The sequence below is a fragment of the Methanobrevibacter olleyae genome, assembly GCF_900114585.1.
Classification (GTDB): Archaea; Methanobacteriota; Methanobacteria; order Methanobacteriales; family Methanobacteriaceae; genus Methanobrevibacter; species Methanobrevibacter olleyae.
In genome coordinates this window covers 1-57,671 of the sequence record NZ_FOTL01000002.1, presented here as the reverse complement: position 1 = coordinate 57,671, position 57,671 = coordinate 1, and the positions used below count along the sequence as shown (strand labels likewise).

General features: G+C 27.7%; 50 protein-coding genes and 2 pseudogenes. 34 read left to right on the top strand and 18 right to left on the bottom strand.

Annotated elements, in window-relative coordinates; translation table 11 throughout:
* Positions 1 to 17: 17 nt before the first annotated feature.
* The 4 genes from BM020_RS00910 to BM020_RS00895 all read right to left on the bottom strand — a co-directional run bounded on the left by BM020_RS00910 (position 18) and on the right by BM020_RS00895 (position 3,178).
* Positions 18 to 962 (bottom strand): hypothetical protein, encoded by a 945-nt coding sequence (locus tag BM020_RS00910; protein ID WP_074797922.1) that lies wholly within the window; start codon positions 960 to 962, stop codon positions 18 to 20.
* Between the two features lie 154 nt (positions 963 to 1,116).
* Positions 1,117 to 2,373 (bottom strand): hypothetical protein, encoded by a 1,257-nt coding sequence (locus BM020_RS00905; protein WP_067147378.1) that lies wholly within the window; start codon positions 2,371 to 2,373, stop codon positions 1,117 to 1,119.
* A 207-nt stretch (positions 2,374 to 2,580) separates the two neighbouring features.
* Positions 2,581 to 2,928 carry a hypothetical protein gene (locus BM020_RS00900; RefSeq protein ID WP_067147375.1) on the bottom strand — a complete coding sequence of 116 codons (348 nt, stop codon included), beginning with the start codon at positions 2,926 to 2,928 and terminating at the stop codon, positions 2,581 to 2,583.
* Positions 2,929 to 2,947: 19 nt separating this feature from the next.
* Positions 2,948 to 3,178: a zinc ribbon domain-containing protein gene (locus BM020_RS00895; protein ID WP_067147372.1), complete on the bottom strand. Its 231-nt coding sequence runs from the start codon at positions 3,176 to 3,178 to the stop codon at positions 2,948 to 2,950.
* 387 nt (positions 3,179 to 3,565) lie between these two features.
* On the opposite strand from BM020_RS00895, the gene BM020_RS00890 reads away from it, so the two are divergent.
* The 3 genes from BM020_RS00890 to BM020_RS00880 are packed head-to-tail and all read left to right on the top strand — an operon-like array spanning position 3,566 to position 4,960.
* Positions 3,566 to 3,772: a hypothetical protein gene (locus BM020_RS00890; protein WP_067147369.1), complete on the top strand. Its 207-nt coding sequence runs from the start codon at positions 3,566 to 3,568 to the stop codon at positions 3,770 to 3,772.
* Positions 3,773 to 3,804: 32 nt separating this feature from the next.
* Complete coding sequence (locus tag BM020_RS00885) at positions 3,805 to 4,212, top strand: hypothetical protein (protein WP_067147368.1); 408 nt, start codon at positions 3,805 to 3,807, stop codon at positions 4,210 to 4,212.
* Between the two features lie 28 nt (positions 4,213 to 4,240).
* Positions 4,241 to 4,960, top strand: a complete 720-nt coding sequence (locus BM020_RS00880; protein ID WP_067147367.1) for a hypothetical protein — start codon at positions 4,241 to 4,243, stop codon at positions 4,958 to 4,960.
* 67 nt (positions 4,961 to 5,027) lie between these two features.
* Here the strand turns inward: BM020_RS00880 and BM020_RS00875 are convergent, their stop codons facing one another.
* Positions 5,028 to 7,142 (bottom strand): hypothetical protein, encoded by a 2,115-nt coding sequence (locus tag BM020_RS00875; protein ID WP_074797917.1) that lies wholly within the window; start codon positions 7,140 to 7,142, stop codon positions 5,028 to 5,030.
* 745 nt (positions 7,143 to 7,887) lie between these two features.
* On the opposite strand from BM020_RS00875, the gene carA reads away from it, so the two are divergent.
* The 3 genes from carA to BM020_RS00860 all read left to right on the top strand — a co-directional run bounded on the left by carA (position 7,888) and on the right by BM020_RS00860 (position 12,810).
* Entirely contained in the window at positions 7,888 to 8,967 is a 1,080-nt protein-coding gene (gene carA, locus BM020_RS00870; RefSeq protein WP_067147363.1) for a glutamine-hydrolyzing carbamoyl-phosphate synthase small subunit, read from the top strand.
* 171 nt (positions 8,968 to 9,138) lie between these two features.
* The gene (gene carB, locus BM020_RS00865) at positions 9,139 to 12,318 is read left to right on the top strand and encodes a carbamoyl-phosphate synthase large subunit (protein ID WP_074797912.1); all 3,180 of its coding nucleotides are present in this window, start codon (positions 9,139 to 9,141) and stop codon (positions 12,316 to 12,318) included.
* Positions 12,319 to 12,531: 213 nt separating this feature from the next.
* On the top strand, positions 12,532 to 12,810 hold the full coding sequence (locus BM020_RS00860; RefSeq protein WP_067147357.1) for a hypothetical protein: 279 nt from the start codon (positions 12,532 to 12,534) through the stop codon (positions 12,808 to 12,810).
* Between the two features lie 216 nt (positions 12,811 to 13,026).
* Here the strand turns inward: BM020_RS00860 and BM020_RS00855 are convergent, their stop codons facing one another.
* The 3 genes from BM020_RS00855 to BM020_RS00845 all read right to left on the bottom strand — a co-directional run bounded on the left by BM020_RS00855 (position 13,027) and on the right by BM020_RS00845 (position 16,508).
* Positions 13,027 to 14,319 (bottom strand): ATP-binding protein, encoded by a 1,293-nt coding sequence (locus BM020_RS00855; RefSeq protein ID WP_067147355.1) that lies wholly within the window; start codon positions 14,317 to 14,319, stop codon positions 13,027 to 13,029.
* 411 nt (positions 14,320 to 14,730) lie between these two features.
* Entirely contained in the window at positions 14,731 to 15,162 is a 432-nt protein-coding gene (locus BM020_RS00850; RefSeq protein WP_067147353.1) for an acetolactate synthase, read from the bottom strand.
* A 44-nt stretch (positions 15,163 to 15,206) separates the two neighbouring features.
* Complete coding sequence (locus BM020_RS00845; RefSeq protein ID WP_067147351.1) at positions 15,207 to 16,508, bottom strand: phenylacetate--CoA ligase family protein; 1,302 nt, start codon at positions 16,506 to 16,508, stop codon at positions 15,207 to 15,209.
* Positions 16,509 to 17,179: 671 nt separating this feature from the next.
* Here BM020_RS00845 and BM020_RS00840 point away from each other — a divergent pair.
* From BM020_RS00840 to pyrE, 4 genes are all read left to right on the top strand, one after another.
* Positions 17,180 to 18,838 (top strand): sodium:solute symporter family protein, encoded by a 1,659-nt coding sequence (locus BM020_RS00840; protein WP_067147349.1) that lies wholly within the window; start codon positions 17,180 to 17,182, stop codon positions 18,836 to 18,838.
* 8 nt (positions 18,839 to 18,846) lie between these two features.
* Entirely contained in the window at positions 18,847 to 18,960 is a 114-nt protein-coding gene (locus BM020_RS09940; protein ID WP_327037136.1) for a symporter small accessory protein, read from the top strand.
* Positions 18,961 to 19,427: 467 nt separating this feature from the next.
* Positions 19,428 to 19,712 carry a PRC-barrel domain-containing protein gene (locus tag BM020_RS00835; RefSeq protein WP_067147347.1) on the top strand — a complete coding sequence of 95 codons (285 nt, stop codon included), beginning with the start codon at positions 19,428 to 19,430 and terminating at the stop codon, positions 19,710 to 19,712.
* A gap of 148 nt (positions 19,713 to 19,860) precedes the next feature.
* The gene (gene pyrE, locus BM020_RS00830; protein ID WP_082762150.1) at positions 19,861 to 20,385 is read left to right on the top strand and encodes an orotate phosphoribosyltransferase; all 525 of its coding nucleotides are present in this window, start codon (positions 19,861 to 19,863) and stop codon (positions 20,383 to 20,385) included.
* Between the two features lie 124 nt (positions 20,386 to 20,509).
* On the opposite strand, the gene BM020_RS00825 is transcribed toward pyrE, so the two are convergent.
* Positions 20,510 to 21,028 (bottom strand): MogA/MoaB family molybdenum cofactor biosynthesis protein, encoded by a 519-nt coding sequence (locus tag BM020_RS00825; RefSeq protein ID WP_067147343.1) that lies wholly within the window; start codon positions 21,026 to 21,028, stop codon positions 20,510 to 20,512.
* A 248-nt stretch (positions 21,029 to 21,276) separates the two neighbouring features.
* On the opposite strand from BM020_RS00825, the gene BM020_RS00820 reads away from it, so the two are divergent.
* From BM020_RS00820 to mtnA, 14 genes and pseudogenes are all read left to right on the top strand, one after another.
* On the top strand, positions 21,277 to 21,786 hold the full coding sequence (locus BM020_RS00820; protein ID WP_067149092.1) for a PIN domain-containing protein: 510 nt from the start codon (positions 21,277 to 21,279) through the stop codon (positions 21,784 to 21,786).
* A 100-nt stretch (positions 21,787 to 21,886) separates the two neighbouring features.
* Positions 21,887 to 23,161, top strand: a pseudogene (locus BM020_RS00815) (DUF2117 domain-containing protein); the annotation flags it as partial.
* A 584-nt stretch (positions 23,162 to 23,745) separates the two neighbouring features.
* A complete protein-coding gene (locus BM020_RS00810; RefSeq protein WP_067147341.1) occupies positions 23,746 to 24,723 on the top strand; it encodes a methanogenesis marker 2 protein in 978 nt (325 codons plus the stop codon).
* A gap of 511 nt (positions 24,724 to 25,234) precedes the next feature.
* A complete protein-coding gene (locus BM020_RS00805; protein ID WP_074797909.1) occupies positions 25,235 to 26,059 on the top strand; it encodes an amino acid ABC transporter substrate-binding protein in 825 nt (274 codons plus the stop codon).
* Between the two features lie 253 nt (positions 26,060 to 26,312).
* Complete coding sequence (locus tag BM020_RS00800) at positions 26,313 to 26,966, top strand: amino acid ABC transporter permease (RefSeq protein ID WP_074797906.1); 654 nt, start codon at positions 26,313 to 26,315, stop codon at positions 26,964 to 26,966.
* Positions 26,967 to 26,976: 10 nt separating this feature from the next.
* Complete coding sequence (locus tag BM020_RS00795) at positions 26,977 to 27,660, top strand: amino acid ABC transporter ATP-binding protein (RefSeq protein WP_067147335.1); 684 nt, start codon at positions 26,977 to 26,979, stop codon at positions 27,658 to 27,660.
* 524 nt (positions 27,661 to 28,184) lie between these two features.
* On the top strand, positions 28,185 to 29,735 hold the full coding sequence (gene mmp3 / locus BM020_RS00790; RefSeq protein WP_074797904.1) for a methyl-coenzyme M reductase-associated protein Mmp3: 1,551 nt from the start codon (positions 28,185 to 28,187) through the stop codon (positions 29,733 to 29,735).
* Positions 29,736 to 29,771: 36 nt separating this feature from the next.
* Positions 29,772 to 30,260 carry a methanogenesis marker 6 protein gene (locus BM020_RS00785; RefSeq protein WP_074797902.1) on the top strand — a complete coding sequence of 163 codons (489 nt, stop codon included), beginning with the start codon at positions 29,772 to 29,774 and terminating at the stop codon, positions 30,258 to 30,260.
* An 85-nt stretch (positions 30,261 to 30,345) separates the two neighbouring features.
* Positions 30,346 to 30,858 carry a methanogenesis marker 5 protein gene (locus BM020_RS00780; RefSeq protein ID WP_067147329.1) on the top strand — a complete coding sequence of 171 codons (513 nt, stop codon included), beginning with the start codon at positions 30,346 to 30,348 and terminating at the stop codon, positions 30,856 to 30,858.
* A 1-nt stretch (position 30,859) separates the two neighbouring features.
* On the top strand, positions 30,860 to 32,095 hold the full coding sequence (locus BM020_RS00775) for a methanogenesis marker 15 protein (RefSeq protein WP_067147327.1): 1,236 nt from the start codon (positions 30,860 to 30,862) through the stop codon (positions 32,093 to 32,095).
* A 54-nt stretch (positions 32,096 to 32,149) separates the two neighbouring features.
* The gene (locus BM020_RS00770; protein WP_067147325.1) at positions 32,150 to 32,716 is read left to right on the top strand and encodes a methanogenesis marker 17 protein; all 567 of its coding nucleotides are present in this window, start codon (positions 32,150 to 32,152) and stop codon (positions 32,714 to 32,716) included.
* Between the two features lie 523 nt (positions 32,717 to 33,239).
* Positions 33,240 to 34,130, top strand: coding sequence for a radical SAM protein (locus tag BM020_RS00765; RefSeq protein WP_074797899.1), 891 nt, complete (start codon positions 33,240 to 33,242; stop codon positions 34,128 to 34,130).
* Between the two features lie 444 nt (positions 34,131 to 34,574).
* Positions 34,575 to 35,618, top strand: a complete 1,044-nt coding sequence (locus tag BM020_RS00760) for an NAD(P)-dependent alcohol dehydrogenase (RefSeq protein WP_082762146.1) — start codon at positions 34,575 to 34,577, stop codon at positions 35,616 to 35,618.
* Positions 35,619 to 35,848: 230 nt separating this feature from the next.
* Positions 35,849 to 36,808 carry an S-methyl-5-thioribose-1-phosphate isomerase gene (gene mtnA, locus BM020_RS00755; RefSeq protein ID WP_074797897.1) on the top strand — a complete coding sequence of 320 codons (960 nt, stop codon included), beginning with the start codon at positions 35,849 to 35,851 and terminating at the stop codon, positions 36,806 to 36,808.
* 172 nt (positions 36,809 to 36,980) lie between these two features.
* Here the strand turns inward: mtnA and BM020_RS00750 are convergent, their stop codons facing one another.
* Positions 36,981 to 38,078 carry a class I SAM-dependent methyltransferase gene (locus tag BM020_RS00750; RefSeq protein ID WP_074797893.1) on the bottom strand — a complete coding sequence of 366 codons (1,098 nt, stop codon included), beginning with the start codon at positions 38,076 to 38,078 and terminating at the stop codon, positions 36,981 to 36,983.
* 417 nt (positions 38,079 to 38,495) lie between these two features.
* Between BM020_RS00750 and BM020_RS00745 the strand changes: the two genes are divergently transcribed.
* Entirely contained in the window at positions 38,496 to 38,843 is a 348-nt protein-coding gene (locus BM020_RS00745; RefSeq protein ID WP_067147317.1) for a hypothetical protein, read from the top strand.
* A gap of 189 nt (positions 38,844 to 39,032) precedes the next feature.
* On the opposite strand, the gene BM020_RS00740 is transcribed toward BM020_RS00745, so the two are convergent.
* The 3 genes and pseudogenes from BM020_RS00740 to BM020_RS09960 form a co-directional block, all read right to left on the bottom strand.
* On the bottom strand, positions 39,033 to 39,425 hold the full coding sequence (locus tag BM020_RS00740; RefSeq protein WP_067147311.1) for a C-GCAxxG-C-C family protein: 393 nt from the start codon (positions 39,423 to 39,425) through the stop codon (positions 39,033 to 39,035).
* 187 nt (positions 39,426 to 39,612) lie between these two features.
* On the bottom strand, positions 39,613 to 40,434 hold the full coding sequence (locus BM020_RS00735; RefSeq protein WP_067147309.1) for a nicotianamine synthase family protein: 822 nt from the start codon (positions 40,432 to 40,434) through the stop codon (positions 39,613 to 39,615).
* A 567-nt stretch (positions 40,435 to 41,001) separates the two neighbouring features.
* Positions 41,002 to 41,210: pseudogene (locus BM020_RS09960) on the bottom strand (IS5/IS1182 family transposase); the annotation flags it as partial.
* 277 nt (positions 41,211 to 41,487) lie between these two features.
* Between BM020_RS09960 and BM020_RS00730 the strand changes: the two are divergent.
* From BM020_RS00730 to dph5, 4 genes are all read left to right on the top strand, one after another.
* Entirely contained in the window at positions 41,488 to 42,636 is a 1,149-nt protein-coding gene (locus tag BM020_RS00730) for an aldo/keto reductase (protein ID WP_067147307.1), read from the top strand.
* Between the two features lie 23 nt (positions 42,637 to 42,659).
* A complete protein-coding gene (locus tag BM020_RS00725) occupies positions 42,660 to 44,060 on the top strand; it encodes an MATE family efflux transporter (protein ID WP_067147305.1) in 1,401 nt (466 codons plus the stop codon).
* A gap of 194 nt (positions 44,061 to 44,254) precedes the next feature.
* Entirely contained in the window at positions 44,255 to 44,791 is a 537-nt protein-coding gene (locus BM020_RS00720; RefSeq protein ID WP_074797890.1) for a flavodoxin family protein, read from the top strand.
* 338 nt (positions 44,792 to 45,129) lie between these two features.
* The gene (gene dph5 / locus BM020_RS00715; protein WP_067147301.1) at positions 45,130 to 45,927 is read left to right on the top strand and encodes a diphthine synthase; all 798 of its coding nucleotides are present in this window, start codon (positions 45,130 to 45,132) and stop codon (positions 45,925 to 45,927) included.
* Positions 45,928 to 46,869: 942 nt separating this feature from the next.
* On the opposite strand, the gene BM020_RS00710 is transcribed toward dph5, so the two are convergent.
* Positions 46,870 to 47,103: a hypothetical protein gene (locus tag BM020_RS00710; RefSeq protein ID WP_067147299.1), complete on the bottom strand. Its 234-nt coding sequence runs from the start codon at positions 47,101 to 47,103 to the stop codon at positions 46,870 to 46,872.
* 415 nt (positions 47,104 to 47,518) lie between these two features.
* Between BM020_RS00710 and BM020_RS00705 the strand changes: the two genes are divergently transcribed.
* Positions 47,519 to 47,935: a hypothetical protein gene (locus BM020_RS00705; RefSeq protein ID WP_074797887.1), complete on the top strand. Its 417-nt coding sequence runs from the start codon at positions 47,519 to 47,521 to the stop codon at positions 47,933 to 47,935.
* Between the two features lie 37 nt (positions 47,936 to 47,972).
* Here the strand turns inward: BM020_RS00705 and BM020_RS00700 are convergent, their stop codons facing one another.
* Positions 47,973 to 48,521: a winged helix-turn-helix domain-containing protein gene (locus tag BM020_RS00700; RefSeq protein WP_067147296.1), complete on the bottom strand. Its 549-nt coding sequence runs from the start codon at positions 48,519 to 48,521 to the stop codon at positions 47,973 to 47,975.
* A gap of 1,216 nt (positions 48,522 to 49,737) precedes the next feature.
* Between BM020_RS00700 and gdhA the strand changes: the two genes are divergently transcribed.
* The 3 genes from gdhA to BM020_RS00685 all read left to right on the top strand — a co-directional run bounded on the left by gdhA (position 49,738) and on the right by BM020_RS00685 (position 52,234).
* Positions 49,738 to 51,072 carry an NADP-specific glutamate dehydrogenase gene (gene gdhA, locus BM020_RS00695; protein WP_074797885.1) on the top strand — a complete coding sequence of 445 codons (1,335 nt, stop codon included), beginning with the start codon at positions 49,738 to 49,740 and terminating at the stop codon, positions 51,070 to 51,072.
* 166 nt (positions 51,073 to 51,238) lie between these two features.
* Complete coding sequence (locus BM020_RS00690) at positions 51,239 to 51,817, top strand: sugar O-acetyltransferase (RefSeq protein ID WP_067147293.1); 579 nt, start codon at positions 51,239 to 51,241, stop codon at positions 51,815 to 51,817.
* Between the two features lie 18 nt (positions 51,818 to 51,835).
* Positions 51,836 to 52,234: a PaaI family thioesterase gene (locus tag BM020_RS00685; RefSeq protein WP_067147292.1), complete on the top strand. Its 399-nt coding sequence runs from the start codon at positions 51,836 to 51,838 to the stop codon at positions 52,232 to 52,234.
* 252 nt (positions 52,235 to 52,486) lie between these two features.
* Here BM020_RS00685 and BM020_RS00680 read toward each other — a convergent pair whose 3' ends face one another.
* From BM020_RS00680 to BM020_RS00670, 3 genes are all read right to left on the bottom strand, one after another.
* Positions 52,487 to 53,440, bottom strand: coding sequence for a hypothetical protein (locus BM020_RS00680; protein ID WP_074797881.1), 954 nt, complete (start codon positions 53,438 to 53,440; stop codon positions 52,487 to 52,489).
* Between the two features lie 109 nt (positions 53,441 to 53,549).
* Positions 53,550 to 54,395 (bottom strand): hypothetical protein, encoded by an 846-nt coding sequence (locus BM020_RS00675; protein WP_074797878.1) that lies wholly within the window; start codon positions 54,393 to 54,395, stop codon positions 53,550 to 53,552.
* Positions 54,396 to 55,092: 697 nt separating this feature from the next.
* Positions 55,093 to 55,506 carry an HAD family hydrolase gene (locus BM020_RS00670; protein WP_074797875.1) on the bottom strand — a complete coding sequence of 138 codons (414 nt, stop codon included), beginning with the start codon at positions 55,504 to 55,506 and terminating at the stop codon, positions 55,093 to 55,095.
* 360 nt (positions 55,507 to 55,866) lie between these two features.
* Between BM020_RS00670 and BM020_RS00665 the strand changes: the two genes are divergently transcribed.
* The gene (locus BM020_RS00665) at positions 55,867 to 57,264 is read left to right on the top strand and encodes an MATE family efflux transporter (RefSeq protein ID WP_067147285.1); all 1,398 of its coding nucleotides are present in this window, start codon (positions 55,867 to 55,869) and stop codon (positions 57,262 to 57,264) included.
* Positions 57,265 to 57,671 lie beyond the last annotated feature (407 nt).

Sequence of the window (57,671 nt, the reverse complement as noted above, 5' to 3'; positions counted from 1 at the left end):
TAGCAATAATTCCATATTCAACCATTCTCTTTAGTTAAATCCAATTTATATGTGATGTTGTTTTCTTTTTTTAATTCAATTAACTTCTTATTAACTTTAATAAACTCTTTTTCAACTTCTAATAAAGAAGTGACCAATCCTTCTTTATAATCATTAACTTTTTTAGTATCTAATAAGAACTTTAGCTGAGTGTGGGGTTTAGAGTTGATTATTTTAGAGATTTCTTTTTCTTCTAATTCAATGTTGATTTCTATCTTATCTCTCAATTCTTCAAACTCTTCTAAGGTTTTTGGAATTTTATCAATTTTATGCATGTTTATTAAATTTCGTGTAGATTCTAACTCTACTAAATCTCTATCTTCATAGGCCTCTTTAGAATTATAAAATAAGTTTTCTTCAAAGCTTGTTGGCTTAAGTAATAAATCAGGATGTATTTTTCTTATACAATCTTTATAACAGGTATTTAATTCTTTAAAATCCTGGTTTTTGTTTAGGCTATTTTTATGTTTTTCAATAAGTATATTTACTTTTGCAGTTTCAGTTTCTAATTCTAAATCTTCCTCTTTAAACTCATTTGCAATATGGTTTTCAATTTCAACCATATTAATTTTTGGCCTGTTGATTTTAGTTTTATTTATTTTAATCTGATTTTCTTCCAAATCACCAATGTCTTTATTAAACTGATTGGTTGATTGTTTATTAATCATTTTTTTAATTAATTCAATTGTTCTTTTTGTTTTTTTAATTTTAATTTTATAATCTTTTATTTTATATTTATAAACTCCAAATTTTAGAGAATAATCTGTTTCGATTTCTTTACAAGTAAAATTAATTAAATGGTCTTCTTCAAAGATTTTACTAACTAAAATCTCTTTTAAATAACTTATCTCTTCTTTTAAGCTATTTATCTCTTCTTGATTCTTATCCGTATCTTTCTCATTGATATTTTGAGTTTCTGTCATTTTTAAACTCCCAATTATTAATCTAGAGTATTTTAAAAGATATCTATTTTTAGTTTTTATTTTTCCTTTTATTTCTCTTAATATTTCTTTCTGATTATGATTTATCTGTGTTCTCTTGTTTATTTGATATTATTGGCTTTTTAGATGAATGATTCTAGTCTGAATAATATTTTGAATCTAAATTCTTATGAAATCTTCTTGAACTTCTATTTTGCACAGCAGTTTCTCTAGCTCTTTCTAGGTTTCTTCTAGGCTTGTATCTTCTATTTTTTCTCCTTTTTCTTCTTTTTAATCTAGCTCTAATAATTAGTGCTATTGCAATAATTACAATGAATATTATTACGATAGGCAATATTTCAAATAAGAAATTGCTGTAATATTTATGGAATTCAAATTTTGATGGGAAATCCATGTTACTTGCACTTGTGTGGTTTTCACTAAGCAAGGCAAAATTATAGACTAAATCATAGTATCCTATAGTTGCACCTTCGTAATTAATGGAATCCGGTGCCTTGCCATTTTTATTCATATAGTCTACTACTTCATCTGCCATATTAGAATAATCGTTAAAGGAATATTCTCCCTTTGTAAATCTGGAATATTTTTCAGGGTTATCTGGAGCTTCAAATGATTGTGGAACTTCTAAGCTGTAACCTACTAAATATGATGAACTCATGTATAATAACTGTTGGGTTGTATAAGAGCCATATGATTCTTTCATGTCTTTTCCATATTCATCAACTATCTTTTTAGAATCTTCAGCTAAATACTTTGGATTTAATTGATGATAAACTATTAAGCCACTATCCAATTGTTTGTTTTCATTAGTTTTTGTGTAGATTTGCTTTATGATTTCATCTGCAATATATTCATTCACATTATCGCTATCGTAAGCTAGCCTTCCGTTATACAAGTCATTTGGATATTTTTCCCTTGGCTGAACTAGAGTTATTCCAGCATCACTTAGGAACTTTCCAGGACTTTTTACAGATGCAAATCTATAGTCTGACCAGTCATCATCGTAAGACCTTCTTAAAAAGTTCAAGCTATTTAAATCAAGAGAACCTGCATTTACATAAATGATTTTCTTAGTAACCTTTGTGGAATAACCTGCAAGATCAACTAGATTTCCTGCACAGGCAGATGCAATTGTCACTGCCACATCACAGTCTGCTCTCATTACTCGTGTCCCTTCTCCAGGATTAGAAGCAGAATCATCAACTATTACAGAGACATCTCCGTTTGTTTTTGATTCTATCTTATCTTTGATGGCATCTAATCTGGCAAAATCAGTATCATGTCCTGTAAGATGGTCTGATGTTAAGAATACAGTAGTTGCATCCACACTTTCAGCAAATATTGGACATAATATGATTAATGACAAAAGCAATATTGAAATAATCTTTTTCATACTTTAATCTCTTATTGGAAATTTTAAAAAATTACTAAGGTCTTTTTATTTTTAAATCATTAGGTTTCTTTAATGGATTTAATGAATATTCAGATTTCTTTATAGAACCTTATAAAATGTTTTAATGTATTCAGATTTCTTTTATAGAATCTTTAATGTTTTAATGTATTTAGATTTCTTTTATAGGGTATTTTAAATGTTTTGGTATTAGATTTCTTCATCTTCTTTATCAAGAACCCATTTAATGGTATCTAAACGAATGTCATTTGTCCAAATCATAGCATGGATTTGGTTTTTTAATTCATCATTAGCCTTTGCAGATGCCTCTTCATATTTTTCAGTTAATTCTTCTGCTCTTTGCTCAAACTTTTCAAGTAAGTCCTCCACCTGTTTTTCAGAGCTAACTAAAGTGCTTGTTAACATAATTGATTGTAGTTCAGAACCTGCAAGAATTACTTTAAGTTCATTACTAAGGCTTTCTTCTTCAGCTTTTAATCCTGCAATTTTATCATTTAATGATTCAATTTTTTCTCCAATTTCCTCTTTTGTTTTCATTTTATAATCTCCAAACTAGTTATTTTTCCATGTCCCAGTTTATTGGCTTTTTCTTTCGTCTTCCCCATTTAGTGAACTTATACATTCCAGTATTTCTTTTAGTCATGCCCTCTCTTAAATCAATTCTTTCATCAGGTAAGTCTTTAGGGTCAATTTCCTTTTTTTCAGTTAAGTTAGCACCACATTGACTACAAAACTTAGCATTGATATCTAATAGTTTTGCCCCACATTTTGGACAAAATTGGTTCATAATTTCACCTTCAATTTATTGTTTTTTTAATTTAATCAAATCTATAATCAGCTTAAATTAGCTTTAAGATTAATAATTAATTATACATATTTAAATTATATTTTAATTATTTTTATAGCTATCTATATTTGATTAGTTTAAGTTCATTAGTTATTATTTTTATAGCTATCTATATTTGATTAGTTTAAGTTCATTAGTTATTATTTTTTATAGCTATCTATATTTGATTAGTTTAAGTTCATTAGTTATTATTTTTATAGGTATCTGTACTTGATTAGTTTAAGGTAATGTTTTAATATTTTTTTATAAGAACAATTATTTATAAAAAGATTTATAAATTTTTAATTGATAATAAGATATAATTATTTTCAAACTAAGGGTGATAAAATGGATGATGAGATTATTGATGTTGAGGACTATGAAGTAAAAGATAAACAGATTGTAAAAGATTCTAATGAAGAGACCTATCAAAGAGAAGATTATCAAAATGAGCCTAGATTTTATAAATCCTTTGCATTGGATAATACTGCTTTATTGATTATCATGATGGTTATTGTTTTATTGATAGCTATTTTTATAATGACTTTTGACTAATTTAATAATTGCTAAAATTCTTATTGATTAGAATGTTTAATTTACCTAATTTGATTCTTGAAAGATTTTCATTTGAAAGAAGTAATGAAAATTTCAGAGTGAAGAATTTAATAATTTTAATTATAGCATTGTTGCTTTACTTATTGAATAATAATTTATTACATTCTCTTAATTGGTTTTTTACATTTTACTTTAATGATCTTTTAGCTATCATTGTATTGTTAAGCTTTCTAAATGTTGTTTATCCCTTTAAATTAACAAATCTTTGGATTATAATTATTGTTACAATCTTAGCATCATTTGTATGGGAGTATGTGGCATTATTTATTAAATCAGGATCTATCTTTGATTATATGGATATTATTAGCTATTTCGCATCTATGGCTATTTACCTTGCTTTATTATATTTCATTGAAGGAAAGATTAACACTTCATTCTGATTTTCTATCTAATTTAGTATGTGATATTATGGATAAAACTAATTCAAATTACTCATCTGAATACCTTCTTAATTTTTCTTTTTCAAAAAAGAGATTAAGTTCAAAAGTGGATGCTAAAATATTAACTAATTCCTATGATTCTAAGAATATTAATTCTTCTGATTCTAGAAGTATTGGTTTCTCTGATTCTAAGAATATTAATTCTTCTGATTCTAGAAGTATTGGTTCCTCTGATTCTAAAAATTCTATGAGTTCTAATGTGATATCTGAGACATCCTTAGAAGAGGATTGTATTTTACTAAAAAAGAAATCTTTACTTAAACGTAAATCTATGGGTTCTTTGAAGATATTTTATTCTGAAATAATTGATTTAAAACTTAAAAAGTCTGATTTATCCACTTTGTATTCATCAATTGAAATTATTTTTTCTAAAAATGGATATTCTAAACATTTAATTTCTTTAACTAGCTCTGATAGCTTTGCAGTAAGATGGTTTTATGATGGTTTAGTTCTTAAGCACTCTCTTTCAAAATCAAATTCAAATCTTAAAACTTTCAAATCTAATGAACAAGATTATATTAAAGAAAATAAAGAAGCTGGTGAAGATAAAAAGAATTCAAATAGATTATCTAAAGATAGCATCTTAGATGACTTTATGAATCAAATGAATACTAAAGTTTCACAAAAGAGAGAGAAAGAGATTTCTAAACAAATGAAATTTGATAGATGTTCTAGTGGAGAATATTAATTTATAAAAATAGGATTAATTTTAAAAAATAAGGAAAAAAGATAAGGGTTTGTATCTTATCTTTTTTTTATTTAATTTTTATTGTGTTTTTTATTTTTGCTTTACCGTATTGTGTGTAAATCCTGTGTTTGCCTTTTCTTAGGTATTTGATTTTTAGTGTTGCAATTCCGTTTTTATTGGTTTTGATTTTATATTTTTTTCCATCAAATCTAAATATTATTCTCTTTTTAGCTCGTGGTTCTCCTTTAGTGTTTATCAGCTTAACATAGAATTTGATTCTCTTTCCTTTTTTCATTACAATAGTTTTAACAGTTAAAACAGGTTTAACAGTGATTTTATTCTTTTTGATAAATTTACCGTATTTTGTTGTTATTGTATACTTTTTGGCTCTTGGCTTTAGTCTTATTTTTAAGCTTGCATAACCATTCTTGTCTGTTTTTATGTTGTATGTTTTTCCAGCTATTGTGAATTTAACTGTTTTTCCAGCACCAACATGCTTACCATATACATTTATTATTTGCACTTTAAATCTTCCACCAAAATAGATCTTACGGTTTTTATTCTTTGTTATAGGTGAATCTAAAATTCTTAAAGTACTTACAATATTATCTGGACCATACTCACTATTACCATTAAAACTAGCAACAATATTGTATTTTCCAGCTTTCTGTTTAATGGTTAGTGTTGCATATCCTCTTATATCTGTTTTTATAGTGTATTTTGCACTTCCAATAATTATTTGGACATTTTGATTTATTAAAGGGTTTCCTTTATAATCTGTTAGCTTTAAAGTGTATTTAGTACCATCATTATAAAACATAGAAACATTACCAGCACTTAAGTAAGAATCACCAGTTATAATTATATAATTAGTAAACTTGCTACCATCTTTATCCAATCTCATTTCAATATTGTGTTTTTCGTTGTCTAAATCATAAAAAGTAACATAACCATCATTTATAAAACCATAATGACTTGGCTTACCCTTTTCCTGATATTCAACCCCATAAGTACTATTATTGTAGTAGATTAGATTATTAACTTTGACCACTGCTGTATTTTTAGGGCGATAAATGCTAAAAGAAGAATAATATACATTAGTAGTATTTGTATTCAAATAAATAGCATTACCATACTGATTAACAGTGTTATTAACAAAAGAACAATCACTTAAAACACCATAATCACCCCACCAATCAACAGCACCACCATAATTGTTAGCATGGTTATTAACAAAAGAACAATCACTTAAAACACCATTATCACCACTCCAATCAACAGCACCACCATCATTGTTAGCATGGTTATTAACAAAAGAACAAGCACTTAAAACACCATTAACACCACTCCAATAAACAGCACCACCATAATAATCATTAGCATGGTTATTAACAAAAGAACAAGCACTTAACTTACCATTAGCACCATACCAATAAACAGCACCACCATCATACTTTGCATGGTTATTGGCAAAAGAACAAGCACTTAAATTACCATTATCACCATACCAATAAACAGCACCACCATAATAATCATTAGCATGGTTATTAACAAAAGAACAATCCTTTAAATTACCATTAGCACCATACCAATAAACAGCACCACCATCATACTTTGCATGGTTATTGACAAAAGAACAGTTGATTATATTACCATTAGTTCCTTTCCAATAGATAGCACCACCATAATCATCATGAGTGTTATTGGCGTTTATGAATTTTATATTTTTTAATGTGACATAATTGCCAGTTATATTGAGTATTCTTGTTGATAATTTTCCATCAATAACATGGTTTTTACCATCAATAGTTATGGGTTTAGTAATAACTATCTCTGAATCACCAGCAGAATAAACATAATCTTTATCTAGAGTTAATATGTTATTCACACCTGTATTGTCGATTAATTCTTGTAAATCTTTGAATGATGATCCTGTACCTTTTAAGTTATCCTCATTCATTATAAGATTGACTTCATCTTCTTTACCAGACTCTGAAGCTACTGCACTATCATCACCGGTTCCAAGATTGATCTTTTCCTCTGCTGTTTCTGCATCTATGGTTTCTATGTTTTCATTTAAACCTATTTCAGGGCTTGTATTCTCTTGTGCTGAGACAGCCGAAATAGATAAAAAAATTAAAAATAAAAACACTATAACAATTTTATTCAAATCATTAATCATTTTTATTTACCTCCAATTATTTTTTATTATTTTATTTAAATAAATGAAATTAAAAAGATAAATATGTACAAGTAATTAATAATAATTCTATACATCCATCTATAAATAATTAACGACACCGAATATAAAAAAATTTATATGACTAAAATTAAACTAATATCTATATAATGCTATTATTATAGCTGGATTGATGTTACAATTATTATTTTATCAAAAACTTTTTTTATCTTAATCCCTTTTATTTAGGATATTTGCTAAAAATGCAATATCTTTTCTTTTTATGAAAAACTTTTTTTCTAACCCTAGTTTAAGTCTTTGAAATATCCATATGGGATTTTGTTGGAAATCCCTATTTTTCTATTGTTATATTAATAATCTAATATCATAATTTATATTATATTGTCAAATCCACTTTCTATTTTTATTAAATCATTCCACTATTGCCAAATTATGCTTTAATAAATTATCATCTTAATAGATAACTTAAAATATTTTGTTTAATAGATATCATATCATAATGTACTATTTATATTGATGTTTTATAAATTTTGGATTGATTTTGTTATGTGATGATGGTTTATTTAGTTAAGGTTTGATTTTAAATATTCTTAATTAAAAGCTGATTTATAGAATAATTTAAATTAAATAAATTACATAAATAATTAAGGTAAATTAATTTATCATTTGTATATTGATCTGTTATTATTTTGATATTAAATACAATGAATTATATTTGGGTGAAAATATGGGAAATGAAGCAAAATTAGCTTTAGAAGATGGAACTATTTTAAAAGGTGAAGCCTTTGGTTATGAAACTGTAACTGTAGGTGAACTTGCTTTTTCAACTGGTATGTCTGGCTATACCGAGGCACTAACTGACCCTTCTTTTAAAGGACAAATATTGATGTCCACTTATCCTTTAGAAGGCAACTATGGTGTTAGTGAAGATTGGTATCAATCTGATAAAGTGCAAGTTGAAGGTTTTGTAGTAAGGGAAGCTTGTAAAAAATTATCTAACTTCGGTGCTAAAAAGACTTTGGATGAGTTTTTAAGAGAATTTAAAGTGCCTGGAATTGAAGATATTGATACAAGGGATTTAACCTTAAAGATTCGTGAAAAAGGCTCTTTAAAAGCAGCATTAGCTACTGAAGAAATAGATGATGATGAACTTGTAGCTCGTGCTCGCCAGCATAAAAGTATCGTTGATCTGGATCTAGTTCCTTTAGTATCTACTTCTGAAATTAAAACTTATGGGGATTTTGATAAAACAGTAGCTATTATTGATTGTGGTGTTAAAAGGAATATCATTAATTGTTTCTTAGAAAATGGTGTTGGTGTTGCTTTATTCCCTTATGATGCTGATTATAAGACTATTTTGGATTATGGTGTAAATGGTCTCATGGTATCTAGTGGCCCTGGAAACCCTGAAAGGCTTACAAGCACAATCGGTAATGTGGAAAAATTGATCAATAAGTTCCCTGTATTCGGTATTTGCATGGGCCAACATCTAATTGCAAAAACATTTGGAGCAAGCACTTATAAAATGAAATTTGGTCACAGAGGAGCAAATCAACCAGTAAAAGATTTACAATCTGGAAAAGTGTTTATTACTTCACAAAATCATGGATTCTGTATTGATCCTGATTCTTTAAAAGGCAGTGACTTAGAATTAACTCAAATCAACTTAAATGATGGTACTCCAGAAGGATTTTCACATAAAGAATTGCCATTAAGAACTATTCAATACCATCCAGAATCTGGTCCTGGCCCAAATGATACAAAGGTATTATTTGAAGACTTTAGCAAAATGATTAAGGAGTACTAAGCTTTGAATTTCATTGTATTTAATTGATTATTAAAAACAAAATTATTATTAAAATCATTAAGAATTTATTAGTTAAAATTATTAAAAATTTATTATTATAAAATTATTAAGAATTTATTATTTAAATTATTATAAAATTATTACTTTAATGTGTATTTAAGAGAGGATAATATGCCTGTTGATGAGGATATTAATAAAGTGCTTATAATTGGTTCTGGACCTATTCAAATTGGTCAAGCAGCTGAGTTTGATTACTCTGGTTCTCAAGCTTGCAAATCCCTTAGAGAAGAAGGGATTGAAACGGTTCTTGTTAACAGTAATCCTGCTACTATTCAAACTGACATGGATATGGCAGATACTGTTTATACTGAACCACTAACTCCAGAGCTTGTAGCTCAAATTATTGAAAAAGAGAAAATCGATGCTATTTTACCTACTATGGGTGGACAAACTGGCTTAAACATTGCAACTGAACTTGGGAAATTGGGGCTTTTAGAAGGGATAAAAGTTATTGGTTCTGATGTCCAGACTATTGCTGATGTAGAGGACAGAGATTTATTTGCTAATTTTATGGATAGGTTAGATGAACCTATTCCTAAATGTAATGCTGTAGAGTCTGTTGATGGGGCTTTAGAAGCTGTAGAAGAAATAGGCTATCCGGTTATTGTACGTCCGGCATTTACTTTAGGTGGAACTGGCGGTGGAATAGCGCATAATAAGGAAGAACTTATTGAGGTTACTACCCATGGCCTTGATATGAGTTATATTAACCAAGTACTAATCGATGAATCTGTTCTTGGCTGGAAAGAAATTGAATTTGAAGTGATGAGGGATAAAAACGACACCTGTATCATTGTATGTAATATGGAAAATGTAGATCCGATGGGTATACATACAGGTGACAGTATTGTAGTAGCTCCTATTCAAAACTTAAATGATGAAGTATGCCAAAGACTGAGGGATGCTTCTATTAAGATTATTAGAAACTTAGGAATCAATGGTGGATGCAATATTCAATTTGCATTAAATCCTGAAACTAATGAATATAAGATCATTGAGGTTAACCCTCGTGTAAGTAGAAGCAGTGCACTTGCATCTAAGGCAACTGGCTATCCAATTGCAAAAATCTCTTCTAAAGTAGCTCTTGGCTTAAGCTTAGATGAAATTAGAAATGACATTACTAAAGAAACTCCTGCTTCCTTTGAACCCTCTATTGACTATATCGTTGTAAAAATCCCAAGATGGCCATTTGACAAATTTAAGGGCATTGATAGAAAAATCGGAGTTCAAATGAAAGCAACTGGGGAGGTAATGGCTATTGGTAGAACCTATGAAGAAGCTATTCAAAAGGCTATCCGTTCTTTGGATATTGGTTTAGATGGATTTGAATATCTTGAATACACTGAAGACAATTTGGCAAATCCTACTGATGAAAGATTATTCCATATGTATTCTGCTATTAAAGATGGAAGAACTGTAGAGGAACTTGCAGAACTATCTAAAATGGATGAATTCTTCTTATACAAAATTGAGAATATTGTTAAATTTGAAGAAAGGGTCAGCAAAGAAGCACTTGAAGATGAAAAATTTTTACTTAAAGCTAAAAAATTAGGGTTCTCTAACTTTAGTTTAGCTAAACTAGCAGGTATTGAAGAAGAAGATGTTAAAGCACTTCTTCTTAAATTTGATATTAAACCATCTTATAAAATGGTAGATACTTGTGCAGCTGAATTTGAAGCTAAAACCCCATATTATTACAGTAGTTATGACAGCGGTAATGAACTTATTAAAACTGACAATAAGAAAATCTTAATCATTGGTGCAGGTCCAATTAGAATCGGACAGGGTATTGAGTTTGATTACTGTTGTGTACATTCCTCTCTTGCATTAAAAGACCAAGGAATTGAAACCATTCTTGTAAATAACAATCCTGAAACTGTAAGTACTGACTATGATATTTCAGATGAGCTGTTCTTTGAGCCATTAACCTTTGAAGACATTATGGGAATAATTGAACAGGTAGAACCAGATGGGGTCATTGTTCAATTTGGTGGTCAAACTTCAATTAACTTATCTGTTCCTCTTGCAAAGGCAGGGGTTAAAATCTTAGGTACTCCATATGAAAGTATTGATAGGGTGGAAGACAGGGAAAGGTTCACTGAAGTATTAAATGATCTGCATATTCACCAAGCACCTTATGGTTTAGCTAATTCATTTGATGAAGCAAGAGAAGCAGCAGAGAGAATTGGATTTCCGGTTCTTGTTCGTCCATCCTATGTAATTGGCGGAAGAGCAATGGAAATTGTTTATGGCTTAGATGAACTTGAAGAGTATATGAAAGAGGCAGTAAAAGTTTCACCAGAACACCCTATTCTTGTAGATAAATTCTTGGAAGATGCTGTTGAACTTGATGTGGATTTATTATGTGATGGTGAAGATGTATTCATTGCAGGTATTATGGAACATATTGAAGAAGCAGGTGTTCACTCTGGGGACTCTGCATGTGTAATACCTCCTCAGACCATTCCGGAACATTTACTTGAAGTAATTAGGGAGAATACTAGAAAACTAGCCTTAGAATTAGATGTAATTGGATTGATGAATATTCAATATGCTGTTAAATTAGATGAAGAAAGAGTGTACATTATTGAAGCTAACCCAAGAGCAAGTAGAACTGTTCCATTTGTAAGTAAGGCTATTGGTGTTCCCCTTGCAAAAGTTGCTACCTCATTAATGATGGGTGCAAAACTTAAGGACTTTAATTTAGCTAAAGAGATTAAGATTAACCATGTGGCAGTTAAGGAGTCTGTTTTCCCATTCTTAAAGCTAACTGAATCTGACAGTATATTAGGTCCTGAAATGAAATCCACTGGTGAAAGCATTGGTGTAGATGAAAATTTTGGACTTGCTTTCTATAAATCACAGCTTTCTGCTGGTATGGATTTACCTAAAGAGGGAAATCTATTTATTAGTGTAAGGGAACAAGATAAAAAGAAAATCCAACCTATTGCTGAGAAAGCCAGTAGCTTAGGATTTAATATAATTGCTACAAGAGGTACCGCTGATTCTGTATTTAATGTTCCAATTACAAGAATTAAAAAAGTATCTCAAGGACATCCAAATATTAAGGAGGCTATTTTAAATGGGGAAATTGATATGATTATTAATACTCCTCATGGTGAACAGGCTTCTAAAGATGGCTATACTATTAGACGTTTAGCTGTTGAACTTGGAATTCCTTATGTAACTACTTTAGCTGGTGCAAGAGCAGCTTTAAATGCAATTGCAGCTGTTAAAGAAAATGATTTAAAAGTTAAATCTTTAAATGAACATATTAGTTCTTTATGGTAAAAGATAGTTCTTTATTATTAGTATAGATTAGTTCTTTATTGGTAAAGCTAGTTCTTTATTATTAGTATAGATTAGTTCTTTATTGGTAAAGCTAGTTCTTTATTATTAGTATAGATTAGTTCTTTATTATTAGTAAAGATCACTTCTTTATTATTTATTTTTTAAATTTATTTGCTAATCATTCTTATTTAAAATAATTATGTTGGTGTTATGATGCCTTTTAAAATTGATAGTGCGATAGTGAAATTAGATTCTGAATCTGGAAAATACGATTTAGTTGATCCAGAAGGAAAATTTAATAAAAATGATGCTTTAATGGTAGTTGAAAGTGATGATTTTATTACTATGCAATTAGTAATTAATGCAATTATTAGAAACGATTTTAAAGCTTGGAAAGAAGTTAAATGGGAAGATAATGATAGTCTCAAAGCTATTCTTGTTAAATTAGGATACAGCAGAGATGAAATCGTTGAAATGTTAAAGGAATTTTAATTTTTTATTTTTTTATTTAACTTATTTTATTTTTTATTATACTATTTTTAAGTTTTTTATTATACTGTTTTTAGGTTTTTTATTATACTATTTTTAGGTTTTTTATTATACTGTTTTTAGGTTTTTTATTATACTATTTTTAGGTTTTTTATTATACTATTTTTGAAAAAGAATTTTTTTTCATTGATGTTAAATTTTTAAAATAATTATTGGTGTTTAATTTTTTAAACAAGCGATGGGAATTATTTTAACGCCATCTTCTCTTGTATAAGCTTTTTCGCCACCAGTAATAACTGCTAAGAATTCAGGATTATTGATTTTTGTATTTCCTTTTTTTCTTTCTTTTTTAATTAATTCATTTACATCAATTAGATGTTTTGCACCTTCATCAATGTTTTTAGCACCTAGTTTAAATTCAATTAAGGCATATCTACCATCATCTAAAATTAAAACACAGTCAACTTCCAATTTATCATTTTTTCTAAAGTAATGAATTTTCCCACCATAGGCACTAGTATATATCTTCAAATCTCTAATACACAAAGTTTCAAAAATAAATCCAAGTGTTTTTATTTCAGTTAATAATTTTTGAGGTGTTAAGTTTAGTGCAGATATTGCAATTGATGGATCTATAAATTCTTTTTTTGTTGTAGATCTCATAGTTTTTGCAGAACGTATATTTGGTGACCAAGCTTGAACATTTTCAATGACATATATTCTTTTTAATGCATCGACATATGAATAAAAGGTACCTCTGCTAATATCACCAAATTGTTCACTTATATCTGCCATAAGAGTTGTATCTTTTGCTTCAGTGGAGATATTTCTAGCATAAGATTTAAGTAAATGCCTTACTTTCTCAGGATCTCTTTTTACTCCATCTACTTTAGATACATCACTTTCACAGATACTATCAACATACATTTTTGGAATTAATAATTGATCTTCTTTACTTTTAAGGCTTAAGCTTTCAGGCCATCCTCCTCTACAGATGGCAAATAATAAATCATCAAAATTTAAGTTTGATTTGATACCATTTATGTCTTTATTTGGATTATCAAATAATTCCATAATTGATATTTTTCCATTAGAGTCCCCACTTTCGTATAAGCTCATTGGGTACATTTTCATTCTATGAATTCTGCCGGTACCGCTATGGATTATTTCAGATTCATCAACACTTGTTGAACCAGTTAAAAGGTATAATCCTTTTTCTTTTAATGAGTCAACACTATTTCTCACTCCATCCCATAATATTGGAGCGATTTGCCATTCATCAATCAATCTTGGTTTTTCTCCATTTAATAGCTCTGAAGGTTTTATATCTGCAAGCATTAAGTATTCTTCTCTTTTATCTATATCATCTAATTTTAATACACTTTTAGCATGCTGTTCTGCAGTAGTTGTTTTTCCACACCATTTCGGTCCAACGATAAGTATTGCACCTACAACTTTGAGGTATCTTTGTATTTCTTTGTCTATAATACGATGTATATACACTTCTCCCATTTTAATCACATTAATATTATTGTACTATTTTTAAGTTTTTTGTTATACTATTATTTAATTTATTATTATACTATTTTAAACTTTTTTATTATACTATTTTTAGGTTTTTTGTTATACTATTATTTAATTTATTATTATACTATTTTAAACTTTTTTATTATACTATTTTTAGGTTTTTTATTATACTATTTTTAGGTTTTTTATTATACTATTTTGATAAGGGTAAAATGAGGATATAGAGTATCTCAGATTAAAGGTCATTTTCTTTTTAATAGATTTCAAAGGATTGTAAAAATAGCTAATAGTTTAAAAGAGATAAAAATAGTTAATATTTTAAAAAAGATAAAAATAGCTAATGGCTTTAAAAAGATAAAAATGGAAATGGATTAAAAAAAGAGAAAATAAGAAGATTTATAATTCATCTAAATCTTCTTTGGATAAGATGTTTGCACCGGCATCTTTCAATGCTTTAAGGCCGCCTTCACAGTCTTCGATTTTAACGACAACAATGGCTTCATCAGTTTTAGAGCTAACGAATGCATAAAGGTATTCAACATTTATGCTTTCTTCTTCAAGTATTTCAAGCATTGTGTTAAGGCCATTAGGTTCGTCTTTTATCCCTACAACAATTACATCAGTTTCTTTAACTGTGAATTTTTCTTTCTTTAATGCCGCTGTTGCTTTTTCATTATCAGAAACAATCAATCTTAAGATTCCATATTTGGAACTGTCTGCAATTGAAAGAGCTCTAATGTTTACTTCAGCTTGTGATACTGCATTAACAGCATTTTTCAATCTTCCTTCTTTGTTTTCAATAAATACAGAAAGTTGCTTTACATTCATTTTATCACTTTCATTATAATTATCATACTTTTTATAATTTTTATTTAATCAAAGTTTCTCTCATCAATAACCCTGATAGCTTTTCCTTCGCTTCTTGGTAGAGATTCTGGTTCTACTAAAGTTACATCTACGCTAATGCCAATTGTACTTTGTATTTTTCTTGCGATTTTATTTTCAAACTCTTCTATCTTTTTCATTTCATCAGAGAATACTTCCTGTGAAGTTTCAACCTTTATTTCGATTTCATCAAGATATTTAGGTCTTGATACATGAATCTGATAGTTAGCGGTTAAACCTTCAATTTGTAGGATAGCAGCTTCAATTTGAGATGGGTAAACCATTACACCTTTGATTTTTAGCATGTCATCGGTTCTACCAGTGATTCTATCCATTCTTGTAGTGGTTCTTCCACAAGTACATTTTTCACATCTAAGTGCAGTAATGTCCTTGGTTCTAAATCTAATTACTGGCATGCCCTCTCTTGTAAGTGTGGTTAAAACCAATTCTCCAGTTTTACCCTCTTCTAGGTTTTCAAGAGTGTCAGGGTCAACGATTTCTGCATAGAAATGATCTTCCTGAATATGCAAACCTGCCTGTTCCTTACATTCAGTAGCTACACCGGGACCAATAATTTCAGTAAGCCCATAAATATTATGTGCAGTGATTCCTAATTTTTCTTCTAAACTGCATCTCATTTCTTCAGTCCACATTTCAGCTCCAAATATACCTGAATGTAAACTGATATCCTCTGGACCGAAGCCTTCTTTTTCAAGAGATTCAGCTAGATACATTCCATATGAAGGAGTACAAGTAAGAATATCACTTTGGAAATCTTCCATAATTTTTAATTGCCTTGAAGTATTTCCTGCAGACATTGGAATAACTGTTGCTCCCATAGTCTTTGCACCATGGTCGATTCCAAATCCTCCAGTGAACAATCCATATCCGTAAGAGTTATGGATTTTAGAGTTTCTATCTCCATCAGCCATTCCAATAGCTCTTGCAGTACATTCTCCCCAAATATCAATATCTTTTTGTGTGTATCCAGATACAACAGGGGTTCCAGTGGTTCCGGAGGTACTGTGAATTTCTATAATTTCTTCTTCAGGTACTGCAAATAATCCAAATGGATAAGCTTGCCTTAAATCATCTTTAGTGGTAAATGGGATTTTAGCTACATCATCAAGAGTTTTTAAGTCTTCTGGCTTAAATCCAGCTTCATCAAACTTTTTCCTGTAAAATGGTACATTTTCGTAAACTCTTTTTACTTGTTTTTGGAGCAAAGCAAGTTGCATTTCTTCTTTTTCTTGCTTATCCATACATTCTGCATTTTCATTCCAAATCATATAATTTCTCCATGATTTTTTAATATGTATTTTAAGTAATTGTTAAGTTGATTTTATAAAATTTTATAGATTCGCTTATTATAATTATTCCATAAGGCTTCTTATAAGGATTCTTATTATAATTATTCCATAAGGCTTATAATTTAATAACATTATCTTATTTATTTTTAATCCATTAATAAATTTACTATTTTAAAATATCTATTAATTGTCTGAAATGTATATTTTTTATTCATTCATCTATATTTTAGTTTTTATTTTTCAAACAATTTCTTTTAATTAGTTTATTAATTCAACTAAGACTTAAATAAGTTTTTATAATATTTTTCAAGAAATATTACTAAAAAAATTTATATATAATATATTCTAAAAATTAATGTGTAAATTTAATATTTGTTTAAAGTTTATTAAAATATAATATCTTATATTCTTAAAATGAAAATCTTTGTTCATTTTATTTAAGTTTATTAAAATATAATATCTTATATTCTTAAAATGAAAATCTTTCTTCATTTTGTTTAAAAAATAGATTAAGTTTTTATCTTGAATATATTTAGGGGTATTTTCTATTTTTATCTTTAGCAAAATTTTTTTTGAATTGTTTTTCTATTTTAGATATGATACTTTATATTTATTATTTTTATGAATTTAAATTTTTTGAGGTATTTTAAATGGATTATTTTTTATTAGGTGTTGTTTTTATAGTTTATTTTCTTATGGTAGGTTATGTAGGTTACCTTGCATGGAAAAGGACTAATTCCTCTGAAGACTTTATGGTTGCAGGTAGAGAAACTCATCCATATATTATGGCATTAAGTTATGGAGCTACATTTATTTCTACAGCAGCTATTGTTGGCTTTGGAGGAGTAGCAGGTAAATATGGTATGGGTATACTGTGGCTTGCATTCTTAAATATTATCATCGGAATATTTATTGCATTTGTATTCTTTGGTAAAAGAACTCGTAAAATGGGTAAGAACCTTGATTCTCTTACATTCCCTGAGTTTTTAGGTCGCAGATTTAATAGTAAATTCATACAATATTTCAGTGGAACTTTAATCTTCTGTGCTATGCCTATTTATGCGGCAGTAGTGCTTATTGGTGCAGCAAGATTTATGGAATCTTCTTTAATGCTTGATTTTAATGTAGCTCTTTTAGTCCTTGCTATTGTAATTTGTGGATATGTATTATTTGGCGGATTAAAGGGAGTTATGTATACTGATGCATTACAGGGAAGTATTATGTTTATTGGAATGCTGATTTTACTTGTATTCATTTATTGGGTATTAGGCGGTGTAACTGAAGCAAACACTGCACTAACTAATATGGCTCATCTTTATCCTGCTGATGCTATAGCTGAAGGAGGTACTGGTTGGACAAGCTTCCCAAGACTTGGAAGTCCTTTCTGGTGGTCATTAGTAACTACAACTATTATGGGAGTAGGTATTGGATCATTAGCTCAACCACAACTTGCAGTAAGGTTCATGACTGTAAAATCTGACAAAGAACTTCATAGATCCCTTTTAATTGGCGCTATCTTTATCTTTGTAATGACTGGTAGTGCATATGTTGTAGGTTCCTTATGTAATGTTTACTTCTACCAGCACTTTGGGCAAATAGCTATTGATTATGTTGGTGGAAATATGGATTCCATTATTCCAACATTTATTTCAACAGCACTTCCTGAATGGTTTGTATATATCTTCTTACTTTCATTACTTGCAGCAGCTATGTCTACCTTATCCTCACAATACCACACTCAAGGTACTGCATTAGGACACGATATTGTAGATGCTTTAAAAAATAGGGGAAAATCTGACGGTATCAGTGATGAGGAAATTAAAGAAAGTGCTTCTAGTGAAGAAACTAAGATTGGATTTATTTCAGTTAGTCAATTAGGTATTTTAATAGCTGTAATTTTATCATTGATTATTGGTTTAGCTTTACCTGGTGGTATTGTAGCATTAGGTACCTCTTTATTTATGGGATTATGTGCAGCGGCATTTTTACCAGTTTATTGTGCGGCTTTATTCTGGAAAAGAACTACAAAAGAAGGGGCTATTGCAGGACTTGTTTCTGGTACTCTTACAAGTTTATTCTTACTTGTCTTTGTTTATAAGAAAACTGCAGTGGGACTTGGAATTTGTAAGTTCATTTTTGGAGTAGATATGTTAATTAATGTAATGCCATGGTATTCAATTGATGTAATGATATTTGCTATTCCTGTTTCTGTAATATTTACAGTGGTAGTTAGCTTACTTACAGAACCATTAGAAGAGAAAGTTATTTCAAGGGCTTTTAATGGGCTTTCTAAAAACGGTGGTAAATAGGTGATATCATGATGGTTTTAGGAATAGAAGATCCGTGGATCTGGAGTGTTTATATTCTTATGATTGTAATGACTCTTGTTTGTGTAATTTATGGTGCAATAAATTGGAATAAAGAAGATTAATATCTCTTTATTCTTTATTTTTTATATATTTTTATCTATTTTTTATTAATTTTAATTATTTTTCTATAAAAATCTTTTTTTATTTATTATTTCATTTAAATAGTTTAATAAAAGCTTTTTTTATTTATTATTTCTTTCAAATAGTTTTTTTTTTTTTTTTAATTGATTTTAATTAATATTTTAACCAAAAGATTTATATTATAGTTTTAAAATGATGTTAATTGGAAGTTATATTCTAATAATTGGCAAATGCCAACCAAAACTTATTCATAATCAGGTTTGGATTTAAATTTGAATTTTTATTTAATGCATTGATTTTTGTGATGTTCTTATTTTTTTTAAGTTCTTATTTTATAATTTTTACAAAAATTTTATTAATTGTTTTAAATAAAGACAATATTAATCAATAAAAACTTTTACTAAGTTTTAAATAATAATTATCAAACTTATTTTTGGAGAGACTTTTTATGAGAATAGTTAAAGATTTAGTTGGTAAAGAAGTTTTAGCTCATGACGTTACTGTTATGGGAAAAGTTGCTGATATAGATGTTGATGTTGAAGCTGAAATCATTGAATCTATTATTGTATCTAAGGGAGGAATTCAAGAAACGTTAAACATAAGTAAAAGTGAGTTAGTGATTCCTTTTGATATGATTGATAAAATTGGGGATAAAGTTATTTTAAAAGATGTCTTTGATGAAGAATTTAGTCAAATGGAAAAAGATATTGAAGATTTAAAAAGCCAATTATAATAGAATAAAATTTTAAGCATAATTCAATAATCTAGTAAATTTTTAAGCATAATAGAATAAAATTTTAAGCATAATTCAATAATGTAATAAATTTTTAAGCATAATTCAACAATTCGATTTATTTTTTATATTTCTTGGAATGAGTTTAATGGTTTCAAAAGAATACTTAATAGAAATTTTAAAGGAAAATAAGGTTTTTGAGCAGGGGGAATTCACACTTGCCTCAGGTAAGAAAAGCAATTATTATGTTAATATGAAAAGAGCTATTACAGAACCTGAAATTTTATCTACAATAGCTAAATTAATCAATGAAAAAGTTGATGGAGATATTGATAAAATTGCAGGTCCTGCTTTAGGTGCTGTTCCTATTGCAACTGCTGTTTCATTAGAATCTAAAAAACCTCTTCTTATGATTAGAAAAGAGAAAAAAGGTTATGGGACCTCTAAACTAATCGAAGGGGATTTAGATGAAGGTGACAATGTAATTCTTGTTGAAGATGTTACTACTACTGGTGGATCTTTATTAAAAGCAATTAATGCAATAGTTGATAATGGTGGAGTAGTTAAAAAAGCATTTGTTGTTGTGGATAGGGAAGAAGGTGCAATGGAGACCTTTGCAAATGAAGGAATTGTACTTGAACCTTTAATTTCAGTAAGTGAATTTTTCAAATAATTGATTTTAAAAGATAACTATTTTTTTCTTTCTTACTTACTCTTTTTATTTTTTATTTGGCGATGTCATTAAAAAATCACTAGGTCTCTATACTCTTGATTTTTTCTTTTTTTCTTTTCATTGCCTATTTTCTAGCATGCTTTTTTAAATGGCCCAGTTCATCAATTATTATTCCAAGACCGGTTTTTACTGCATCTGGTGAACCTGGCAATGCAAATATCATAGCTTTTCTATAAATACCTGCTGTTGCTCTTGATAAAAGGGATCCTGCACCTAATTCTTCATAAGAGATTGCTCTAAATATTTCTCCAAAGCCTTTAATTTCTTTTTCAAAAAGAGGTTCTATTGTTTCAATAGTTATATCTCTTGATTCAAGACCAGTTCCCCCAGTTGTAATAATCACTTCAACTCCAGAATCAATCATTTCTTCAATGGTATTCTTTAGAGTATCTATTTCATCTGGAATGATGGTGTAAGAATTAAGATCATATTTTTTAGCTAACTCTTCCTTTAAATATTTTCCAGACAAATCTTTTTCTTCCCCTTCTTTATCATTGGAAAATCTATCACTGAGAGTTATAACACCACAGGAAACTTTTATTGGCGCTTTCTTTTTATGTAATTCCATAGTTTTGCTTTTCATAAAATTACCTCAAACTTGTTTTTTTGAATAATATATTATCTACAATTTTTTTTAATATTTATATTCTTTATATTAAATATATTTTTTATACATTTTCTTATAGATTTTCATTCTTATAAATTTCCATTCTTATAGATTTTCATATTTTAGATGATGTCAGTATGAGTTCTTTATATTATATTTGTTTTAGAGTATTACTTAGATTAATATCATTAAGTTTATTCATTGAAAATATAAATATATCTATCATGAATAATTTATATTATATCTTAGATGCTTCTGCATTTATAAATGGCTTTGAACCTAGAAGTCAATTTAACTTTACAGTTTCTGAGATTACTGAGGAAGTTAAAGACTTAAAATCTAAGATATTGCTAGATCAATCTATTGAAGAAGGAAAAATTATAATTAAAGAGCCAAAGGATGAGTTTATTCAAGAGTTAAATGAAATAATCTCTGAATCAGGAGATGACTTACGTTTATCTGAGGCTGATAAAAAATTATTGGCTTTAGCTTTAGACTTATTAAATGGGGAAAATGTAGAAATCAAAGTTTTAACTGATGATTATTCAATGCAAAATGTTTTGAAAATCTTAAATATTCCTTATGACAGTATCATTACAGAAGGAATTAAAGGAGTTTATAATTGGGTTAAAACTTGTGAAGGATGTAAAAAAGAGTTTGATGCAGATTATGCCTTTGAGGATTGTGAAATCTGCGGATCTAAAGTATTTAAAAGAAGAATAAAAACATATTAATTGAAATTATTTTTTTAAAGAATTCTATAAAAATTCTTTACTTTTATTTACTTTTATTTGATTGCTCAAAATAACTATAAAACTATATTTGGTGTAAAATATGGAAATTGGTGTAGTTGTACATGGTCCTGGAATTATTGATTCTGGCTGGGCTATTAAGATTATTGATATTTTATCTAATTTTGGTAATGTCCGTTGTCGCTTAGGTGGGACAATGGGTAGAACTGCAGTAATTGATGCTGCTTTAGAAAACACAATTGATATCTCCTTAAAACTTTTACCAAGTGAATCATTAGATCTTTTTAATAGAGAAAATGTTGATGTAATTTTCTTATTAAATTATGGTAAATCTGCAGAAACTGGTCAGGTTTTCGGTTATAAAGTTTTTAATCACTATTTTAAACACATATCTAACGAAGATTACTTAGCTACTAATCATAAACCTTTATATGATTCAAGAATACCTGTTATTCAAATTGAAAGGCCTGGTGAGGAAGATGCCTCTATAATAAGTTGGAATGTTGTTTTAAATGAAGAATTATCAAGTAGTAAAGAAAGTAAAAGAAGCTTATTAGGTTTAGGCAAAAAGGATATGGATGATTCTATTGCATTTAACTTTGAGGAATTGTTTGATAGGCTAAAAGCTTCTTTAAATTTAAATGAAGTCAGACCTGAGGAAATTGTAAGTAAATACTTCTCTGAAGATATTGAAAAAGAGGATGAAGAGTCTTTTGAAGATATATTGAAAACCTATTTTGACTTAGATGAGTCTAGTAATTACACCTACCGTAAAATCCATGGGGTAAGTCCAGGAGAAAATATTTTTGTTAATGGTATAGTTGTAGGAAGTTCTGAGGGGGAATCTGTTATTTTAATTGCACAAAATGGAATCATTATAGATATTATCAATGGTGTTCTTAAAGTTCATGGTGTTGAGAAATTAGGCAGGGTTGATTTAAATAGAGTTATAGTTAAAACAGGTTTACTTAGAAAGTCTTCAGATATAAGTCCCCGTATTTTGTCAAAGGAAGATGTAAAAATTAATGATGCTGAAAGCATTTTATACTCTGATGATATTTCTCAAGATAAGAATTCATTTAAAATAGCTTATGTCGACCATACAGCTTATGATATTTATAAATTTAAAAATTTTGACTTAGTAATTACCATAGGTGATGACACCTCTTTAGTTGCTTCTGATATATTGTATCGTTTTAATATTCCCATTATTGGAATAACTGATGGGGATTTAGATAAAGTTGTTGAAAAAGGCTTTGTTAATGAAAAATCAACAATTATTGAAGTAAGCTCTGGCTTTGATGATATCGTTGGAGATAATATTCATGAAAGATTATTCTTATCTAATCAAACTTTGGAAATTCCATTTGACGGAGAGGCAGAGTCTGTTGAAGAATTTAAAACTGCTGTGTTTAATGTATTTAAAGCTCGCCTAATTGAAAATGTTAAGGAAATTGTTCCTAGTTTTATTGAGAAAGATCATAACTATATGGAAGTAAGTTCTTATAATGAATTTATCGATGATAATCCTAATTTCAATGATGACTTAAATGATGATTTAAATGATGAATTCTATTTAAATGATGAATTCATTGATGGCTTTGACTGTGATGAGCTTTCAGAAGAAGTTTTGAATGATGATTTTGATTCTCCAGTTGAGGAAGTCTTCATTGAAGAGAATGTAGGTGAAATTATTAATTCTGTTGAATCTGAAGATGAATTAGATGATTTTGATGGATGGGCAGAATATATGGAAGATTTTAAAGATTCTATTGATGAATCAGATGAACATGATGAAGATAATTAATATTTAAAAATTGTTTTTTAGTAAATAAAAAGGCTTAAAAATCATTTTTTTAGTAAATAAAAGGGTTTATAGATTATTTTTTTACTTAACTATAATTTTTTTAAAATTTTTCTAGTCTAATTAAAGGTGTAATAATGGATTTTAATGAACTTGTTAAATCACTTCAAGAATTCGTAGGAGTTAGTAGAAAAAACTCTATTGAAAAGGTTACAAAAACTTTAGGTGAAGTTTATAATATCTCTGGTGAAGTTCTACTTGATTTTGGAGATGATGCTTCAGCTATTGATATAGGAAATAATAAAGTTATTTTACTTGCTGCTGATGGGATTTGGGGTCAATTGATGAGTGTAAATCCTTATTGGGCAGGTTATTGTTCTGTACTTGTTAATGTTAATGATATTGCTGCTATGGGTGGAAAACCAATAGCTATGGTAAATACGATGTCTATTTTAGATGATGAAATCTATGATGATTTGCTTCAAGGCATTGTAGATGGATGCAAGAAGTTTAATGTTCCTATGGTTGGGGGACATCTCCATCCAGATTCTGAATTTAATTCATTAGATGTAGCTATTGTAGGTATTGCTCACAAGGATTCATTAATTACATCTGCTGGTGCAAATGTTGGAGATAAAGTACTTGTTGCAATTGATACTGATGGCAGACAACATCCCCAATTTGCTTTAAATTGGGATACAACATATGAAAAAGATGAAAAATTAGTTCAAGATCAAATAAAAGTTATGCAAGAGATTGCTGAAGCTCACTTGCCGACAGCAGGTAAGGATATTAGTAATCCTGGAACTTTAGGTACTTTAGAAATGCTACTTGAGGCATCTGGTGTTGGAGCTTGTGTAAATTTAGAGTCAATTCCAAGAAATCCGGATGTTCCATGGGATGAATGGCTTAGAGCTTATCCTGGTGCTGCTTTTGTCTTGACTGCTAAAGAAGAAAACTGCCAAGAAATCATTGACAAGCTAAGCTCATATTCATTTGATGTTGCTGTTGTTGGGGATATTATTAAAGAGAAAAAACTTTATTTAGAATATGGTGATGAAAAAGCAGTTTTATTCAGTCAAAATAAAAACCCTATCTTAAAAATGAATGAATAATTTATTTTTTACTATTTTTTTCTTTAATTATTTTTAATATTTTTTTACTATTTTTTCTTTAATTATTTTTAATATTTTTTTGCTGTTTTTTCTTTAATTATTTTTGTTATTTTTTTGCTGTTTTTTCTTTAACTATTTTTTTGTTATTTTCTTTTTATTTGACGTGTTGCTTTTTAAAATTTTTAATTTTGTAATGTTTTTAATTGTTTTAATAATATAAAACCAATTTTTACTATAATTTCTATTTTTATTAAAAATTTTTATTATATTGTTTTATAATTCTTATTAATATTAATTGATTTTCTAATTTATTAAATTTTAAACATTATTTATTATTTAGTAATTTTATTCTTCCTAACTTGGATTTTTGGCTCAATTTTTTATATTATTTTGAATAAATAACACTATTTTATATAATATGATTTTCTTAAATAACTATATAGATTAGATTTTTTTATTTATCTAATTTATGATATAATTACAAATTAAAAATATTTTTTTGGTGTAATCTATGAATAAAAAAATAGGAATTATTATAGGGATTGTATTATTAGCATTCTTAGTCATCGGTGCATCTAGCGCAGGTTTCTTAGACTTCTTAGGTGGTAATGGAACTGCTGATAATGACAACAAAACTCTTGTTGTTGGTTTCGATGCAGAATTTCCTCCATACGGATACAAAGATGATAATGGGGAATATGTTGGATTTGACTTGGACTTAGCTCAAGAAGTTTGTGATAGAAATAATTGGACTTTAGTAAAGCAACCAATAGATTGGGATGCTAAAGACAGTGAATTAGACTCTGGCTCTATTGACTGTATTTGGAATGGATTTACAATTAACGGTAGAGAAAATAACTACACATGGTCTAAACCATACATTGACAACAAACAAGTGGTTGTTGTAAAAACTGATTCTGGTATTAACAATTTAGCTGATTTAAAAGGTAAAATTGTAGAAACCCAAAAAGACTCCTCTGCTTTAGCAGCTCTTGAAGGAGATCAAAAATCTTTAGCTGACACCTTTAAAACCTTAACTCAAATTGCTGATTATAACACTGCATTTATGGATTTAGAATCTGGTGCATGTGATGCAGTTGCAATTGATATTGGTGTAGCACAATACCAAATCAATCAAAAAGGCAGTGACCAATACAAAATATTAGATGAAGAAATTTCTTCAGAACAATATGGTGTAGGTTTCAAAAAGGGTAATGATGAATTAAAAGACCAAGTCCAAAAAACATTAGATGAAATGTTTGAAGACGGAACAGTTGAAAAAATTGCACAAAAATACAATACTTACGGTGTTCCAGGTTCTCTTATTACAAAATAATTAGGTAACTTTAGTTTATGCATAATCTATTATGTATAAACTTTTTTTTATTATTAAGCTAATTTTTAAAATGGTTTTTTTTTAAGCTTAAATAAATTATTTGAATGATAGTTTAAATGATTTATTTAAATTTATTAATTTAAAAATATTAGTTTAAATTTATTAATTTAAAGATATTATTTTAAATTTATTAATTTAGAAATATTAGTTTAAATTTATTAATTTTACTGTTTTATTTTTTGGAGAATGTTAGATGTTATTAAGTAAAATTATTGAAGAATTAATGTGGGGTATGTGTACTTCTATTGAAATATTCTCACTTACCTTATTATTCTCTATTCCACTTGGTTTACTTGTGGCAGCAGGAAGAATAAGTAGTTTTAAACCATTAAGATGGTTAATGAAAGCGTATATTTCAATAATGAGAGGTACTCCATTGATGTTACAATTAATTGTTGTATTCTTTTCACCATACTACATATTTGGCATAAGTCTTTCAAGTGAATTTAGAATGATTGCAGTTATCATTGCTTTTACTATTAACTATGCAGCATACTTTGCAGAGATTTTCCGTGGCGGGATTGAATCTATTCCTAAAGGGCAATATGAAGCTGCACAAGTTTTAGGTTATAGTAGATTGGAGACATTCTTTATAGTTATTTTGCCTCAAGTTGTAAAAATAGTACTTCCTTCTATAACTAATGAGGTCATTACCCTTGTAAAGGATACTTCTCTTTCATTTGTACTTGCAATTCCAGAAATGTTTACTGTTGCAAAACAAATTGCAGCAGCTGAAGCATCTATTTCAGCATTGTTAATTGCAGGTGTATTTTACTATGTCTTTAATGGTATTGTAGCATTTATTATGGAACACTTTGAAGCTAGATTAGATTATTATGACACATAGGAGAGATATCATGAGTTTATTAGAAGTTAAAAATCTTAAAAAAAGTTTTGGCGATAATGTGGTTTTAGAAGATATCTCTTTTAATGTGGAAAAAGGAGAAGTGTTATCTATTATTGGACCTTCAGGATCTGGTAAATCTACATTACTTAGATGTATTACTAAATTAGAAACTGAAGATAGCGGAATCATTGATTTTGATGGAACATTTGGCTTAGTCTTCCAGAACTTTAATCTATTCCCTCATCATTCTTTGATGAAAAACATTACTAATGCTCCTTTAAGAGTTCAAAAAAGAGATAAAGAAGAAGTATTTGCCCATGCAAGGGATTTACTTAAAAAAATGGATTTGGAAGATAAAGAAGATGCTTATCCATCTGAATTGTCTGGGGGTCAACAGCAAAGGGTATCTATTGCACGGGCTCTTGCTATGAATCCAGATATTTTATTCTTTGATGAACCTACTTCTGCTCTAGATCCAGAGCTTACTGGTGAGATTTTACAAGTTATTAAGGATTTAGCTGCAGAACATATGACAATGGTTATTGTTACTCATGAGATGAACTTTGCCCGTAATGTCTCTGATGATATTATCTTCATGGATGGAGGAGTAATAGTAGAACAAGGTACTCCTGAAGAAGTATTCTCATCAGACAACAAAAGAATGAAAGATTTCTTAGGTAAATTCTATGAATGATTAGAATTTACTTGTATTATTTTTTATTTCCTATTTTTTTATTCATCTTATTCATTATTTTCTATTTTTTATCATTCTATTGATTATGTCCTATTTTTTATAATTTTTACCATAATTTGTTTAATTTATTTCTACTCACTTTTTTATCAAACTTTTTAATAATTTTTACTTAATTTTTATTATTATAAATTAATTTAAAAACTATTTTATATTATTAATAATATAAATAATATGTAATTTATAAAATAGAGGATTTTTTTTATTTTTTATGGGATTTAAATTTTTTATTTTATAATTATAGTTAAATTTTAACTATATTATAATCTTAATTAAAGATTATAGTTTTATTTTAAGGATTATGGTCTTAATTTAAAGATTATAGTTTTATTTTAAGAATTATGGTCTTAATTTAAAGATTATAGTTTTATTTTAAGGATTATGCTTTTAATTTAAATTAAAAATTAATTTAGATTAAGAGCTTTATCAAAATAATGATTATTATTTTATAAAAAAGAGGCAAAGCTATGCTAATAAAAATTAATGGAGATCATGTGGATATTCCTGAAGGCTCTACTATCAAAGATGCTATAAAGCTTTCAAATGCTCCTTATAGTGAAGGTAGTATTGTTTGTCTTATTAAAGGAGAAAGTGAAATACAAAGTAATATTCTCAAATATAAGATAAAAACACCTAAAGGAAGTATTCTCATTGAATTAGAAGTTTCTGAAAAATCAAAACCTTTAACTGATTTTTTCAAAGAAAATTATTCTCAGTTTATCTCTAATAATGTTCGTTGGGAAACATCTAATGAAGTAGCTATTGGTCCTGTTAGTTCTAATTTTGAACCATCTCATGATGAATTTGCATATTTCGATAATGAAGTTTTAATTAGTTTATCAGGATTTTCTAATGATGCTACTCACATAATTTTTGTAAAAGATGATCACTCTAATGTTTATGGTGTTCCAAAATATAGTGACCGTGGAGTATTTGCAAGAGTTATAGGTGGAAGAAAAACATTATTTTCATTAACTGATGATGAAATTTTATCTATTGAACCTATTATTGAGCGTAGTACTGTTAAAGATAGTACTGGAGGTTCCAATTTAGATGAAGTTTTAGAAGAGGGAAATCAACTATTTACCTATGTTCTTTTTGAACCTAACTTTAATTCTCCTAAATCTGTTGAACATTTATTCTCATTAATTAGAAATGATAAAATTGAAGTTAGTTTTGAATCTAACTCTTTTGTAGGGTTCTATGAATTAACTGGTTTAACTAAGGATAAAGAGGAAATTACAGAACGTAAAAGAGGAACAGTTACCTTAAGAAATGATGGAAAAGGTAAAGGTAGAGTTTATATTTATAGAGAAGACAGAGTTAGAGCTGAAACTCACACTAATTTAGCAACTGTTAAACAAGGTATGGAATTGTTTGATATAGCTAAAAAAGGAGATTTAATTACTGTAAGAAGTAGTCCTGATATAATCATGCTTATGATGATGACTCAAAAAGAGGCAGAAGAAAAACTTCAATCTCTAGGTATTAATCATATAAGAACTGGAAATGAAGATGATGATGCAATTATCGTCACTCAAGAACCAGAGAATACTGTTAATATATTAGAAAATAAAGAAGTTAGTACTTTTGGCCTTTCAAGTGATGAGTTACTTAAAGTTAAATTTACTGATAAGGCTCCAAGAACTAGGTGGTATTTAGAAAAAATCACTGGTCTTGCAGAAAAACCAGTTGGAACATTGAAAGTTTACTTTGCAGTTCCAGATATGAATATGTTTATGTTCCATGGTAATACTGATGAATCTAAGGGGCTTATTCCTGAAAATACTCCAAGCGACATTATGAAGGCAGGAGAAATAGGGGTAACTAATATGTCTAAGAAGAATTTAGGCCTTATTGGTATAAGGACTGTGGATACTGATGATTTTGGACCTACCGGTGAACCATTCTCAGCTACTAATGTTGTAGGTGAAGTTGTTGGTAATATTGAAGGTTTAAATAAGCTTAAAGATGGAAGCACCCTTTATATTTATCAAGTTTATGAGGATGATAAATAAACTATTTTTAAATACTTGTATTTTAGGAGGAATTAGATGACTGCAAATTTATGTATAACTCCAGAATTAGGTAAAGAGGATATGGATCCTGAAGTTTCAACAAGGATGATTATTTTAAGTTCAAAAGCAAATGTAAGTGAAAGTGAAGTTGTAAACTTCTTACACCTTTTAAACTTGCCTATTACGGTTAAATGGACTTGTTACGGTGCTATGATTAGTGGAAAAGATAAATATGTTAAGCAAGCTATTAGAGAGCTCCGTAAACTAGACCCTTATGGAATCTTTACAAAGGAAAGAGGTTTTGCCCCAGGTGACCCAAGAAGATGTAGGGGCCATAGATATGGGCCAAGAGAAGGTTTCCATCAAATGGAGAAGGAATTTAAAATTCTTGATTATGTTGGTGAAGCTTTAAAAAACCCAAGAGAAGTTGTAATTGAGAAAAAAGAACCTGTTTCTGTAGATTACTTTAGGGAAGTTTTAGAAAACTCTTTAAAAAAGGAAAAAAGTGAGGAAGACAAAGAATAAGGAAGTTTATGGGATTAATAAAATAATTTAAAATAAATTAATAAATTAAAAAACTTTCTTAGATTATAATTATGAGGATGATATTATGGTAAAAGTAGCTATTTATCCACCAAATTCATTGGTTTTAGCTGACTTAATTGAGAGAAAAGGCCACACTCCTTTAGCTCTTCAAAAACAAATAAGACAAAAAATTAAAGACCCGGAGATTGATTCACCTCCAATGAATATTACAGAAGAAGATCCAATTAATGGATTAAAATATGCTGCTATTGAAGTGCCTTCTGGTGTAAGGGGAAGGATGTCCATTATTGGACCTCTTATAGATGCAGCAGAGGCAGCAATTATTGTTGATGATGCTCCATTTGGTTTTGGTTGTGTAGGATGTGCAAGAACAAATGAATTATCTATTTTCTGTTTACGTAAAAAAGATATACCTACTTTAGAACTTGTTTATCCTACTGATGAAGATGGCACAATGCTTATGGTAAATCAAATTATGGAATTCTTAGACTCTTTACCTGGCGGTGGAGGAGACCTAGAAGGGGATGATGATATTCTAGAAGAAACTACTAAAGAAGAAGTAGAGGGAGGAGAATAAAATGGTACAAATTGCACTGGTTTCTTGTGGTACTGAGTATAGTGGTATTCAAAAAGAAATTGAAAAGGCAGCTCTTAAATTTGGAGCTGAAATCATCCTTCCTGAAATTGATTTGGATTATATTAATGAAGCTTATGAGAAATTCGGTTTTTCTGCTCAAAGTTCAAGTTTAAAACTTATGATTGCAAGAGCTATGTCTATTGTTGAAGGTAAATGTAAACCTGATGCAGTATTTATTGCTACTTGTTTCAGGTGTGCTGAGGGAGCATTGGTAAGGAATGAAGTAAGGCGCTTTATCCAAAACAACACCCGTATTCCGGTAGTCACTTATTCATTTACTGAAAGAACAAAAGCTGATGAGCTATTCATCCGTATGGAAGCATTAGCTACTACTGTAACACGTAGAAGTATTCTTGCTCGTGAAAAGCAAGAAGGCCTTACTCTTGGTTTGGACTCTGGTTCTACTACTACAAAAGCTGTTTTGATGGAAAACAATAAGGTTATTGGAACTGGCTGGACTTCTACTAAAGATATTGTTGAATCTGCACAAACTGCAGCTGCAGAAGCATTTGAAGGTACAGGTTACAAATGGGATGATATTGAAGGGATAGGAACAACTGGCTATGGTAGATTTACTATGGGTCAAGAATTTGGAGCGGAACTTGTCCAAGAAGAGTTATCTGTAAATGCAAAAGGTGCAGTATACCTAGCAGGTCGTCAAAAAGGTGAAGCTACTGTACTCGATATTGGAGGTATGGATAACAAGGTTATTACTGTAAATAACGGTATTCCTGATAACTTTACTATGGGAGGTATCTGTGCAGGTGCATCTGGCAGATTCTTAGATATGACTTCTCGTAGATTAGATGTAGATATTACAGAACTTGGTCCACTTGCAGTACAAGGTGACTGGAGAAGAGCTATGTTAAATTCATATTGTATTGTATTTGGTATTCAAGACTTAGTAACTACCCTTGCTGCCGGTGGTTCTAAAGCAGATGTAGCAGCTGCTGCATGTCACTCTGTATCTGAACAAGTATATGAACAGCAATTACAAGAGATTGATATTCGTGAACCTTTAATCCAAGTAGGAGGAACTAGTTTAATTTCTGGACTTGTTGAAGCAGTAAGTGAAACTTTAGGCGGAATTGAAGTTATCGTACCAAAATATTCACAGCACATTGGTGCTGTAGGTGCAGCTTTACTTGTATCTGGTATGGGTAAGAGACAGGAATAGATTTTAGCTTAGAACTATTAAGCTTTTTTCTATACTCTTTAAAGAAGTGATTATATGTATATTGAATCAAATGATCCAGAAGGGGCAAAAGTCTATGATATGATTATTAGACAGATCTTTCAAGATTTAGTCCTACCACCTTCTATTGATGATATGCGTGCTTATGTTAATCCAGATGAGGTTTGTTTCATTATAGCTATTAAAATGAGAAAAACTTCTAAGCACATTACTTTAAAAGAAGTAGCTAATGTTAACTATAATGCAGAAGAAGATACTACTGTTGTTTTAATTGATGATGAAAAATATCTTCCAAATATTCTTAGAACTCTTTGGGAAAATAATGGTAGGGAAAATGTTCATCAACCAAGCAGATATGTTATTCACTTAGCTGGAGAACAAGAGGTGTCTAATTTAGTTGTAGATGATCCTCATAAAAACCTTAAAAGAAGAATCTATGATGCGGTATTTAGGATAGTTCCTGAAGGATTTAAAATAATGAAAGATATTTCTCGTGGAGATATCATTTCTGTTATAGCTACTGATGAATTAATTAAAGATGAATGGATTGAAAAAGCTGAAGGGTATATTGTAGAATTAAATACTCCTAAAACTTGGGATTAGCTTGTTTTTGAGTAGAGTTAAATGCTCCTAAAACTTGGGATTAAATCTTTTTAGTTTTAACCTTATTTTTAATCTTTAGTTTTATTAACTTCATTTTTTAGTTTAAATTAATTATTATATTTTTATATTAAATTCTTAATTTTTTTATGAATGTTTCAAGGTTTTAAAGTTTAGCTATTGATTTTTTAAAACTGTTCGTAAATTTTTATCATTGTTCGTATTTCTTAGAAGTAAATAGAAATACTTAAATATTATAATGTTTATAACGATGGTTATAAGTTTAATTATAAACGAATAAACTTTTATTAATTAAATAATTTAATTGATGTGTGGAATTGTTGATTAATTAATAAGTTTTTAGATTTATAATGTTTAAAATAAATGCCTTCTTTAATTTATTTTAAACTAGTAATTTGGAGAGAAATTTTAAGTTATTAAAACTTTATTTGTTTTAATTTACTAATTTGGAGAGAAATTTTAAGTTATTAAAGCTTTTAAAATTATATTGTATTGAGGTAATACTATGACTAATAAAGATATAAGATGTGGAGGAAGTCATAAAGGTGCAAAATTTGCACATATTACAAAAGTACATCCATGTTATAATGAAAAATTACATGATAAAGTAGGTAGAGTACATGTACCAATTGCTCCTAAATGTAATATTGGATGTAATTTCTGTATAAGATCCATTAATACTGAAGAAGATAGGCCAGGTGTAGCAGGTTCTATCATGGATGCAGATGCTGCAGTAGAACATGTAGTAAATGTAACTGAAGACAGTGCTATTACTGTTGTTGGTGTTGCAGGTCCTGGAGATTCATTAGCTAATGAAGCTACCTTTGAATTCTTTGAGAAGATCAATAAAGTAAAACCAGATTTAATTAAATGTATGAGTACAAATGGTCTTTTACTTCCAAAATATGCTGAAAGAATTGCTGAGCTTGGTGTAAATACTGTAACCGTTACAGTTAATGCGGTGGATCCTGAAATTGGTAAGGATATTTATGGATTTATTGTTTATGAAGGTGAAGTTTATAAAGGACTTGAAGCAGCTAAAATCCTTTCTAAAAATCAATTAGAAGGAATTAAGAAGATCACTGATTTAGGTGTAATTGTTAAAGTTAATATTGTTCTTATTCCTGGCTTGAATGATGAACATATTGTCGATATAGCTAAAACTGTAAGGGAATGTGGTGCAGATTTAGTTAATGTTCTTCCATTAATTCCATTAAATAAAATGGCTGATTATCCAAAACCAGGATGTGGAGAGATTGAAAAAGCTCGTAGTGATGTAGAAGAATATCTTCCAGTATTTAGAGCATGTACTCAATGTAGAGCAGATGCTTATGGGATTCCTGGTAAAAAACACGAAGACCATCACTTAGGAAATGCTCCTCAGTCTCACTTTTAGTGATTAAATATTTATTATTTAAAAATAGGATTATTTATTTCCTATCTTACTTTTTTTTTAACTATTCGGTTTTTCAGAATAGTTCATTTTTTACATTTTTTAATTAGTTTATTGTTATTTTTTAATCAATTATTTTTATTTTAAAATTTGTGCTCTTTAATTTTTGATGCAATTATTTTTATTTTAAAATTTGTGCTCTTTAATTTTTGATGCAATTATTAAATTTTTAAAAAAATTCAAAAAAATTAAATAATAGAACTAATATATTATAAATAAAATTTTTTTAGCTTAAATAGGTTTAAATTAAAATGAATTTTTCTAATAAATATTCGACAGTTTGAAAAATAGTTGAACAGAATCAATACTTCAAATTATTTATTGAATTTTTTTTATTAATTTCATTGAATTATCATTTAATGAATAAAATTAAAATGGGGAATAAATATGGCTGGAACAATGAAAGCTTGGAGAATAAATGAATTAGGAAAACCTCCTGTATTGGAGGATGTACCTATACCAGAACCTAAATTTGGAGAAATCTTAATTAAAATGAAAGGTGCAGGAATGTGCAGAACTGACCTTGAAGTTATTGATGAAGGCTTTATTACAGTTCCATTTGAAGGACCATTCACTTTTGGTCACGAAAACGCAGGGACTGTTGTAAAACTTGGACCGGGAGTAGATACTGTTGAGGTTGGACAAAATGTTATTGTAGACACATTACATGCATGTGGTAAATGTCAATACTGTCTTTCAGGTCGTGACAACTTCTGTGAAGTTGCAAGTGCACGTGGTCTTAAAGAAGATGGGGGAATGGCAGAATATATGATTGCTGATGCAAGAGAAGTTGCACCTTTAGGGGACCTTGATCCTACAGTATATGTAGCATTAGCTGATGCAGGTTTATCTCCATATGGGGCTGTACAAACTGCAAAACCATTTATTCCAAATAATGGTACTGCAGTAGTTATTGGTGTAGGTGGACTTGGATTCTACTGTTGTCAATATTTAGCTTTAACAACCTCTGCTCGTGTTATTGTAGTTAACCGATCCGCTGATAAAATGGCTAAAATGACTGAGTATGGTGCTGATGAATTAGTTGTTCTAGATGATAATGCATATGACAAAATCATGGAATTAACTGATGGTAAAGGTGTAGATGCTGTATTTGACTTTGTAGGTAGAGATAACACTTTAGAACTTGCTGCAAAAATTACCAAAGGATTAGGTCTTATTTCCATTTTAGGTCTTGGTGGAGGAACACTCCCTGTAAGCTGGACTACTGTTAAACCTGGTGTTATGGTAAGATTAACTCAAGGTGGAACTATCACTGACCTTTATGAGATTATGGACTTAGCAAAAGCTGGAAAAATCAAAGTTCAAGCTCAACAATATCCATTTAGTAAAGTTCTAGATGCTCTTGATGACTTAAGAAATGGAAAAGTTGAAGGTAGAGCTGTTATTACCTTTGAAGAATTTGATGAATAAACTTTATAAAGGACTTTTTATGTCCTTTTTTTATCTTTTTTTAGCTATTATTGGAAAATTATATTTGATTTTACTTTTTAGCTATTTCTTTATTTTTTATTTTATTTTTAAACTTTTTTATCTATACTAATTTTTATAATAACCTATTTATTTAAAAAAGACCAATATTTTATTGTATTTTATTTAATTTTAAATTCAATTGTCTTTATTAAATTATTATTGTGATTGTTATGAGAACTTTAGAATGGGAAGATAATAAATTAAAACTTATAGATCAAACTAAATTACCTGATGAATTAACTTATGTTTATTGCAGTACTTACCAAGATGTTATTAGAGCTATTAAAGATATGATTGTTCGTGGAGCTCCTGCAATTGGGGTTTCAGCTGCTTTTGGTATGGCACTTGCTCAAATAGCAGGAGAAGATATGGAAAAGGTAGCAAGCCAAATGAAAAATGCAAGACCTACAGCAGTTAATTTAATGTGGGCAGTAGATAGGGTTATGGAATCTGATGATATCTTAAAAGAGGCATTAGAAATGGCTCATGAAGATGTTAGTACTAATTTAGCTATTGGTGAATATGGTGCTAAGCTTATCGATGATGGTGATACTGTTTTAACTCATTGTAATGCTGGTGCACTTGCTTGTGTAGATTATGGTACTGCATTAGGTGTTTTCCGTTCTGCTTTTAGTCAAGGAAAGGATATTCAAGTTATTTGTGATGAAACTCGTCCAAGGGGACAAGGTGCAAGTTTAAGTGTATGGGAAATGCAAGAAGAGGGGATTCCTGTAAAATTAATTCCAGATGTGGCAAGTGGATACTTGATGTCTATTGGTAAAATTGATAAAGTCGTTATTGGAGCTGATAGGGTAGCTCATGATGGAATTGCAAATAAGATAGGTTCTTTTATGGTAGCTCTTGCTGCAAAACATTTTGATATTCCATTTTATGTAGCAGCGCCTTTTAGTACTTTTGATAAAGAGATCTCTATTTTTGATACAGTTATTGAAGAGAGAGATCCTAATGAAGTAATTTACTATGGTGGTGTAAGAATTTGCCCTAAGGGAACTGAAGTGATTAATCCTGCATTTGATATAGTTCCTAAAGAGTTAATAACTGGTGTAATTACTGAAAATGGAGTTATAGATTTAAATAATTTAGAAAAAGAATTTAAAGATCTTTTCTAAATTGAATTTTTTACTAATTTTTTTTAAATGATTCTTTAATATTTTTTCTATTTTTCTTTATTTAATCCTTTATTATTTTTAACATTTTTTTTAATGAATTCTATTTTTCTTTATTTAATCCTTTATTATTTTTAACATTTTTTTTAATGAATCCTATTTTTCTTAAAGATATTTATTTTTTATCACTTACTTTACAATCAATAGCTACATGCCACATTCCAGGACTTGATGATTTAACTTTCCGAGTATTTAAAATCTCAACTTCTTTATTTTGCTTTTCACAAGCAATTTGAGCTCTTTCTATTCCTTGTGAAAATCCATCTGAAAATTCATAATAATGAATAACTCCACCATCTTTACATAATGAAACTGCTAAATCTAAAAACTCTGGTGCTAAGCCTGGAAGATTCATAAGAAGCCTATCGAATTTTTTACCCTTTAATTCATTTACTGCAACTTCATTTATATCTCCACATATTGCAGTAATGTGAACACCATTTTTTAGTTTATTTAATTCAATGTTCTCTTTTAAGTATTTTATTGCTGTTTCATTGATATCTACTGCAGTTATATTAACATTCTTTTCATGAGCTATTACAATAGGAAATGGCCCAATACCTGCAAACATGTCTAATATTTCTTCACCGTCGTTTGCAGCTTCTTGAACTCTTTTCCTTTCAGTAGCTAATCTTGGTGAGAAGTAAACATTTCTAAGATCTAATTTTAATCTAGTGCCATGTTCTTTATGAATTGTTATAGGATTGTCCTCACCTGCAATTAATTCAAGTTGTCTTGTTCTTATTAGTCCTTCAACTGCACTTTTTTTCATATAAACTGTTTTTCGCCTTGTAAATTGAAGTGTTGCTTCACCGATTTCTTTTTTATGACCTTCAAGATTTTCTGGAATTTCTACAATTACAATATCTCCAATGATATCAAATGATTTTTTTAGATTTTCAATTTCTTCTTCATTAAGTTTATCTTTAAGAACTTCACTTATACTTCTAGGATAACGTTTAACAATCTCTAAGTCATTTTCTTCATCTAAATATACAGTTTCAATTGTAAATTTATTATTTTCTTGAATTAACTCTTTTTTTATCTCTTCGATTATATTGGAAAGTGTATCGTCCTTGTTTTCATATTTGATAGGGATATGTCCGAAACCGTTCTCTATTTTAATTTTGTAATCAAAATCAATGATTTTATATTTTAGTAAAATTTGTCTTGTTGCTTCTATATTTTGCACTGGAATTTTTATAGTTAGCATAGTATCTTTAATTTAATTAGTTTCATGGAGGATAATTCTTATATTTATTTCATATAATTTGATTTAATTAATCAACATTTCATTTAAAACAATAGTTTTTTGTTTTGATTTTTTTGTTTTTCTATTTCTAGCATTTTTTGTTTTTCTATTTCTAGCATTTTTTGTTTTTCTATTTTAAAAACTGGTTTTTCTTTTTCTATTTTAAAAAATTGCCTTTTTATTTTTTTAGTTGTTCTTTTTTGATTAAATATTTAATTTTTATTATTTTTATATTATCTTATCATATATATTGGTTATTTAATTAATTTTATATATATAAAATTTAAAATTATATAATATATTTATTTGATTTCTTTCAGATATTCTGGGGGAAGTTTTTTTATTTAATTTTTAAAAAATTCTATCTAGGTGAAGGTTATGGGTTGCTTTAATGAGACTACAAGTGTAAAGATAAATAAAGAGAAAAAGGACTTAGCAAAGTCTAAAGGATTAAAGTTACAAGATTTATTAGATCATGCTCTTGATGAGGCTTTAGGTTTAGGCTTTACTCCTCTAAGTGAATTAAGAATTATGGAGATTGATAATGAAATAGAATCTTTAAAAATTCAAAAGGAAAAAGCAATGGGTGATTGCCAGAGAAAAATTGATATTCTAGTTAGTGGCTTAATGGAATTTAAAGAAGCTGAAGAAGCAGAGTATGATAGAAAAATAAGACAATTGGAATTAGAAAAAGAATACAATAAACAAATGTTGTATAAAAATTAATGATTTTTTAGAATTACTTTAATTTATTATTTTGGGTTATTATTTTCTCTTTGTTGAAATCCTTTTTCTATTGAAATTGGGCATAAATTGAAAATTTTTAAGTTGCTCTATATTAAATGTAATATTATAAAAATACTTTAAATTCATTTAAACTTGAAATATTACTTAAAAGTTAAAAAATAGTGAACATTACTCTTTTAGATATTTACAGACTTTATCACCTGTATAGAGGCATACTTCAACACAAGGGGATTTATCGTCTCCATCTTTTGAAATATAACCGCAAGTTACAGAACCATATTCATCTTTAAACTCATCAAATAATCTTTTGGAAGCGGAAATGATTTTATTTTCATCTTCACCTAAAAGGCCTAAAGCCATAACTGCACCGGTTACAGCGCCACAAGTACCTTCTGAAAAAGTTCCACCTATACCTCCAGAGAAACCTTTAGCTAAAAGAGCTAATTCTTCAGTAGGTAATCCTGCAACAGCACAAATACCCATAAGAGTTGCCTGTGAACAACTTTTAGTTTTTCTAAATTCTTCTATTTTTGCTACAACTTCTTTAGAATCTAAATCCATAATAATCCCCTCTCTATTAATTTAATCAAAGATTAATTAATTAAAATAATTTTAAAACATTGTTATAGTTAATATGGTTTTTAATATTTATAAATTTTTATAAAATAAACTAAGAAAGTGGCTTTATGAAAATAGAAAAAATGCTAATTAAAAAAAGAAGGGGGGAGGGTATTAAAAATAATTCTTTTTAACTTATCTTCCTTATTAAAACTGAAGTATTGTTTGTTTTTCCTTTTGGAAGTAACATAACTTCTTGATGGAATCCTCGTCTATCTTTTTCAGTTACTGGAGAGTAAAGAATTGCTCTCATACCGGTGTATGTTCTATAAAGAACTGGAGTTTTCTTATCTACAATTTCCCAAACATTAGCAAATACTCTATCTTTAGGTTCTGCAAATGCTGCAATCATTAAAATATCATAGTCTAAATCTGCAATAGTTTTTTCATCACCGGTGATAATTTCTATGCCTTCATCAAGGTCTAAACGCTTTAAAACTTTTCTTGATAAATCTGCAACTTCTTCAAACTGTTCTATACCTATACATTTACAACCAGTAACCCTATTAAACATTATTAATGTTAATGGTAAAGGTCCACTACCTAAAAATACAAAGGTTTTATTTTTATTAAAATTAGCTAGTTGTCTTTCATTTTCTATAAGTCCAATATATCTATCATAGAAGTGGAATGAATCTAAAACAGCTTTAGGATCATCAGATTCTAATATCTTTAGTGCGTTTTCCCTCTCAAGTCTTGCACCGATATAAACATAGAATTTACGAATCAATTGTAAAGCCTTATTCATTTTCTCATCATCAAGAATGTGCTTTGCTGAATCAAAATCTATTTCTTTATCATGAGCAATTACTTCAATTTCATCTAAAATCTTTGTTATTTCATCAATATCAGTACCATTTAATGCAGAAAGGCCTTCATTATCTAAATCACCATAGTTAGAAAGCTTGTTAGCTATTTCTTCAATTTTACCCCAATATTTATAGCAACTCATAATATCACAACATTTATTCAATATAAAAATAGATCATTCTCTTTACAATCAATATAATATTTATTTAAATCTATAATATTTATTTAAATCTTTAATATCTTTATGATAGATGGAATATATCCATAAGCATATTCCATTATTATTTGAGAAAATAAAAAATTTCTAACTTTAATTTCAGTATCATAACCATAACTAAGCTGTTTAGTAGAAAAATCCAATTTATCCATTAAACTATTTTTTTTTAAAAAATATTCTAAATTGTAAAAATTAAAATTAAAAATACTAAAACTAACACTTTTAATAAAAAAATACTATATTAATTCTTTACATTTAATAATTATTTTCCAATATATAAAAATATTTCTAAAAAAAGTAATACAAATGACTTATTTTAATCTAAAAAGTAATAAGTATTACTTAAATTACTTTTATTTATATATTAAGTATAAAGATTAACTGTAAAAAGTAATGTTTATAGGGCCTTAGGATTTGAGTTTTTTTGATAATTGTTGTATGGATGTCTTTGAGTAAAATCCTTGTGATAATAGATTGCTCCTTTAAGCCCATGCTTAAAATTCTATTTAAAGGTTTTAAAAGTTTTTAGAGTTTATTTTTATGAAAAAATTTTATAAAACGGAATTTGCAGATAAATTTTTGAAATATTAAAGAATTTATGGAGCTCTTTTTTGGATTTTTATAGAATCCATAATTTTAAATATTTCTTTTAACAAAATATCATTTGAGTTTCTGGTATCTAAATTTAATCTATGCTTCATTATTATCAGCAATAGTATATTTATAAAGCGTATTATTTAAATTTAATAATAATAAATACTTATTTTTTTATATAACTAAAAATACAATTGTATTTTTAGAAATAAAACTAACTTTTTAGGAGGATGAATAAAAATACGGAAAATTCAAAGGAATTTTTCAATGATTGCTAGAATGAATAAAAATATGGAAAATTCAAAGGAATTTTTTTATGAAAAAATTCAAGCCCCCTAAGATTAAATTATATTAAATTATTTTATTGCATTAAGGAGATTAATTATGAAAAATATGGGATTTGGAATGATGAGATTGCCACTTTTAGATGAGAATGATTTATCTAGTGTGGACCAAGAACAAGTAAATAAAATGGTAGATATTTTTATGGAGCATGGATTTAATTATTTTGATACAGCTTATGCATATCATGATGGGGAAAGTGAAATTGCATTAAGGGAAGGAGTTGTAAAACGTTATCCTCGTGATTCATTCTTAATTGCAGATAAGATGCCAACATTTCTTATTAGTGATGAATCTCAAGTAGAACCAATATTTAATGAGCAATTAGAACGTTGTGGAGTAGATTATTTTGATTATTACATGATACATAATGTTAGTGGCTTTTCTGAAGCTGGATGGAAGTATGTAGATACATTTAGCTTTGCAAAGGAGAAAAAATCTGAAGGAAAAATTAAAAAATTAGGTCTTTCTACCCATGCAAATGCTGAATTTTTAGATAATATTTTAAATGAACATCCTGAGATGGAATTTGTGCAATTACAAATTAATTATCTTGATTGGGAAAATGAAGGTGTTGAATCAAGAAAATGTGTAGAAGTAGCAAAGAAACATGCCTTGCCAATTATTGTTATGGAACCATTAAAGGGTGGTTTTTTAGTAGATATTCCGGAAGAGGCAGAAAAAATCATGAAAGGATATAATTCTAGTGAATCTCCAGTTTCTTGGGCTTTACGTTATGTTGCAGAAATTGATGGAGTGTTTATGGTTTTATCTGGTGCAAGTAGCTTAGAACAGATTGAAGAAAATATTAGATTTATGGATGATTATAAACCACTTAATGAAGCAGAACATGAAATCATTGAGGAAGTTACAGCTATAATTAATAGTAATATTACTGTACCATGTACCAAATGTAATTATTGTATGAATTCTTGTCCTTCTAATATTAATATTCCTAAGTTATTTGATTTATATAATAATGAAATGATTGAGGGACGTAATGGCTTATTCACTGCTGTAGGAAATGCTTATAGAAATTATTCAGTTTTAGAAGGTGTAGGTATAGCTTCTGATTGTACTGGCTGTGAGGCATGTATGAAAGAATGCCCTCAACAGATTGACATTGCAAGCTTAATGCCAGAAATAGCTAAAACCTTTGAAATAGAAGTATATGGATTTACCGACGATTAATTATTGACAGAATATTTGATTATATGAATGTTGTTAGAGGTTTCTTTGATATTTTAAGTGATAAAAGAGTTAATGAAAGAGGATATTTTTTTACAAATAAACTTTTATGGGCTTTGTTTATTCCGCTTTTAATTGAACAAACATTAGAATTTTTTCTAGGTCTTGCTGATTCAATGATGGTTGCATCCCTTGGTGAAGTTGCAATCTCAGGGGTTTCTTTAGTTGACTTTTTAGTTCAACTACTTATTTTCAGTTTTGCTGCACTAGCTACAGGTGGTGCTGTAATAGCTGGTCAGTACTTGGGAAATAACGAAAGAGAAAATGCATGTGAGGCATCAAATCAATTAGTATGGTTTACAGCTATTTTAGCAATTATAATGGCTATTTGTGTTTTATTTGCAAAATCATTTTTAATTAACTTATTGTTTGGCCAAATAGATCAAGATGTATTTAACACTTCAGATATTTATTTAAGTTATATGGCTATTTCAATTCCATTTATAGCTATTTATAATTCTGGAGCAGCTATATTTAGAACAATGGCTAATGCCAAGCTTCCCATGTTAATAATGTTTCTTTGTGATATTTTAAACATTATTGGAAATGCTATTTTACTTTTTGTATTTGGCTTTGGAGTTGAAGGTGTAGCTATTCCTACAGTTATTGCAAGAGCTATTTCTGCATTTGTAATGATTTACTTTCTACTTCAAGATAGATATGAATTGCATATTAAAAAGACTTTAAAACATAAATTCGATTGGAGATTACTTAGGAAAGTTTTAAATGTCGGAGTTCCTTATGGAGTTGAAAATGGGCTTTTTCAATTAGGTAGAATTTTAGTTTTAAGTTTGGTTTCTACATTTGGAACAGTGGCTATTGCTGCAAATTCTGTTGGATATGCAATTGGCATATTTTCAGTTTTACCTGGCTTTGCAATAAATCTTGGATTAACTGCAGTTATTTCACGCTGTGTTGGAAATAATGACTATGAACAAGCTAAATTCTATAATAAGAAGATTTTAATCATTGTTTTCTTATCTCATTTAATAATTAATTTAATCATATTCTCTATTCTTCCATTTATATTGCAGCTATATAATCTATCTCCACTAACTGCTAGTTTAACTTCCCAAATGGTTATTTGGCATGGTATTTTTGCAATTATTATTTGGCCAATTTCTTTTACCTTGCCAACTACATTTAGGGGAGCAGGAGATGCAAAATGGCCAATGATGGTAAGTTTATCTGTGATGTTTATTTGCAGAATCTTTTTATCTTATCTTATTGCAGATTTTTTAGGGATTGGAGTATTTGGAACATGGATTGCAATGTTTATAGATTGGTATGTAAGAGCCGGATTCTATGTTTATAGATACTTTAGTGGAAAATGGATGAATTATAGAGCTGTTGGAAATAGTGGTTGATTGTGGATTAAATTATGGGGTTGTTGGAAATAGTGGTTGATTGTGGATTAAATTATGGGGTTGTTGGAAATAGTGGTTGATTGTGGATTAAATTATGGAGTTGTTGGAAATAGTGGTTGATTATGGTTTATTATTTTAAACAGTTTATTTATCTAGTAAAATAGCTGATTTATAATTATTTTGGAGGATTTTTAATGGAAATTTTAATGATTACAGGTAGTCAGCATAGAGATGGAACTTCAAATGTTTTAGCATGTGAATTTATTAGAGGTGCAGAAGAGGCAGGACATAGGGTTTATAGATTTGATTCTGCTTTTGAGGATGTTTCTCCATGTAGAGGATGTGATTCTTGCCGTCATCATGGCGGAAAATGTATTTATTCAGATTCGATGGATAAAATTTATGATAAAATCATATTATCAGATATGATTGTTTTTGTAAGTCCATTGTATTATTTTGGCCTGTCTGCTCAAATTAAAACTGTTATTGATAGATTTTATTCAATTAATTATGAAATCATGGAATCTACTAAGAAGTCTGCACTACTTGCAACTGCTGCAGATGGCAATGATTGGACAATGTCTGCACTTGAATTGAATTATGATAATATAGTTCGCTATTTAGGTTTTGAAGATTGTGGTAAAATATTAGCTACTTTCTGCTATTTAAAACCGGATATTCTTAATTCTAATTATCCTAATGAAGCTTATGAATTAGGTAAATCTCTTTAAGTTTTTTAATATTTTAGAATTTTTTTCTTTTTTAATATTTTTAACATTGTTTTTTATTATTTTTTTACCTTAGCTATTAAAATTCTTTTATTTAGTAAGTTATTCAAGTATGATTAAATTTAAATATTAGTAATGTATAAAATATTATTAGCTGTTTATTTAAACAGCTACGCTTTTTTTTAAAATAAAGTGGTGATGTATGGTGTAAAAAGGGATGCTTTTTAACGTTTATAGCAGGTTTATGGTGGGCCTGTGTTATTAAGCACCCTTTTTTTTATTAATCTATTTTTTCTTATTTTATTCAACGATATCAAAAATTTAATTATTTAAGTGATTTTATGTTTTATTTAGTTGGTTTAGGATTATTTGATGAAAAAGACATATCTCTAAAAGGTGTAGAAGCATTAAAAAATGTAGATAAAGTTTATGCAGAATTTTTCACCTCTCGTTTATTTGGCTCTAATTTTGAAGCTATTGAAGAGATCATTGGAAAAGAAATTATCGTACTGGATAGAACTCAAGTTGAAGAGGAATCAATATTTTTAAAAGAGGCAAAGGCTATGGATGTTGCATTAATTACTGGTGGGGATCCTTTAATTGCTACAACCCATTCTGATTTTTTAGTTGAATGTGCAAGAGAGGGTATTGATTTTGAAATAATTCATGGATCTTCTATTTTATCTTCAGCACCAGCTATTTCTGGTCTTCAAGCTTATAAATTTGGTAAAGTAACAACTATTCCATTTCCAGATTTAGAATATGATTATTTTCCTAAATCTCCTTATATCTCTATTGAAGATAATTTAAAAATGGATATGCATACTTTAGTCCTTTTAGATATTCAAGCTCACAAAGATAAATATATGACTGTTAATGAGGGCTTAGAGAATTTAATGACTATTAATGATAATCTTGATAGAGTTGGACTTATCGACGAAGAGACTTTAGCTATTGGCATTGCAAGAGTTGGCTCTAAAGATAATCTTCTAAAGGCAGGATACATTAAAGACTTAATAGATTTTGATTTTGGCGGTCCTCTTCACTGTATTGTAATTCCTTCTAAATTGCATATTGTTGAAGCAGAATATTTGGTAGAGCTAGCTGGAGCTCCAAAAGAGATTTTGGATGATATATAATTAAGTATTTTTTCTTTATTTCATTTAATCTATTTCATTTAGCTTATTTTTTCACTTCATTTTAATTTATTTCATTTAATCTATTTCATTTAGCTTATTTTTTCACTTCATTTTAATTTATTTCATTTTAATTTGTTTTTCAATATAATTATTCGTTAATATATAAATTAATTTTAAAAAGAGAAATTATTAAAAGTTGGCTTAAAGTATATTATAAAAATGCAAAAATAGAAAAAAATTAGAAAGAACATAGTAGTTGTTTGTTAGTTTCTAATCTTTTAAAAAATTTTTAAAATTTATTTTTTTAAAATATAAATCATAAAAATTCCTTTTTACTATGTTCTTTATATGAAAAGTATTATAAAAAAATTTATAATATTCTTCATCTCCTAATGGATATTAATCCCATATTTATTTTTATTCTTTTTATTTATAAATATTTTCATATTTCATTGAATTATTTTAATATATTATTCAATTTTAAAAATTTTTAATTTTATATAAAAAATAATATATTCATTCAATAAATTTTAAAAATATTTATTTTTAGTCTATTAAATTAATTTCTTATTTTTAATATGTTTAAAAAATTTCTTAAAAATATTAAAAAAACTAGCTATAAAATAAGAGGATATTTATTATTATACTTCTATAAAAATTAATAAGTATTTATAGTATTTAGGTAATTTGTAATAGTGTATTATTTATACTAGGTATAAATAACAATTTTTAAGGTAATTTATATAGGACTTTTTTATAAAAGATAATAGATTTAAATACCCTCTTAAATTAATATGATTAATAAATTATTTTTATTGGAGATTATAAAATTTATTTATCATATGATATGTAAGTTTATACACATCGTATTATATTATGTTGTTAAAGCTTATAAATCTTTCCTTTATTTTGTGATGTGGTGTATTTTTTTTTAAAAAAAAATTATCTTTTAATTTTATTTTGTTTTAGTTCATATCTTTTGGGGCTTCCTACATCTTCATGTGCTTCGTTAAGAATGTAGAGAAAAATTCTTTTATTGATATTGTATTTTTTAGAAAACTTTTTATAAAGAGCGTATTTACTTCTTCTATTTCCCAAATAATCTATTTTTTCTAAGTACTCTTTTTTAATTTCTTCAATTGGACTTAGATTTTGTGTCTTGTTTGAGGAGTTCATAAGATAATTCCTTTTTTTTAAAATTTAGTTAATTTCTATAATTTAATATGTTTATAAATTATATAAAATTTTCTTAAGTTTTCCCTAATATTTTTCTTATTTTACTAAATAATCATATTTTAAATACTAAATATTTATATTAGATTAAATTAAATATCATATTCTACATATGCATATTATTTTTTCTAAACTATAATGTCAATTTATTAATTTTTGCAACAATACTATTAATTTCAAGAGTTATTGATGGATTAACACATATATGAGTATAGAGAAAGTAAATAAGCTAAGGTTTCTCATAGGTTTACAATAAGCTAAGATTTTTCATAGGTTTAATTGAAGCTTTAGAATTAGGAATGTTAAATAAAATCTTTAAGACACTTAATTTATATTAAAATTATTGGGGAGATTTAAAATGAGTTTTATAGATGATTTGAGAAAATGGAGTAGAAGAAAAAAACTACTTTCCGTGGTAGTAATTTCTTGTATTGGAATTATCATCATTGCTATGGTCATTGGGAGCTTTTTCCCATATAAAAATACCTCTACCATAACTGGTGAAATTGGTTCAAATAGTACAGAGGTTACTAAAGTGTGGGATGAAGGAACTTATAAAATAGGTTCTGATTTACCTCCAGGGGAATATAGATTCATACAAACCTCTAATTTTGGAGGGTCTGTTATAAGATATTCTGACTCTTCGATGGAATTGGATAGTATTATTAGCAATGATTCAACTTCTTATAAAGGCTCTATTGTTTATGTTTTAGTAAATGAGGGAGAGTATTTGAAAATAGAAGGTGGCAGAATTTTTCTCTTTTATGTTCAATAATTTTTTTTAATTTATTTTATTTATAAAAATACTATTTTTAAATTATCACCATTTTACCTGCGTTTGTTAGGTAATATTTTTCATATTGTTTGGTTTGACCTACTAAGCCATCTTCCATTAAAATATTAATATGTTTATAAACCATCGCTCTTGAAATTCCAACATTTTTTCCAATTAATATTGCAGTTTGTTCTGACTCTGCAAGTGTTTTAAGGATTTTTAATTTAGTTTTAGATAAATTTATACTTAATCTAGGCATTTGGATAGTTTGATTATTAAAACAATAGTAAATATAATCTACTCCTTCTTTATTTGCTACAAAGTTTAAGATAGATCCTAAAAAGTTTCCATCTGTAGCTACATAGATTTCATTATCTTCTTTAGAAGGCCTTATTATATCTGTTAATTGTTTTGAAGCTTCAATTGCATTTGTAGTACTTATTTTAATGTTTTCTTTAGTCATGTACTGATCAAGTAAGCTTGTTTCATTGTAATTTGTATAAACAGATATTAATTTATCTATTCTATTTTTCATAGCTATATCTAAAAGTTCTTTTCCTTTTAGATTTGATATTAGAATTTTCATATAATAACTCCAAAAACTAAGCTTAGAATTTTCATATAATAACTCCAAAAACTAAGTTTAGAATTTTCATATAATAACTCCAAAAACTAAGTTTAGAATTTTCATATCATAACTCCAAAAACTAAGTTTAGAATTTTCATATCATAAGTTCGAAAACTAAGCTTTTTTTAAAATTTTAAAAATATTTTTACTTTTTCTATGTTTAGATTCTATTAATAATTTTTATATTATTGTTCAATATAAAATTATTTTTATTATTATTTTGTTTAATTTTAGTTGGCACTTTCTTTTCCTACTGTTGCTGATTAGTAAAGTCTTTAGATATTTATATTTACTTAAAAATCATTTAACTTATTTTTTTAAACATTGTTTAATTATTTTCTAATTAAATAAATATTTTTTAATTTTTTTATTTATGATTAATAAATATTGAAAAATTTATAATAACATATTTGATCTTTTATTTATATTTTTTAAAATTTTCTTTTTAAAAATTTTATTTTTTTTTAAATTTTTTAACCATAAAAAATTAGGTGATTTATTAATAAAGTATCTATATTTTTTATTATTGTAATTCATTTATATTAAGTTTTTTGTTTTGTCAATCTTTAAAGTTGACTTGTATATATGTTTTATATGCTTTTATTTTAATTTTTAAGCTTTTTAATTTGCAATATTTTATTTATTTCTAAATTTCTTTTAAAGGATTATAATTTGTATACCTTTAATATTTAATTGTAAATGAAAAATTTTTAAAAATAGGTAGCTTTATATTGAATATTATTCAATTTATAATTGGGCATCAAAAATCGGAAAAGGTTTGCCACTATCATTATAACTTAGGTCTTTTATATAGCATCACTATATCTAAGATTTAAATTATAATTATGGAAACCTTATCTGAAATGTCCTAAGATATTATTTGAATTTATTTAAATAATAGTTTTTTTACTAATAGTTAATCTAAACTAATATTTACTTTTATTGCTTAGAAATAGTTAAAAAAAAAATAATTAATGTCTTTTGTAGTTAAGTATGGTTAGTTGAAATATAGTTGAATTTTGTATTAGCTATTTTTAGTCAATAATAATTAATTATTAGTTTAATTAATTATTTTTAAATTTAAAAATATCTTTAACTTATTAATTTTTAATTAACTTTTAATTAATCTTTAATTTATTAATTTTTAATTTATTTAAAAAATGGAGAATAGATCATGTCATATGTTGATGAAGTAATTGACTTAATTGTTAGAGAAAACCCTGATGAACCTGAGTTTCATCAAGCTGTAAAAGAGGTATTAGAGTCTTTAAGAGTTGTAATTGAAGCTAATGAAGAACAATACAGAAAAGATGCACTTTTAGAAAGATTAGTTAATCCAGAAAGACAATTTAAATTTAGAGTCCCCTGGGTAGATGACAGCGGACAAGTACATGTAAACACTGGTTACAGAGTACAATTTAATGGTGCAATTGGACCTTACAAAGGAGGTCTTCGTTTCCACCCTTCTGTAAATGTAGGTATTATAAAATTCTTAGGGTTTGAACAAATATTTAAAAACTCCTTAACAGGCCTTCCAATTGGTGGAGGTAAAGGAGGATCCAACTTTGACCCTAAAGGAAAATCTGATAGGGAAATCATGGCTTTCTGTCAAAGTTTCATGACTGAACTCTCTAAATATATTGGTGCTGATACTGATGTTCCTGCTGGAGATATTGGTGTAGGTTGTAGAGAAATCGGTTATTTATTTGGCCAATACAAAAGAATTAAAGGATTATACGAAGGTGTACTTACTGGTAAAGGATTAAGCTTTGGGGGATCTCTAGCAAGAACTGAAGCAACTGGATATGGTTTATTATACTTTGCTAATGCAATGTTAAAAGCTAATGATGAAACTTTAGAGGGTAAAACCGCTATTGTATCCGGTTCAGGTAATGTAGCTATTTATGCTATTGAAAAAGCTATCCAGCTAGGAGCAAAACCTGTAAGCTGTTCTGATTCTACTGGTTGGATTTACGACCCAGAAGGAATCGATGTAGAATTGTTAAAAGAAATCAAAGAGGTAAAACGTGAAAGATTAACTGCTTATGCTGAAGCACGGCCATCTGCTGAATACCATGATGGTAAAGGTGTATGGACTGTAAAAGCTGACCTTGCATTCCCATGTGCTACTCAAAATGAATTACAACTAGAAGATGCAAAAGCTTTAGTTGAAAATGGTGTTATTGCTGTAGCTGAAGGTGCAAACATGCCTACTACTATTGAAGCAACTGAATACTTACAGGAAAATGGTGTATTATTTGCACCAGGTAAAGCTTCTAATGCTGGAGGAGTAGCTACTTCTGCACTTGAAATGTCTCAAAACTCCCAAAGATTATCTTGGACCTTTGAAGAAGTTGATGCAAAACTTCAAGGCATTATGGAAAACATCTTTCTAAATGTAGATGCTGCAGCTAAAGAGTATGGCTTTGATAAAAACTATGTAGTTGGAGCAAACATCGCTGGATTTAAGAAAGTTATTGAAGCAATGAATGCTCAAGGAATTGTATAGATTTAAATCTATTCTTCCTTTTCTTTTTTATTTTTATTTTCATTTTTTATATTATATTAAATATCTTTTTTTATCATATTTTATTAATTTTAACTATTTCTTAAATCTTTTTTATTATATCATTTTTTTATAAATATTTATATTTAGTTAAAATCAACTTATTATTATGTTAGAACTAAATGATTTACTAGATATTTTTAATGCTGGTGATGTATTAATTATGGATGAAGAAGCTTTAGATGCTTGTAATTATTATAGTAAAAAAGCTCAAGAAATTACTTGTGAATTAAATTATAAATATCATGATTTTGACAAGAGAAGAGAATTGTTTTCTGAATTGATTAATCAAGAGCTAGATGATGAATTTAGAGTTTTCACTCCATTTTTTACAGATTTTGGAAAGAATATTCATCTAGGTAAAAATGTTTTTATTAATGCAGGATGTAAATTCCAAGATCAAGGAGGAATCACAATTGGAGATGATGCATTAATTGGTCATAATGTAGTTATGGCTACTTTAAACCATGATGAAAATCCAGAAAAAAGAGCTAATTTGATTGCTGCTCCAATAAATATTGGCGATAAAGTTTGGATTGGCTCTAATGCAACAATTTTACCTGGAGTTACAATAGGTGATGGTGCAATCATTGCTGCTGGAGCAGTTGTTACAAAAGACGTTGGAGAAAATTCAATCGTAGCTGGAGTTCCAGCTAAATTTATTAGAAAAGTCAAAACTGATGAATAATAATGTAAAGGTGATTATTTGGCAACTTTTGAATCAATTGAAGAGGCAAGAGAATTTTTTAAAGGAGATAAGTTTGCAACAAATATTGGAGTTCATCTAGATGAGCTTAAAGAAGATTCTTGTGTTTGTAGTTTAGAACTTTGTGATGATTTTAGAAATGCTTATGGTGCTGTGATGGGTGGCGCGATTTTCACACTTGGTGACTTTGCTTTTGCAGTTTTATCTAATCAATTACATAGGCCAACAGTTGGCCTTCAAGTTAGCATAAATTATTTAAGTGCTTCAAAAGGAGAAAAGCTTATAGCAAAGGCTTACTATCGTAAAAATGGAAAAACAACTTCTGTAATTAATGTTGATATTTCAGATGATACCGGTAGAGATATTGCACAGTTTATTGGAACTGGCTATAAAATGTAATATTTATTATTTAGATATCTGATTACACTAATACAACTCAATTAAAAAATGTAGCTTTTATTATTTAGATATCTAATGATACCAGTAATAATACAAATCAATTAAGCAGTGAAAAATCAAAATCTTATTTTTCTATAAATTTTGGTGCTAAATTAGCTTGATGATAAGTTTTTTTGATAATTTGGACTATAATAGATTAAGGTAAAATTAAAATTAGATAATTATTAGGCTTATGGATTTTGTACTATAAATTCAATCAAATAATTCTTTAATTAAGTACTTAGTTTTTTCATTAGAGTTCATATTCTGAATTTCATAATAATTTAAGAATCCCTTTTGGATATCATATATGAAAAACATCTTTCCATTTAGTATTCCAATATCAACTCCCTTAAAGAAAACATATTTTAAATATATGCTTACTAGTTCATTTGCTTCAAATTCTCCTTCAAGATTTGCAAATAAATCAGATACGAACATATCATGTGCTGTAAAAGTATCAAAACGATAATAGTTTTGGCATGCCCTTTCAGCATTATTCAAGCTGACCTCTAAAGTATGAAATAATTTTTCAAACAATTTATCATTTATATTGAAGTATTTATCTTTTAACTCTTCGCTTATTTTTTCTTTATCTAAAAATTTATTTATTCCAATTTTTCTAATCCTTTCTTTATATTCAATTATTTCTTCATTAATAGAGTATATTCCCTCTTTATCTGCTTCACAATTTACATTAATTCCATTGACTTTTCTTCTTTCTTCATACTTTTTATTTCTATAGTTTAATTGCCTAGCTTTAGTTTCTCTAGTTGATTTTCTGATTTTTATTGGAGGAATGATCTTTTTAAAGAAGTCTACCTTAAAATTATACTCTGTATAATAATCATAGTCTCTTTCTAGATACTCACTATAATTTTCTTTATTTGCCCTACAGTTATTTAGCTTAATTATTTTTCCAACTATTATTCCAAATAAAATTCCTTCTTTAAATATTTCATCGTATGCTTGCTTTATTTTTTCTCGAAGCTCGTCATGTTCATACTTAATCAAGTCATTAGATTCAAGTAACATTTCGAAGTCTATATTTACATCAATAAGGTAATTGTCTATACTATCTTCAACTCCTATGTCTTTTAAAATAGGTTCGGTTATTTCTAATTGCTTTGTGTAAAGTTCATAAATTTCATTTATTAAATAGCTCATATCATCACCTTTTTTAATTGTTTTTAAGTGAAATTTTTTATTTTTTTCTAGTTTGTTTGGGTTTATTTTTTCTAGTTTGTTTTTTTTGGATATTTTCTTTTAATTTGCTTTATTTGGCATGTTTTTTAAAGATGTATTCGCTGTGTTCTTTTTGAATATACATCATTATTTCTGTTTCAGATAGGTTTTTTAATAGGTCATAAGGCATAATGTTTTTTTTAATATCTTCAATAACTAGTCTAAATCCTGCCCTTATCCCAATTTCCATACCTGTATCTATCATAAGTTCAAAATAGTCTTCTATAATTCTCTTAATCTTGTATTTTCCATATTTATCTTTAAAAAATCTAGATCTTGTTAGAGGCTTTAGCTTTTCAGAATCAATTATAATTCTTTTTTCAAATTTGTATTTTGCCTTTTTTCTATCGATTTTAAATTCATTAAAAAATTCTTCAAAGAGCATTTTCTTTAATTCTTTATGGTTTTTATCAATTAGTTTAGAGATAAAAGCTAGTTTGCTTATTTCAATTTCAAGTTCGCTAGGTTCTTCATGCCTTGAGATTTTAACTCTTTCTATTCCATTTTCCCATTGTTTTTTAAAGTCATATTTTACCACATCAAACTTAGGAAAATACTGTTTATATTCTTCTAAATCAGTATCAATTATTTCATTTTTATTCATATCTAACTCTAGAACTTTTTTTATCATATGTGCTTTACCAAAACCTAGACCTAATAAAATTCCTTCTTTCACAATTTTTTCATAAAAATCATCGATAACCTTAAAAGAATCAAGTTCTTCATTTAACAGATTCACACTATCTAAAATTACTATTAAATCATGATTTGCATTAGGGGTTGAAAGAAATTCTCCATCAATCCCAAAATCTTTGGCCAGTAATTTAAAATTTTCCCTTTCTTGCTTTTGGTAATTTTTAAAAATTTCATCAATCATCATTTCACCTTAATTTGACTTAATATTCTTTAATTTTTTATATATCTTTCTTATATAAATTATTAACTATTTTAAAAAGTTTTTAGAATATTATAATCAAATTAAATCAATTTAACGACTTTATTTTAATATTGATATCATTTTGTTATTTTTATATAAAATACGAAATAATGACCTATGATTTATGTTGTTTTATTTTGGAAAACAATTGCTTTAAAGGAGTCTTTAAAAATTTTTAAAATTGTTTTGATTTTAAGGCTTTTAGTTTTTTTTTAAAAAAGTAGTTTAAGAAAAGTAGCTTAATAAAAATATTTAAAAATAATGGAAATTTTAAGAAAAATAGTTTTAAATAAAAATAAAAATTTTAAAAAAATAATTTAATTATGAGTTTAAAAATAGTTTTTTTATAAATAGTTTTTTTTTAAAATATGGAATAAGTCTTATCATATGGGGTACTATATTAATTATTTTTAAGAATAAATGTCAGATATAAAATAATTAATTTAGTGATAGATTAAATATATAGTTTAATTAATATCTATTTGAAAAATTAATTGGATATTTAATTAGATTGCTTGAATTTAGCTCTGCTTTTTCTTTTTATAATTTGGTTTTTAGATGTTTTCATTTTTTTATGATTTAATCTTTTTACAGATTTTTATTCTCTATCTAATCTGCAGCCAATTTTTACAGATTTTTATTCTCTATGTAATCCACAGCCAATACATTCATGAATTGGATTTCCATATTCATCAACTTGATTACAGTCTGCTTCTACTTGAATTTGGTCTGGTCTAGGATTCTTCTCTTGAACAATTATTGAAAATGAGGAATAACTATCTTTATCAGTAACTGGTGAGATTCCTCTAAAAACATATTTGAAGTCTCCAGTATTGCTAATATTGAATTGAATATCTTCCCCTAAATTAAATTCTTCAAAGTATTTTATAATATCTCTTGATTCTTCAATTGGCACACTAATATTGATTATCATAGATTGATCTTTTTCATATATTTTTACTCCATTTGAATTAATGGATAATTCTTTTGTTCTAGGGCGTTTAATATTTCCATATTGTTTTTTAAAAGTTACATAATTATTTTCATCCATAATATCACATCAATTTTTAAAACTAATTTTTATATAATTTTATTAATTAAGATATTTATTTTATTCTATTTTATCCTATTTTTAATTTTTTCTATTTTATTATATTTTATTATATTTTTTTAATTTTTTCTATTTTATTATATTTTATTATATTTTTTTAATTTTTTCTATTTCTGTCTATTTATATATCATAATTCAATATTTTTCTATCTATCTTTTATTTTTAACTTTATATAGTTAATAGATAACTTTTTTAGATATAAAATTAAAATTAAAATTAAATTAAGAGTTATTTATATAAATATTGATTAATATATATTCATAAGTAATTAAAAAATATTTAAAGACTTTTGTGGTAGTATGGATGATGAGAAGATAAAACACTATGATGGGGTAGATTCTATTTTAGGTAATCCTAGAATTGCTTTATGGAAAATGTCTATTCCATTAATAATTTCATTATTTATCACAAGTCTCTATGGTGTTATAGATGCTATTTGGGTCTCTGGTTTAGGTGCAGATGCTTTAGCAGGGGTTGGCTTTGTTAGTCCGATTTTTATTGCACTAATAGGTATTGGAAATGGTTTAGGTGCAGGTTCTGCATCTGCTTTATCGAGATATATAGGTGAAGAAAATAAGGAAAAATCGGATAATGGAGCCATTCACACAATTTTAATAACTATAGTCATTTCTATAGTTACTACAACTATTTTGTTAATATTCTTAAAAGATATCCTTCTTGCAATGGGTGCAGGAATTACAATAAATTATGCAATGGATTATGGAATCATTTTATCTATAGGTTCAATTTTGATAATTTTGTCTAATTCTTTATATGGTATTTTAAGAGGGGAAGGTGATGCAAATAGAACGATGTATGCAATGCTGTTTTCTTCAATTTTAAACATTGTTTTGGATCCAATTTTCATTTATGCCTTAAATCTAGGTCTCAAGGGAGCAGCTATTGCAACATTAATTTCTTTATTATCTGTAAATTTAATATTGTTTTATTGGTTTTATATAAAAAAAGACAGTTATTTAAAACCGTTTTTATCTAATTATAAATTTAATAAAGGTATTACTATAGATATTTTAAAAGTAGGTTTGCCTGCAAGTTTAGAATTAATAAACAATGCCTTATTTGCAGCGTTATTTTCACTTTTGTTAGTTAGGGTAGCTACAACTGATGCAGTAGCAGTTTATTCAACTGCTTGGAGAGTGGTAACAATTGCAACAACTCCAATGCTTGCAGTAGCAACTGCTTTAATATCCGTTGTTGGAGCTAATTATGGAGCTAGGAAGTATGAAGAGATTTTAGTAGCTCATAGATATTCTATGAAGATAGCTATTTTATTCGGTTTTATTGCTGCTTTAATAGTTTATATATTTGCACCGCAAATAGTTTCAATATTTGCATACACTGGTACAAGTACAAGATTAAGTCCACAACTTATTGCATTTTTATCCCTTATTGTTATTTATTTTCCTACAATGGGATATGGAGCAACATCTACATTTGTTTTTCAGGGAACTGGTAATGGTATAACTGCTATGTTTCAGACAATTTTAAGAGAAACTGTATTTACTCTTGGCTTTGCTATACTTTTAGCTGTTGTTTTAGATTATGGAGAATATGGAGCTTGGTGGGGAATAATCCTTGGTGAATTGCTGGTAAATACAATAACGATGATTTGGGCAGATCTTCATATTAAAAAGCTGATAAAGTATAAGAATATTACTATAAATTCTAAAAATTAAACGGAGTTAGTAGATTTTAAAATTATGCTGATTTTTTTTATTTATGAACTTTTTTGTAATTTTTAAAATTGTGCTGATTTTTTTTATTTATGAACTTTTTTGTAATTTTTAAATTTATTTAGGGTCCTAGATTTTTTCTAAAAATTAGAGCATTTTTTGTTCTTATTTTCTATGTTTTCAATACTCTATGATTTTCCATAGTAAAAATACAAATTTTATGAACGTTATTAACGTAAAAAGTGCCTTTACAATCGTTAAATTTAAATACTATGTTAAACATATATTTATTTAGTGAATTAACATGAAACATAGTATTAAATTTGATAATAAAGACACTAAATATATTATATTGGTTAAAGCATTTAAATTTATCGACTTGTGAAAAATCTAAAAAAATTTACGCAAGT

Coding starts and splice junctions, on each gene's coding strand:
- BM020_RS00740 (WP_067147311.1), bottom strand. CDS start 39,425: ATGGATTTAGATTCTAAAGAAGTTGTAGCAAAAATAGAAGAATTTAGA.
- BM020_RS00670 (WP_074797875.1), bottom strand. CDS start 55,506: ATGGATGAAAATAATTATGTAACTTTTAAAAAACAATATGGAAATATT.
- BM020_RS00910 (WP_074797922.1), bottom strand. CDS start 962: ATGACAGAAACTCAAAATATCAATGAGAAAGATACGGATAAGAATCAA.
- mmp3 (WP_074797904.1), top strand. CDS start 28,185: ATGCTAATAAAAATTAATGGAGATCATGTGGATATTCCTGAAGGCTCT.
- BM020_RS00665 (WP_067147285.1), top strand. CDS start 55,867: ATGGATGATGAGAAGATAAAACACTATGATGGGGTAGATTCTATTTTA.
- BM020_RS00750 (WP_074797893.1), bottom strand. CDS start 38,078: ATGCTAACTATAAAAATTCCAGTGCAAAATATAGAAGCAACAAGACAA.
- BM020_RS00765 (WP_074797899.1), top strand. CDS start 33,240: ATGACTAATAAAGATATAAGATGTGGAGGAAGTCATAAAGGTGCAAAA.
- BM020_RS00785 (WP_074797902.1), top strand. CDS start 29,772: ATGACTGCAAATTTATGTATAACTCCAGAATTAGGTAAAGAGGATATG.
- BM020_RS00675 (WP_074797878.1), bottom strand. CDS start 54,395: ATGATTGATGAAATTTTTAAAAATTACCAAAAGCAAGAAAGGGAAAAT.
- BM020_RS00855 (WP_067147355.1), bottom strand. CDS start 14,319: ATGGGAGAAGTGTATATACATCGTATTATAGACAAAGAAATACAAAGA.
- BM020_RS00825 (WP_067147343.1), bottom strand. CDS start 21,028: ATGAAAAGCAAAACTATGGAATTACATAAAAAGAAAGCGCCAATAAAA.
- BM020_RS00690 (WP_067147293.1), top strand. CDS start 51,239: ATGTTAGAACTAAATGATTTACTAGATATTTTTAATGCTGGTGATGTA.
- mtnA (WP_074797897.1), top strand. CDS start 35,849: ATGAGAACTTTAGAATGGGAAGATAATAAATTAAAACTTATAGATCAA.
- BM020_RS00875 (WP_074797917.1), bottom strand. CDS start 7,142: ATGATTAATGATTTGAATAAAATTGTTATAGTGTTTTTATTTTTAATT.
- BM020_RS00850 (WP_067147353.1), bottom strand. CDS start 15,162: ATGAATGTAAAGCAACTTTCTGTATTTATTGAAAACAAAGAAGGAAGA.
- BM020_RS00775 (WP_067147327.1), top strand. CDS start 30,860: ATGGTACAAATTGCACTGGTTTCTTGTGGTACTGAGTATAGTGGTATT.
- carB (WP_074797912.1), top strand. CDS start 9,139: ATGCCTGTTGATGAGGATATTAATAAAGTGCTTATAATTGGTTCTGGA.
- BM020_RS00810 (WP_067147341.1), top strand. CDS start 23,746: ATGGATTTTAATGAACTTGTTAAATCACTTCAAGAATTCGTAGGAGTT.
- BM020_RS00760 (WP_082762146.1), top strand. CDS start 34,575: ATGGCTGGAACAATGAAAGCTTGGAGAATAAATGAATTAGGAAAACCT.
- BM020_RS00780 (WP_067147329.1), top strand. CDS start 30,346: ATGGTAAAAGTAGCTATTTATCCACCAAATTCATTGGTTTTAGCTGAC.
- BM020_RS00725 (WP_067147305.1), top strand. CDS start 42,660: ATGAATGTTGTTAGAGGTTTCTTTGATATTTTAAGTGATAAAAGAGTT.
- BM020_RS00800 (WP_074797906.1), top strand. CDS start 26,313: ATGTTATTAAGTAAAATTATTGAAGAATTAATGTGGGGTATGTGTACT.
- BM020_RS00735 (WP_067147309.1), bottom strand. CDS start 40,434: ATGAGTTGCTATAAATATTGGGGTAAAATTGAAGAAATAGCTAACAAG.
- BM020_RS00845 (WP_067147351.1), bottom strand. CDS start 16,508: ATGATTTGGAATGAAAATGCAGAATGTATGGATAAGCAAGAAAAAGAA.
- pyrE (WP_082762150.1), top strand. CDS start 19,861: ATGGTTTCAAAAGAATACTTAATAGAAATTTTAAAGGAAAATAAGGTT.
- BM020_RS00835 (WP_067147347.1), top strand. CDS start 19,428: ATGAGAATAGTTAAAGATTTAGTTGGTAAAGAAGTTTTAGCTCATGAC.
- BM020_RS00770 (WP_067147325.1), top strand. CDS start 32,150: ATGTATATTGAATCAAATGATCCAGAAGGGGCAAAAGTCTATGATATG.
- dph5 (WP_067147301.1), top strand. CDS start 45,130: ATGTTTTATTTAGTTGGTTTAGGATTATTTGATGAAAAAGACATATCT.
- BM020_RS00905 (WP_067147378.1), bottom strand. CDS start 2,373: ATGAAAAAGATTATTTCAATATTGCTTTTGTCATTAATCATATTATGT.
- BM020_RS00700 (WP_067147296.1), bottom strand. CDS start 48,521: ATGAAAATTCTAATATCAAATCTAAAAGGAAAAGAACTTTTAGATATA.
- gdhA (WP_074797885.1), top strand. CDS start 49,738: ATGTCATATGTTGATGAAGTAATTGACTTAATTGTTAGAGAAAACCCT.
- BM020_RS00820 (WP_067149092.1), top strand. CDS start 21,277: ATGAATAATTTATATTATATCTTAGATGCTTCTGCATTTATAAATGGC.
- BM020_RS00885 (WP_067147368.1), top strand. CDS start 3,805: ATGTTTAATTTACCTAATTTGATTCTTGAAAGATTTTCATTTGAAAGA.
- BM020_RS00900 (WP_067147375.1), bottom strand. CDS start 2,928: ATGAAAACAAAAGAGGAAATTGGAGAAAAAATTGAATCATTAAATGAT.
- BM020_RS00795 (WP_067147335.1), top strand. CDS start 26,977: ATGAGTTTATTAGAAGTTAAAAATCTTAAAAAAAGTTTTGGCGATAAT.
- BM020_RS00720 (WP_074797890.1), top strand. CDS start 44,255: ATGGAAATTTTAATGATTACAGGTAGTCAGCATAGAGATGGAACTTCA.
- BM020_RS00705 (WP_074797887.1), top strand. CDS start 47,519: ATGAGTTTTATAGATGATTTGAGAAAATGGAGTAGAAGAAAAAAACTA.
- carA (WP_067147363.1), top strand. CDS start 7,888: ATGGGAAATGAAGCAAAATTAGCTTTAGAAGATGGAACTATTTTAAAA.
- BM020_RS00805 (WP_074797909.1), top strand. CDS start 25,235: ATGAATAAAAAAATAGGAATTATTATAGGGATTGTATTATTAGCATTC.
- BM020_RS09940 (WP_327037136.1), top strand. CDS start 18,847: ATGATGGTTTTAGGAATAGAAGATCCGTGGATCTGGAGTGTTTATATT.
- BM020_RS00895 (WP_067147372.1), bottom strand. CDS start 3,178: ATGAACCAATTTTGTCCAAAATGTGGGGCAAAACTATTAGATATCAAT.
- BM020_RS00840 (WP_067147349.1), top strand. CDS start 17,180: ATGGATTATTTTTTATTAGGTGTTGTTTTTATAGTTTATTTTCTTATG.
- BM020_RS00880 (WP_067147367.1), top strand. CDS start 4,241: ATGGATAAAACTAATTCAAATTACTCATCTGAATACCTTCTTAATTTT.
- BM020_RS00730 (WP_067147307.1), top strand. CDS start 41,488: ATGAAAAATATGGGATTTGGAATGATGAGATTGCCACTTTTAGATGAG.
- BM020_RS00890 (WP_067147369.1), top strand. CDS start 3,566: ATGGATGATGAGATTATTGATGTTGAGGACTATGAAGTAAAAGATAAA.
- BM020_RS00710 (WP_067147299.1), bottom strand. CDS start 47,103: ATGAACTCCTCAAACAAGACACAAAATCTAAGTCCAATTGAAGAAATT.
- BM020_RS00745 (WP_067147317.1), top strand. CDS start 38,496: ATGGGTTGCTTTAATGAGACTACAAGTGTAAAGATAAATAAAGAGAAA.
- BM020_RS00680 (WP_074797881.1), bottom strand. CDS start 53,440: ATGAGCTATTTAATAAATGAAATTTATGAACTTTACACAAAGCAATTA.
- BM020_RS00860 (WP_067147357.1), top strand. CDS start 12,532: ATGCCTTTTAAAATTGATAGTGCGATAGTGAAATTAGATTCTGAATCT.